This window comes from Maribacter algarum (ex Zhang et al. 2020) (assembly GCF_005885635.1).
Taxonomy (GTDB): Bacteria; Bacteroidota; Bacteroidia; order Flavobacteriales; family Flavobacteriaceae; genus Maribacter_C; species Maribacter_C algarum.
Map to the genome: position 1 here is coordinate 576,713 of NZ_VATY01000002.1, position 57,671 is coordinate 634,383.

General features: G+C 39.1%; 48 protein-coding genes (2 of these 48 running past the window's edge). 37 read left to right on the forward strand and 11 right to left on the reverse strand.

Going from position 1 to position 57,671, the window contains the following annotated elements; translation table 11 throughout:
• The 3 genes in view from FEE95_RS11410 to FEE95_RS11420 are tightly spaced (at most 50 nt apart) and all read left to right on the forward strand, a layout consistent with a single transcriptional unit that may run on beyond the window.
• Positions 1-308, forward strand: partial view of an Lrp/AsnC family transcriptional regulator gene (locus tag FEE95_RS11410; protein WP_138658071.1) — the 3' portion only. The gene continues 151 nt to the left of window position 1, outside the view; the window shows 308 of its 459 coding nt (coding positions 152-459); its start codon lies beyond the left edge, outside the window; its stop codon occupies positions 306-308.
• Between the two features lie 50 nt (positions 309-358).
• Positions 359-1,765 carry a dihydrolipoyl dehydrogenase gene (gene lpdA, locus FEE95_RS11415; RefSeq protein WP_138658072.1) on the forward strand — a complete coding sequence of 469 codons (1,407 nt, stop codon included), beginning with the start codon at positions 359-361 and terminating at the stop codon, positions 1,763-1,765.
• 15 nt (positions 1,766-1,780) lie between these two features.
• On the forward strand, positions 1,781-2,545 hold the full coding sequence (locus FEE95_RS11420; protein ID WP_138658073.1) for a hypothetical protein: 765 nt from the start codon (positions 1,781-1,783) through the stop codon (positions 2,543-2,545).
• A gap of 38 nt (positions 2,546-2,583) precedes the next feature.
• Here the strand turns inward: FEE95_RS11420 and FEE95_RS11425 are convergent, their stop codons facing one another.
• Positions 2,584-2,814: a CDGSH iron-sulfur domain-containing protein gene (locus FEE95_RS11425; RefSeq protein ID WP_138658074.1), complete on the reverse strand. Its 231-nt coding sequence runs from the start codon at positions 2,812-2,814 to the stop codon at positions 2,584-2,586.
• A gap of 66 nt (positions 2,815-2,880) precedes the next feature.
• Positions 2,881-4,056 carry an acyltransferase family protein gene (locus FEE95_RS11430; RefSeq protein WP_138658075.1) on the reverse strand — a complete coding sequence of 392 codons (1,176 nt, stop codon included), beginning with the start codon at positions 4,054-4,056 and terminating at the stop codon, positions 2,881-2,883.
• 149 nt (positions 4,057-4,205) lie between these two features.
• Between FEE95_RS11430 and FEE95_RS11435 the strand changes: the two genes are divergently transcribed.
• From FEE95_RS11435 to dcm, 18 genes are all read left to right on the forward strand, one after another.
• A complete protein-coding gene (locus FEE95_RS11435; RefSeq protein WP_138658076.1) occupies positions 4,206-4,739 on the forward strand; it encodes an NADPH-dependent FMN reductase in 534 nt (177 codons plus the stop codon).
• Between the two features lie 5 nt (positions 4,740-4,744).
• Positions 4,745-6,046, forward strand: coding sequence for an anthranilate synthase component I family protein (locus tag FEE95_RS11440; RefSeq protein WP_138658077.1), 1,302 nt, complete (start codon positions 4,745-4,747; stop codon positions 6,044-6,046).
• Between the two features lie 29 nt (positions 6,047-6,075).
• Positions 6,076-6,897: an alpha/beta hydrolase gene (locus FEE95_RS11445; RefSeq protein ID WP_238474562.1), complete on the forward strand. Its 822-nt coding sequence runs from the start codon at positions 6,076-6,078 to the stop codon at positions 6,895-6,897.
• Between the two features lie 12 nt (positions 6,898-6,909).
• On the forward strand, positions 6,910-8,217 hold the full coding sequence (gene tilS, locus FEE95_RS11450) for a tRNA lysidine(34) synthetase TilS (RefSeq protein WP_138658079.1): 1,308 nt from the start codon (positions 6,910-6,912) through the stop codon (positions 8,215-8,217).
• Complete coding sequence (locus FEE95_RS11455) at positions 8,214-10,211, forward strand: protein-disulfide reductase DsbD family protein (protein ID WP_138658080.1); 1,998 nt, start codon at positions 8,214-8,216, stop codon at positions 10,209-10,211. The genes tilS and FEE95_RS11455 overlap by 4 nt, the downstream gene beginning before the upstream one ends.
• Before the next feature lie 81 nt (positions 10,212-10,292).
• Complete coding sequence (locus tag FEE95_RS11460) at positions 10,293-12,686, forward strand: penicillin acylase family protein (protein ID WP_138658081.1); 2,394 nt, start codon at positions 10,293-10,295, stop codon at positions 12,684-12,686.
• 217 nt (positions 12,687-12,903) lie between these two features.
• Entirely contained in the window at positions 12,904-15,678 is a 2,775-nt protein-coding gene (locus tag FEE95_RS11465; protein ID WP_138658082.1) for a TonB-dependent receptor, read from the forward strand.
• A gap of 53 nt (positions 15,679-15,731) precedes the next feature.
• Entirely contained in the window at positions 15,732-16,955 is a 1,224-nt protein-coding gene (locus FEE95_RS11470) for a DUF4249 domain-containing protein (protein WP_171037035.1), read from the forward strand.
• Positions 16,956-16,962: 7 nt separating this feature from the next.
• Positions 16,963-18,240, forward strand: a complete 1,278-nt coding sequence (locus FEE95_RS11475; protein ID WP_138658084.1) for a DUF4249 domain-containing protein — start codon at positions 16,963-16,965, stop codon at positions 18,238-18,240.
• Positions 18,237-19,508, forward strand: coding sequence for a DUF4249 domain-containing protein (locus FEE95_RS11480; RefSeq protein WP_138658085.1), 1,272 nt, complete (start codon positions 18,237-18,239; stop codon positions 19,506-19,508). The genes FEE95_RS11475 and FEE95_RS11480 overlap by 4 nt, the downstream gene beginning before the upstream one ends.
• 7 nt (positions 19,509-19,515) lie before the next feature.
• On the forward strand, positions 19,516-20,766 hold the full coding sequence (locus tag FEE95_RS11485) for a DUF4249 domain-containing protein (RefSeq protein ID WP_138658086.1): 1,251 nt from the start codon (positions 19,516-19,518) through the stop codon (positions 20,764-20,766).
• Positions 20,763-22,043 carry a DUF4249 domain-containing protein gene (locus FEE95_RS11490; RefSeq protein WP_138658087.1) on the forward strand — a complete coding sequence of 427 codons (1,281 nt, stop codon included), beginning with the start codon at positions 20,763-20,765 and terminating at the stop codon, positions 22,041-22,043. The genes FEE95_RS11485 and FEE95_RS11490 overlap by 4 nt, the downstream gene beginning before the upstream one ends.
• The gene (locus FEE95_RS11495; protein WP_138658088.1) at positions 22,040-23,350 is read left to right on the forward strand and encodes a DUF4249 domain-containing protein; all 1,311 of its coding nucleotides are present in this window, start codon (positions 22,040-22,042) and stop codon (positions 23,348-23,350) included. The genes FEE95_RS11490 and FEE95_RS11495 overlap by 4 nt, the downstream gene beginning before the upstream one ends.
• Positions 23,351-23,354: 4 nt before the next feature.
• Positions 23,355-24,644, forward strand: a complete 1,290-nt coding sequence (locus FEE95_RS11500; protein ID WP_138658089.1) for a DUF4249 domain-containing protein — start codon at positions 23,355-23,357, stop codon at positions 24,642-24,644.
• 29 nt (positions 24,645-24,673) lie between these two features.
• Positions 24,674-26,428: a hypothetical protein gene (locus tag FEE95_RS11505; protein ID WP_138658090.1), complete on the forward strand. Its 1,755-nt coding sequence runs from the start codon at positions 24,674-24,676 to the stop codon at positions 26,426-26,428.
• Positions 26,429-26,490: 62 nt separating this feature from the next.
• Positions 26,491-28,026, forward strand: coding sequence for a YifB family Mg chelatase-like AAA ATPase (locus tag FEE95_RS11510; protein ID WP_138658091.1), 1,536 nt, complete (start codon positions 26,491-26,493; stop codon positions 28,024-28,026).
• Positions 28,027-28,089: 63 nt separating this feature from the next.
• A complete protein-coding gene (locus tag FEE95_RS11515) occupies positions 28,090-29,595 on the forward strand; it encodes a TIR domain-containing protein (protein WP_138658092.1) in 1,506 nt (501 codons plus the stop codon).
• 100 nt (positions 29,596-29,695) lie between these two features.
• Positions 29,696-30,985 (forward strand): DNA (cytosine-5-)-methyltransferase, encoded by a 1,290-nt coding sequence (gene dcm / locus FEE95_RS11520; protein ID WP_138658093.1) that lies wholly within the window; start codon positions 29,696-29,698, stop codon positions 30,983-30,985.
• A gap of 16 nt (positions 30,986-31,001) precedes the next feature.
• On the opposite strand, the gene FEE95_RS11525 is transcribed toward dcm, so the two are convergent.
• Positions 31,002-31,664, reverse strand: a complete 663-nt coding sequence (locus FEE95_RS11525; protein ID WP_138658094.1) for a class I SAM-dependent methyltransferase — start codon at positions 31,662-31,664, stop codon at positions 31,002-31,004.
• Positions 31,665-31,883: 219 nt separating this feature from the next.
• On the opposite strand from FEE95_RS11525, the gene FEE95_RS11530 reads away from it, so the two are divergent.
• A complete protein-coding gene (locus FEE95_RS11530) occupies positions 31,884-32,063 on the forward strand; it encodes a hypothetical protein (RefSeq protein ID WP_138658095.1) in 180 nt (59 codons plus the stop codon).
• A gap of 91 nt (positions 32,064-32,154) precedes the next feature.
• Here FEE95_RS11530 and FEE95_RS11535 read toward each other — a convergent pair whose 3' ends face one another.
• The 6 genes from FEE95_RS11535 to FEE95_RS11555 all read right to left on the reverse strand — a co-directional run bounded on the left by FEE95_RS11535 (position 32,155) and on the right by FEE95_RS11555 (position 36,041).
• Positions 32,155-32,979: a hypothetical protein gene (locus FEE95_RS11535; RefSeq protein WP_138658096.1), complete on the reverse strand. Its 825-nt coding sequence runs from the start codon at positions 32,977-32,979 to the stop codon at positions 32,155-32,157.
• A gap of 108 nt (positions 32,980-33,087) precedes the next feature.
• Entirely contained in the window at positions 33,088-34,200 is a 1,113-nt protein-coding gene (locus FEE95_RS11540) for a pyridoxal phosphate-dependent aminotransferase (RefSeq protein ID WP_138658097.1), read from the reverse strand.
• A 90-nt stretch (positions 34,201-34,290) separates the two neighbouring features.
• Positions 34,291-34,467 carry a hypothetical protein gene (locus FEE95_RS22135; RefSeq protein WP_171037036.1) on the reverse strand — a complete coding sequence of 59 codons (177 nt, stop codon included), beginning with the start codon at positions 34,465-34,467 and terminating at the stop codon, positions 34,291-34,293.
• Between the two features lie 17 nt (positions 34,468-34,484).
• On the reverse strand, positions 34,485-34,892 hold the full coding sequence (locus tag FEE95_RS11545; protein WP_138658098.1) for a hypothetical protein: 408 nt from the start codon (positions 34,890-34,892) through the stop codon (positions 34,485-34,487).
• A 123-nt stretch (positions 34,893-35,015) separates the two neighbouring features.
• The gene (locus tag FEE95_RS11550; RefSeq protein WP_138658099.1) at positions 35,016-35,579 is read right to left on the reverse strand and encodes a hypothetical protein; all 564 of its coding nucleotides are present in this window, start codon (positions 35,577-35,579) and stop codon (positions 35,016-35,018) included.
• Between the two features lie 18 nt (positions 35,580-35,597).
• Positions 35,598-36,041 carry a hypothetical protein gene (locus FEE95_RS11555; RefSeq protein WP_138658100.1) on the reverse strand — a complete coding sequence of 148 codons (444 nt, stop codon included), beginning with the start codon at positions 36,039-36,041 and terminating at the stop codon, positions 35,598-35,600.
• Between the two features lie 275 nt (positions 36,042-36,316).
• Here FEE95_RS11555 and FEE95_RS11560 point away from each other — a divergent pair, with 275 nt between their 5' ends.
• The 14 genes from FEE95_RS11560 (at position 36,317) to FEE95_RS11625 (ending at position 54,384) form a co-directional block, all read left to right on the forward strand.
• Positions 36,317-37,426: a DUF2891 domain-containing protein gene (locus tag FEE95_RS11560; RefSeq protein WP_138658101.1), complete on the forward strand. Its 1,110-nt coding sequence runs from the start codon at positions 36,317-36,319 to the stop codon at positions 37,424-37,426.
• Position 37,427: 1 nt separating this feature from the next.
• Complete coding sequence (locus FEE95_RS11565; RefSeq protein WP_138658102.1) at positions 37,428-38,621, forward strand: Nramp family divalent metal transporter; 1,194 nt, start codon at positions 37,428-37,430, stop codon at positions 38,619-38,621.
• Positions 38,622-39,368, forward strand: a complete 747-nt coding sequence (pxpA, locus tag FEE95_RS11570; RefSeq protein WP_138658103.1) for a 5-oxoprolinase subunit PxpA — start codon at positions 38,622-38,624, stop codon at positions 39,366-39,368.
• Positions 39,361-40,098 (forward strand): 5-oxoprolinase subunit PxpB, encoded by a 738-nt coding sequence (gene pxpB, locus FEE95_RS11575; RefSeq protein ID WP_138658104.1) that lies wholly within the window; start codon positions 39,361-39,363, stop codon positions 40,096-40,098. The genes pxpA and pxpB overlap by 8 nt, the downstream gene beginning before the upstream one ends.
• Positions 40,091-40,942, forward strand: a complete 852-nt coding sequence (locus FEE95_RS11580; protein ID WP_138658105.1) for a 5-oxoprolinase subunit C family protein — start codon at positions 40,091-40,093, stop codon at positions 40,940-40,942. Before pxpB ends, FEE95_RS11580 begins: the two co-directional genes overlap by 8 nt.
• 338 nt (positions 40,943-41,280) lie before the next feature.
• Entirely contained in the window at positions 41,281-44,808 is a 3,528-nt protein-coding gene (locus FEE95_RS11585; protein ID WP_138658106.1) for an SdrD B-like domain-containing protein, read from the forward strand.
• 417 nt (positions 44,809-45,225) lie between these two features.
• Positions 45,226-46,902: a dihydroxy-acid dehydratase gene (gene ilvD, locus FEE95_RS11590; protein WP_138658107.1), complete on the forward strand. Its 1,677-nt coding sequence runs from the start codon at positions 45,226-45,228 to the stop codon at positions 46,900-46,902.
• Between the two features lie 83 nt (positions 46,903-46,985).
• Positions 46,986-48,719 carry a biosynthetic-type acetolactate synthase large subunit gene (gene ilvB, locus FEE95_RS11595; RefSeq protein ID WP_138658108.1) on the forward strand — a complete coding sequence of 578 codons (1,734 nt, stop codon included), beginning with the start codon at positions 46,986-46,988 and terminating at the stop codon, positions 48,717-48,719.
• 18 nt (positions 48,720-48,737) lie between these two features.
• The gene (locus FEE95_RS11600; RefSeq protein ID WP_138658109.1) at positions 48,738-49,175 is read left to right on the forward strand and encodes a PaaI family thioesterase; all 438 of its coding nucleotides are present in this window, start codon (positions 48,738-48,740) and stop codon (positions 49,173-49,175) included.
• A 4-nt stretch (positions 49,176-49,179) separates the two neighbouring features.
• Positions 49,180-49,758 (forward strand): O-methyltransferase, encoded by a 579-nt coding sequence (locus tag FEE95_RS11605; protein ID WP_138658110.1) that lies wholly within the window; start codon positions 49,180-49,182, stop codon positions 49,756-49,758.
• 1 nt (position 49,759) lies between these two features.
• Positions 49,760-50,527, forward strand: coding sequence for a class I SAM-dependent methyltransferase (locus FEE95_RS11610; RefSeq protein ID WP_138658111.1), 768 nt, complete (start codon positions 49,760-49,762; stop codon positions 50,525-50,527).
• A 6-nt stretch (positions 50,528-50,533) separates the two neighbouring features.
• Positions 50,534-51,058: an acetolactate synthase small subunit gene (gene ilvN, locus FEE95_RS11615; RefSeq protein WP_138658112.1), complete on the forward strand. Its 525-nt coding sequence runs from the start codon at positions 50,534-50,536 to the stop codon at positions 51,056-51,058.
• Positions 51,059-51,165: 107 nt separating this feature from the next.
• The gene (gene ilvC, locus FEE95_RS11620) at positions 51,166-52,635 is read left to right on the forward strand and encodes a ketol-acid reductoisomerase (protein ID WP_138658113.1); all 1,470 of its coding nucleotides are present in this window, start codon (positions 51,166-51,168) and stop codon (positions 52,633-52,635) included.
• Positions 52,636-52,791: 156 nt separating this feature from the next.
• Complete coding sequence (locus FEE95_RS11625; RefSeq protein ID WP_138658114.1) at positions 52,792-54,384, forward strand: NADP-dependent glyceraldehyde-3-phosphate dehydrogenase; 1,593 nt, start codon at positions 52,792-52,794, stop codon at positions 54,382-54,384.
• A 45-nt stretch (positions 54,385-54,429) separates the two neighbouring features.
• Here FEE95_RS11625 and FEE95_RS11630 read toward each other — a convergent pair whose 3' ends face one another.
• Entirely contained in the window at positions 54,430-55,494 is a 1,065-nt protein-coding gene (locus FEE95_RS11630; RefSeq protein ID WP_138658115.1) for a glycoside hydrolase family protein, read from the reverse strand.
• Positions 55,491-57,170, reverse strand: a complete 1,680-nt coding sequence (locus FEE95_RS11635; RefSeq protein ID WP_138658116.1) for an arylsulfatase — start codon at positions 57,168-57,170, stop codon at positions 55,491-55,493. The genes FEE95_RS11630 and FEE95_RS11635 overlap by 4 nt, the downstream gene beginning before the upstream one ends.
• 181 nt (positions 57,171-57,351) lie before the next feature.
• Between FEE95_RS11635 and FEE95_RS11640 the strand changes: the two genes are divergently transcribed.
• Positions 57,352-57,671: the 5' portion of a hypothetical protein gene (locus tag FEE95_RS11640; protein ID WP_138658117.1), read on the forward strand. Its footprint extends 373 nt past the window's final position; 320 of the gene's 693 nt are visible here — the first part of the coding sequence; its start codon is at positions 57,352-57,354; its stop codon lies beyond the right edge, outside the window.

Here is a 57,671-nt window from a genome sequence, read left to right on the forward strand (position 1 = left end):
GTTATGTGGCCTTGATAGATAAGAAAAAAGTAGATAAGGCCTTTACTGTTTTGTGTCACATTAAATTGATACAACATATCAAGACGAATGTCCTGAAATTTGAGCAAGAGGTATTGCAATTAGATGAAGTGGTAGAGTGTTATCATATTAGCGGCGATTACGATTATATATTGAAAATTCACGTTCGCGATATGCAAGCCTATCGTGATTTTATGGTCACAAAACTTACAGCAATTAGCAATATTGGAAGCACCCAAAGTTCGTTTGCTATAAATGAAGTGAAGCATACCACTGCTGTGCCTATTTAAAACCAGAAAATAGTGCTAATTTTGTAATTCAATTTTAAGATAACAGATTTATGAGTTCATACGATGTAGCCGTTATCGGCTCAGGTCCCGGAGGATATGTAGCGGCAATCCGTTGTGCCCAATTGGGAATGAAAACTGCAATAATAGAAAAATATAGCACCTTAGGCGGAACCTGCCTTAATGTAGGCTGTATCCCTTCCAAAGCCTTATTAGATTCTTCGCATCATTATGAAGATGCGGTAAAGCATTTTGAGGAGCATGGTATTGAGATTCCCGGAGAGGTAAAAGTGAACTTGGAAAAGATGATTGCTCGTAAACAAGGTGTTGTAGATATGACCACCAAAGGGATTCAATTCTTGATGGACAAAAATAAGATAGATGTTTTCGAGGGATTGGGAAGCTTTAAAGATGCAACCCACATTTCTATCAAAAAAGGGAAAGGGAAAGCGGAAACCATTGAAGCAAAGAATGTGATTATCGCGACAGGCTCGAAGCCCTCTACCTTACCTTTTATCAAACTGGATAAGGAAAGAATTATTACATCTACGGAAGCTTTAGAGCTCAAGGAAATTCCTAAACATATGATTATCATTGGAGGCGGTGTTATTGGATTAGAACTCGGTCAAGTATATAAAAGATTAGGTGCTGAGGTAACGGTTGTAGAATATATGGACCGTATTATACCTACTATGGATTCCGGGCTTTCCAAAGAGTTGATGCGCGCAATGAAAAAGCAGAAAGTAAAATTTGCACTTTCTCATGGTGTGAAATCAGTAGAGCGAAAAGGAAAGAAAGTTATTGTCAAGGCTGACAATAAAAAAGGGGAAGAAGTAATTTTTGAAGGCGATTATTGCCTAGTTGCTGTGGGAAGAAGTGCTTATACAGAGGGCTTGAACCTAGAAGCCGCAGGAGTTCAAATAGAAGAAAGAGGTAGAGTGGCTGTAAATGCTCATTTACAGACTAATGTACCAAATATTTACGCTATAGGTGATGTTGTCAAGGGTGCGATGCTAGCACACAAAGCAGAAGAAGAAGGCACTTTGGTTGCAGAAATTATGGCAGGTCAAAAACCACATATCGATTACAATTTGATTCCTGGTGTTGTCTATACTTGGCCAGAAGTTGCCGCAGTAGGGAAAACCGAAGAGGAATTAAAGGAAGCTGGTGTTGATTACAAAGTGGGTCAATTCCCGATGCGAGCCTTAGGGCGTGCAAGAGCCAGTATGGATATCGATGGATTTGTAAAAATTCTTGCCGATAAGAAAACCGACGAGGTTTTAGGTGTTCACATGATAGGTGCCCGTTGTGCCGATTTGATTACCGAAGCGGTCACTGCGATGGAGTTTAGGGCTTCTGCGGAAGATATCGCTCGTATGAGCCACGCACACCCAACCTATGCAGAAGCTGTGAAGGAAGCTGCGCTTGCAGCTACCGATGACAGGGCTCTGCATATTTAGGGAAAAATTTTAGAAATGAAGCCTTTTAAGATAAGTATTGGATGGTTTTTTCTAGTGCTGGTTTTTTCATGCTCAACGGATGCAGAAAATTTAGTTCCTATCGAGATGGAGCCTGAAATTATTGAACCCGTAAAAAGTCTCACTGCAAAACAACTTGAATTCATTGATGAGTACCATTATGTTACGTTTAACCTGGCTCCCGATTCCTATGGGGCAACGGTAAACGAAAAATGGGGTACGGATGTGAAGCTTTTTCTTGATGGGGATGTTCCCAGGGAATACAGTACTCAGGTAGAGACCGCACTAAATAAATTTAATGACCTTTTGAGTGACGGAATATCATTTCAATTGGTTGCTACTTTACAGGAATCAAATATACATTTGATTTTTGGTGAAAAAGAATCGATTCGAGAAGTGTGGCCTGATATGTTTGAAGCTATAGGTAACGTAAATTTCACGGGGTATGCGCTATACAGTAGAAATGGAAATTTCAACATTACGAGAGGGCGAATTTGGGTAAAAAATGTTAGTATCCCCTTGTTTAATCATGAGTTAGGTCACACGATTGGGCTTGGACACGCAAGTGGCGATTTTTGTGAACGCGACTTTTCTAGAAATCAAAGTTTTATGTGTTCTTTTCTAAAGCCCGATTTCTCAGTTTTTGACAAGGCTATTATTAAAACGTTATATAGTCCAGAAGTTGAAGTGGGTTTAACGTTTTCTCAGCTGAAACCGATACTAGAAGAATTGTTATTGACCGATGTGATTCTTGTTGAATGATATATAAAAGGGCTATCAACAATGATAGCCCTTTTTAATTAGTTTTTATGCGACCCATCGCAATATGGAGGATTGCTTGTTTTTTTACAAGTACACAAATACACTTCTTTTGCTTCTTCAACTTCAAAGGTCAATGGAGGAGTAGCTTTCGCAGCTCTGTGCGAACCATCACAAAAAGGTTGATTTTCGCTATGGCTACATGTACACCAGTTGTATTTTTTGTCTTTTTCTAAATCGCAGGCTATAGGGGAGTATTTTGTATCGCTCATGTATATTGATTTTAGTCTATGAACGCTAAAAATAGTAGAAACTTGCGGCAATGCACAAAAGGCGGACTAATTTTTAACCAGTCCAAATAACTTCATTAACAGGACTCTGGCCTTACTAAAAAGAAATTTTAAAAGTACTTCTCCATTTATTAATAGATACTTGAGCCCTTTCGAAAGGTTCGATTTGATACGAGCCTTGTTTTTTTCATAAATAAGAGCAGTAAATGAACAAACAATCATAAAAACAATAGCACTTGGAATAACCATGCTCGGAGAAAGTGAATGATGAAAGTATTGGTACAAACCTAAGCCTGTAAAGCTTCCATATAAAATGATAAAGTGGGTGATATAAATGGATAAGGTGCTTTGGCCGATTTTAAGCAATGTGCTATTTGTCAACCACTGTCTTATCAACATGAATACCGCAAAGGCGATGAATACATCCCCTAAACGAATGAATAGGTAGTTGTTGAAAAAGATATCAGCAAACATTTGAAGCCCGGTTGCTCTTGAGATGGCTAGGAAGAAGTCCGAAGAATAAAATATAAGTGCTAGTCCAACAACTGCTGAAATCGAAATTGCGATGGGATAAAGGTTTTTAAAATTTTTGTAATGGGTGAACAAAACAGAAATGAATGCCCCAAAAGAAGCATAGCCAAACCAAGGAAATATGGTAAAAACTGAACCATTGGTTTTAGTAAAATAGTTCGCTAGGGCATCGGGTAAGAAACTATAAGTCCATTTTTGATACTGTGGTTCGAACAGGAATAAGAGCATCGTAATCGCAACTAGTGCCGTCGGAAATAAGAATTTCTTCTTAGAATAAGTTAGCAAGTAAATTCCAATAATTCCTAGAATCGATAATCCGATACAATGCAGCACATCAACCAGATAGAAAGAACTATAAATTTCTCCGTTTAAGATGCCCATGAGGTTCATCCGGAGTAGATACCCAATAACTAGCAATTCTAAACCACGGCGAATTCCTTTTTTTACCCTTGGGTTTTCGAATCCTTTTTCAGGAACTCGTATAAGTAAATAGGTAAATATAAATCCGGAAACAGTAAAGAAAACGGGGGCCGTCATGCCTCTGAAATACTTCCAAGTGCTATAGACGAAATCAGAGTTATCGCGAAAAGCGTTGTCGAGGAGCCCGTCTATATAATGACCCTGCAACATCATGAGAATGGCCCATGCGCGCATCGCATCAATAAAATAGAGTCTTGTCGTTTTCTTTTCCAATGGAAAATATTCTAGTTAGGTCGAAATAACAACCCTATATACTTGTGCAACAGGATGTTTGGACGTTTCACTGTGCGAAATTAGCCAAAATACTCGCATCTCAATAGTATTTGAGGTATTTTCGTTTTACGAATCTATCAAACGTAATTATGGGCACTATATTGGCATTTGCCGGAAGCAATTCATCCACATCAGTAAACTATAAATTAGTGAAGTATACCGCTTCTTTGATTGAAGAGCATAAGGTTAGTCTTATGAACATGGCGAATTATCCATTTCCGATGTATAGTGAGGACCATGAAAAAGAAAACGGATTTTCGAATTCGCTTGTTGAAGTAATGAATGACATTAAAAGTTCTGACGGAATTATTATTTCGGTAAATGAGCACAATGGTAACGTTTCTGCCTATTTCAAGAATTTTTTAGACTGGTTATCCCGTTTAGATAAACGATTTCTCGAAGGTAAGAAAGTGCTACTAATGTCAACTTCTCCAGGAAAAAGAGGAGGCATCGGAGCTTTTGAGATTGCGAATAACATCTTGCCAAGATTTGGAGCTGCGGTAGTAATTGGATTCTCCTTACCTTCTTTTTATGATAATTTTGAAGATGGAAAAGGAATTATAGATACAGAATTGTCAAAAGTGCACGAGCAAGCTATAGCCGATTTTTTAGCTGAAATATAATCGTCTTGCGAAAACGGGATTCCTTTCAACTTACCGATAGTACTATTTTTAAGGAAGCACTTCTATGCTGGTCGCAGCAGTTTGAAGAAGTAGTGTGGTTAGATAGCAATGCCTATTCGGGGAAGTATAGTTCTTTCGACGGAGTTTTAGCAGCAGATGCTTTGACCGTAAAAGTCACCGATGTGCAAAACGCCTTTGAAGACCTGAAAGAGTACCAAAGTGAAACCAAGGACTGGATTTTCGGCTACCTCTCCTATGACCTCAAAAACGATGTAGAAAAGCTTTCGTCAAGAAGTCATGACGGATTAGAATTTGCTGATTTGTATTTCTTTCAACCCAAGAAAATAATACGTATCGAAGGTGATGTGGCCTATTTCGACTATCTTAATATGGTGGATGATGAAATTCAATCGGATTATAAGTCCATCATAGATTGTTTTCAAAACGAGGTGATTGAAGAACCAGCAAAGACCAATATTCGAATTAGAATGCGGATTTTCAAGGATGAATATTTTAGGAAAGTTCGACAAATGCTTTCACATATTCACAGAGGGGATATTTATGAAGCTAACTTTTGTCAGGAGTTCTACGCTGAAAATACACAGATTGATGTTCTAAAAACCTATCGCAAACTAAACCGTATTTCACAAGCTCCGTTTGCCACTTTCTTAAAACTTGGGGACAAGTACCTTTTATCTGCATCCCCTGAGCGCTATTTACGGAAGGAGGTCACTAAAATCATTTCGCAACCCATTAAAGGAACTGCAAAACGTTCGTTCGATATATCGGAAGACGAAAAACTGAAATCTGAGTTGAGTTCTGATGAGAAAGAACGTGCGGAAAATATCATGATTGTTGACCTCGTTCGAAACGATTTATCAAAAAGTGCTCTAAAAGGGAGTGTGACTGTGGAAGAACTCTGTAAAATTTACTCGTTTGCGCAAGTGCATCAAATGATTTCGACGATTACCGCAGAAGTCGCTACGGATAAAAATCCTGTAGAAATTATACGGGAAACATTTCCTATGGGAAGTATGACCGGCGCCCCGAAAATTTCTGCAATGCAAATTATTGAGCAATTGGAATCTTTTAAACGCGGACTATACAGCGGTGCAGTTGGTTATTTTACTCCCGAGGGGGATTTCGATTTCAATGTTGTTATCCGAAGTATTCTGTATAATGCTTCAAAACAATATGTATCGTATTCTGTGGGAGGGGCTATTACTGCAAAAGCAATTCCTGAGAAGGAATATGAAGAGTGTTTACTTAAGGCTAAGGCGATGCGAGAGGTGCTAGAACATGTTTAGCGAATTAAAACTATCTTGAACCCATGCATATGGTAGAATTTACATTTGAAGCCTTTAAAACAAAGATTTGGGGAAATTATAGGAAGGCAGAATCCCTGAAGGGAGCTGTTGTATTGGTTCATGGTTTTGGCGAGCATTCAGAACGGTATGCGAATTCTGTGATTCTCATGCTTTTGAATGCTGGAATTTCGGTAGTTACCTATGACAATGTAGGGCATGGAAAGTCAGGGGGTAAACGTGGACATTGTCCCAGCTATGAAGCTTTATTGGATATTTTAGAACAAGTGGTTGCAAAAGCACGAGAATTGCATCCCGATTTGCCTTTGTTTTTATACGGACATAGCATGGGTGGGAATTTAGTACTGAATTATGCATTGAAAAGAGATACTAATCTAGCTGGAGTTGTGGCTACCAGTCCGTATTTACGATTGGCATTCCAACCACCAAAGTGGAAGATGGTTTTGGGAAGGGTAATGCTTAGAATGAATCCTTCGATGACGCTACCTTCAGGACTTGACCCAATCGGTATCTCAAGAATTCCCCAAGAAGTGGAAAAATATAAGAATGACACTCTTATACACGACAAGGTGAGCCCCATGTTTTCCTTTCCCATAATGGATGCAGGGGAGTGGGCGATTCAAAATGCAGATCAGTTGAAAGTTGATGCATTCTTGTTGCATGGCACAGCAGACTCAATAATAGACCCTGAGGGCACAAAAGAGTTTCATCAAAACGCTGTCAAAACTACTTTAGAGTTGTTCGAAGGTGGCTATCACGAACTACACAATGACAACTGCAAAGCGGAAATGTTGCAGGCGATTTCAGACTGGCTGAAACAGCAATTAGTTTGATACCTTTGCAAAGTGCTGAACGAATTCAAAAAACACTTAGAAACTAATTTTTCGAATCTCCTGTCGCAGCCCTTCCTTTTGGCCTGTAGTGGAGGTTTGGATAGCGTGGTTTTGACGCAACTGTGTCACAGCTTAAAATTGGATTTTAGCATTGCACATTGCAATTTTCAACTGCGTGGTACGGATAGCGATGCCGATGAACAATTTGTTGTGGAGCTTGCAAAAAAGGTAAATGTTAAAAATTTTGTAAAGCATTTTAATACAAATAATTACGTTGCTCAAAATAAAGTAAATATTCAAAGTGCTGCACGTGACTTAAGGTACGCTTGGTTTACCGAGTTAATGCAAGAAAATCAAATCAGAACATTGGTTACGGCACATCATGCTGATGATAACTTGGAGACCTTTTTGATCAACCTTTCCCGTGGAACTGGGATTGATGGTTTGACGGGAATTCCAGTAAAAACAGACACCATTTCAAGACCATTACTAGCCTTTTCCAGAACACAAATTTTGAACTATGCAAAAGCTGAAAATCTGGAGTGGAGAGAAGATGTCAGTAATACCAATGTAAAGTATTTACGGAATAAGATACGACACGAAATTATTCCTATTCTAAAGGAGCTACATCCAACTTTCTTGAAGAATTTTAAGTTGACACAATCTCATTTAAAAGGAGCAAGTACGGTTATAAACAATCATGTAGAATTGCTAAAATCCAGAATCTTCGAAGTTCACAATGACGAATTTCGCATTTCAATCGAAGAATTGAATGTTTTGCATCCGCAAAGCGCTTATTTACATGCTCTCCTCAAGGACTATGGTTTTACCGCTTGGGATGACGTTGCGCGCCTTTTAGACGGGCTAAGTGGCAAGGAGGTTCGGTCGACAACCCATCGTTTGGTAAAGGATAGGGATTACCTTTTACTTGAAACAATAAAAGCTGAAGTTAGCCAAAGCTATACAATAGAAGAGGGGCAAAGTGAAATTTCAAAGCCAATTTATCTTGTCATTGAGGAGGTTGATGCCCTTAAAGAAACAGGAGAACACATACTTTATGTAGATAAAGATTCGTTAAAATATCCACTAGTCGTTAGGAAATGGGAAAAAGGCGACTACTTTTATCCCTTTGGGATGTCAGGAAAGAAAAAGCTTTCCAAATATTTTAAAGATGAGAAGGTTGATGTAATTTCCAAAGAAAAACAGTGGTTGCTTTGTTCAGGCGATGCCATTGTTTGGGTTATCGGAAGACGCGCAGACCAGCGATTCTCAGTAAATGAAAAGACAAAACAAATCGTAAAATTTACAATTCCCCAATGAAACAGTTTGTATTAGGTGTTCTTTTAGTATTTAGCGCATTATTTGTTTTTGGACAAACTGATGATGAACCTGTTCTTTGGTCGCAAGAAATAAATAAAATTTCTGACACAGAGTACGACTTGATTTTTAAAGCTAAAGTTTTTGACGGCTGGCATCTATATTCACAGCATACGGCCGAGGGAGGTGCGTTTCCTACAGAATTCAAATTTGTAGGTTTAGAAACTGATTATAAAAGTATCGGTGAAACAAACGAGAGCAAAACATATACTGATTATAGTGAAATTTTTGAGGTAGAAGAAACATTTTTTAAAGGTAAAGCCCAATTCACACAGCGAATAAAATTATTGAATTCTGATGTTAGACAAATTGATGTTAGTGTATCCTATCAAATATGTAGTGACGAAGTTTGTATTCCGGGTTTTGCAGATTTCAATTTTGTTTTAGATGGGGGAGATGCCGTAATCGAGAATCAAACCGTTGATGCTCGTAGTCTTGCCATGACCAATGCACTGAAACTGGATTTAAAGAATAAAGAACTTCTAAATAGTGCTGAAGATAGGATTGAAAAGGATTCAACTATTTGGGGCATTTTTGGTTTAGGCTTTCTGGGAGGGCTAATAGCCTTATTAACTCCTTGCATGTTTCCGATGATTCCGTTGACGGTCTCCTTTTTTACGAAGCAATCACAAAACAAATCTAAGGGTATAGCCAATGCCTTTCTTTACGGGTTCTTTATCATCTTGATTTATGTTTTATTAAGTGTTCCCTTTCATCTTTTTGATTCCATAGATTCTCAAATCCTAAACACTATATCCACCAATATGTGGCTTAACATAGGATTCTTTATCATCTTTTTATTTTTTGCATTTTCCTTTTTTGGGTACTATGAGCTTACCCTGCCAAATTCATGGGCGAATAAGATGGATGAGAACTCAACCAAAATTGGTGGTGTTATCGGTATCTTTTTTATGGCTGTGACACTTGCCATTGTTTCGTTTTCTTGTACGGGACCAATTTTAGGCTTTTTGCTTGGTGGAACTACCCTGGCGGAGGGTGATGTTGCGACCAATCTAACCGCTGGTATGATGGGATTTGGGGTAGCAATAGCCTTGCCTTTTGCCTTATTTGCCCTGTTTCCTGCTTGGTTAAACTCTTTGCCCAAGTCTGGTGGATGGATGACAACGGTTAAAGTTGTTCTTGGTTTTTTAGAATTAGCTTTGGCTTTAAAATTCCTTTCAAATGCTGATTTAGTTGGCCATTGGGGAATTCTCAAGAGAGAGATTTTCATTGGTATTTGGATAGTTCTTTTTGTTTTATTGGCCCTTTATTTATTTGGTTTATTTAGATTTCCGCATGATGGTCCGAAACAGAAGCTATCTAATGGTCGAAAAGGGGTGGGGTTTTTAAGTGCTGTTTTTTCTCTGTACCTAATTTTAGGTCTTGCAAAAGTTGTCGATTTAAAACCCTTAAGTGGCATTTTACCTCCAGAGTTTTACAGTGTTTTTGAAACAGAGAGTGATTGCCCATTAGGCCTTAACTGCTTTAAAGATTTTGATGAAGGTCTAGCTTATGCTAAATCTGTGAACAAACCAATTCTTTTAGACTTCACTGGGTGGGCATGTGCAAATTGTAGAAAAATGGAGGAGCAAGTATGGAGCGAAACAGATATATACCCAATTCTTAGGGATGAGTATGTTTTGATTTCATTATACGTTGATGACAACATCAAAAAGCTTCCTGAAGACCAACAGTTCGACTTTCAATATGCATCCGGTAGGGTAAAAACCATAGAAACAGTAGGGCAGAAGTGGGGTACTTTTCAAACCTTGAACTTCAATGCGGCTTCACAACCCTATTATGTTTTACTTTCTCCAGACCTAGAAGTGCTGAATAGTGCAGTTCAATATACAGACCGAGATGCATACAAAGCTTGGTTGAATTCAGGATTAGAAAAACACAAGGTTCTCGCCCAAGAAAAGGCCCCAATTTTTTAATAAAGCCTTGTAAAAAGCAGGGCATTCGTTCCTTTTTTATTTGATAGGATTACGCTATCTTTTCGGCTTAAATCGAGCAGCTTGAAAAAATTAAAGAAGTTTGGCCTTGTTCTTTTGGTCATCATCAGTGTCATAGTCGTAGCTGGAGTTATTTTTATGACACACATGAAACCTGATTATTCAGGAGAAAAACAACTCTCAAATCTTTCGGAAACTGTAGATGTGTATTACGATTCCTATGGAATTCCACATATTTATGGTCAAACTGAAGAAGACGCTTTTCGTGCTCTTGGCTATGTGCATGCCCAAGACCGACTTTGGCAAATGGAGCTCTTGCGCAGAATCGGCCGAGGAGGATTATCCGAAGTATTCGGAAAAGATGTACTAGGTACAGACAAATTCTTTTTATCCCTTGGTATTGATGAGGCATCCAATCAAACGGTGGTTGAGCTCGATTTAAATACCGAATCGGTGAAACTTTCGCAGGCTTACTTGGATGGAATTAACCAATTTATAGAAGATGGACCAACGCCAATTGAATTTTATCTCACAGGTATTGATAAATCACCTTTCACCTTGGTTGACATTCATAATACACTTGGTTATATGTCTTTCAGTTTCGCACAGGCCCATAAAACGGATCCTTTTCTAACGAACCTAAAGAATGCATTAGGCGCTGAATACTTAACGGATTTAGAGATAGATATTGACCCCTCTTCAACTTTAATTCAAAATCACAACCCCAAAGCTATTGATACGGTGCGAAATACCGTTATAACTTCAGTTACCAAAACGTTAGAGTCACTTCATATACCGCTTTTTGAGGGAAGTAATAGTTGGGTTATTGGTCCGGAAAAAACTAAAAGTGGGAAAGTTATTTTTGCGAACGATCCACATATTGGTTTTGCTCAGCCATCGGTGTGGTACGAGGCACATGTTAACACTCCGAACTATGAAAAATATGGATATCATTTAGCTGGAGTACCATTCCCGCTTTTAGCTCATGACCGCAAATTAGCCTACGGTATGACCATGTTTGAAAATGATGATGTTGATTTTTATTTCGAGGAAACAAACCTCAATGATAGCACACAATATAAAAATGGGGATGGATGGGCTGCCTATGAGTTTGTAAACAAAAGCATCAAAGTAAAGGATGCTGAGGCTGTTGATTTTACCTTTAAAAAGACGAAACGCGGTCCCGTTTTAAATGGAATTGCAAATCAAGTTTCTGGTGATCGGCCTATTTCGATGTGGTGGACCTACACTGATGTGAAGAATGAAGTAATTAGTTCACTTCATGAAATGTCAAGTGCTACCGATATGGCCGCTGTAGAAAAGGCCCTGCCTAAAATACATGCTCCTGGTTTAAACATTATGTATGGAGATGCTAAGGGCAATGTCGCATGGTGGGCGACCGCAAAATTATATGAAATTCCGGATAGTATCCATACGAAATTTGTTCAGGAAAGCCCGGAAGCTTTTCCAGCTGAACGGAGGTACCTTCCTTTTGCTGAAAACCCCCAGGCGAAAAATCCACCTTGGAATTATGTGTATTCTGCCAATAATCAACCCGATTCCATAAATGGTAAATTGTATCCAGGCTACTATCTTCCTGAGAATCGCGCGAAGCGCATAGTTCAACTTTTAGAACCTAAAAATGACTGGGACAGAACCACAGTTGGTGAGATGATAACCGATGTAACTTCCGCTGTGGACCCAGGTGTTCTAAGAGATTTAGCGAAAGTTTTGGATGTAAAGAATCTCACCAAAGAAGATTTCCAAATCTTAGACCGCTTAAATTCATGGAAGGGAGACCATCCCTTAGAAAGTGTTGAAGCTACCATTTTTCATCGATGGGAATATGAAGTTATACAAGCTATCTTCATGGATGAACTAAAGGTTGAGCAATTTGAAGAATTCTTATCAACGCATATGAGCAAGCGCGTGATTGCACCCCTCGTCAATAAACCGAATTCTGTTTGGTGGGATGACGTTAAAACCAAGGACAAGAAGGAAACTCAGGCAGAAATTGTGCAGGCAGCTTTTCAAGATGCTTTGGTATCCCTCAGAAAAGATTTTGGACCTAACGTGAATGATTGGACTTGGGATAAAGTGCATTCTATTGAGCATGGGCATCCAATCGGTCAAGTGGCTGCGCTGCGTTCTTTTTTCAATGTTGGCCCTTTTCCTATTCACGGATCGAGAGAGGTGATTAATAATTTAGGTTTCCGATATAATTCTGAGGGCTACTATAAAGTAGGCTCAGGTCCGTCAACAAGGCGTGTTATTGATTTTTCTGACATTGAGAATAGCATGAGCATTCTGCCAACAGGGCAATCAGGTAATCCATTTAGTAAACATTATAAAGATCAGGCTCAAATGTTCTTAAATGGTGAGTTCCGCAAGATGATGCTAAACAAAGATGAGATTATTGATAAGGCAGACTCTAAACTTAGCTTTACGCCGCAGTAATCATAAGTTGCTAGTTAGCAATATCTTAATCCACAGACCTATTTATTTTCAATTTCTAAATTAAGATTTGAAGCATTGCCGATTTCCCAGAACTCCTATTTTTCTTACACCTTAACAGATTTATTTCATATATTGAAGTAAAAAATTGATGCTCTAGCCTTTTTGTGTTCTTAACGCATGCAATAAACTTACGAAGTCAATTAAACCAACCACTAAGATGAGAAATATACTCTTTGTTTTTTTATTGTTGTTCGCCAACTTTTTACTTGCCCAAGAATCCTCTCCGAAAATTTCGCTGTCCTACACCGAATCTACAATCAAAGATGTTCTTAAAAATATTGAAGATAGTACTGATTATAAGTTCTATTATGTTGACGAATGGTTAGGTGATCAAAAAGTTTCAGGTTCTTACCAAGATGCAGATTTGACTGAAGTTCTGGAAGATCTGTTTCAAAGTACAATCCTTAATTTTTATGTTCTTGACAACGAAAAGGTTATTCTTACCCAGAACAATATCATTTATGATGAACTTCCAACCGGTTTTTTTATCAAGTCAAACCAAGAACAAATTCAAGTTACAGAAGAGCGAGATGTTGGAGGGTCTCAAAACCCTGTTTTCGTTGCAGATGAACGGCTTCCTCAACAACGAAATATCCAAACAGTGCGCATTGGAAAGGAGACTTTAGACGGTCAGAAAAGGCGATATACACTTTCTGGTTATGTCAGAAATGCTAAAACAGGAAATCCGATTCCCGATTTATCATTGATAATCAGAAATCGAAAAATTGGAACGGTAACTGATGAAAATGGATTTTACGAAATTTCTGTCCCTTTGGGTGAAAACCTTTTTGAAACCAAAGCTTTAGGAATAGAATCACAACAGAAACGAGTTCTGATTTATAATGACGGACAGTTGGATTTCAACCTAAACGAGAGTATCGAACAATTGGATGAAGTAGTGGTTGAAGCTGATAAAACCAAAAATGTAGAAGAAGAAATAACCGGTTCAACAACCATCGAATCTGAAGAGACCAAAGATATTCCGATGGTACTTGGAGAACGGAATATATTATCAGTAGCGACACAACTTCCAGGTATTACGAATGCCGGGGAAGGTGCTTCAGGTATTAATGTTCGTGGTGGTAAGACGGATCAAAACCTTTTCTTGCTGGATGAAGGTGTTGTATATAATCCGACGCACTTTTTTGGCATATTCCAAGCCTTGAATCCCTTTGCGACCAAAGGCGTCGATATTTATAAGGGTAACGTTCCTGCCGAATATGGCGGTCGACTTTCTTCGGTTTTTGATATTACTACCATAGATGGCAACACGGAGAAATTTTCCGGGGAAGCCTCTATTGGCCCGGTAACTGGGAATTTAATGTTGGAAATTCCCATTGTAAAGGACAAGTCGTCTTTAGTAGTAGGCGGCAGGGGAGCTTATTCTGATTGGATTCTGAGATCGCTGGATGAAGAGTCGCTTAGTAATAGTTCGGCATCATTTTACGATGTTGTGGCGAATTATACGCATAAAATCAATGAGAACAATCAAATAAAAGCTACCGGATACTACAGCGATGACTCCTTTAGTATTACTTCAGATTCGCTTTTCGGCTACAACAATCGCATGCTTTCCGTGAACTGGAATCATAAATTCAATGAAAAGAATAGTGGTGCATTGGCAGTTTCCAATAGCAAATATGCTTTTGATATCGGTTTTGACGGGCAGGCGAACAATGACTTTCTATTAGGCTATAGTGTAGAAGAGACCGAAGCGAAACTAAAGTTCAAATATGTTATGAATGACACCCATACATTCGATTACGGGGTGGCGGCAAAGTTGTACAATGTAAACCCCGGTTTTATACGTCCGACGGGTAGCGAATCAATAATAAGTCCGTTTGAAGTCCCTGAAGATAGGGCGCTGGAGGGCGCTATTTATCTTAGTGATAATATCACTTTGGGTGACAAAGTGGGACTAAGTGCAGGTATCAGATATTCCTATTACACGGCCTTAGGCCCCTCAACACAACGTATTTATGCGGATGGTCAACCCAGAAATCAAGCCACCTTAATAGGTAGTTCCGAGTTTGATGACAATGAAACCGTAGAAACCTATGGAGGGCCAGAGTTTCGAGTTTCAGGAAGATATTCATTTACACCTGATTTTTCAATTAAGGCAGGTTTCAATAGTATGTACCAATATATTCATACGCTTTCGAATACTACTACGGTATCGCCCATTGATACCTGGAAACTCTCCGATTCCAACATAAGACCACAACGTTCCAACCAATTCAGTTTAGGCCTATTTAAGAATTTTAAGGATGATTTATACGAGTTAAGTATAGAGGGATATTATAAAACAGCTGAAGACGTACTGGACTTTAAAACCGGAGCTCAATTATTGTTGAACGAGAATATAGAACAAGAAGTATTGCAAGGCGAAGGGCAAGCCTATGGAGTAGAATTCTTACTGCGTAAAAACTCTGGCAAACTTAATGGTTGGCTAGGATACACCTATTCCCGTTCGTTAATAAAATTTGCAAGTGACTTTGCTGAAGAAAGGATTAACGGTGGCGAATTCTTCCCTTCCAACTATGATAAACCGCATGATGTAAGTTTAGTAGCGAATTATAAGTTCACTACACGCTATAGCGCTTCTTTGAATTTTTCATATCAAACAGGGCGACCAGTTACCTATCCCATTGGGCAGTACAATTTCAATAATTCAGAATATGTATTCTACAGTAACCGAAATGAATTTCGGATTCCGGATTATTATCGGCTTGATATCGGTATAAACATTGAAGGAAACCATCGAATCAAGAAGTTTGCCCATAGTTTCTGGAATATATCTGTTTATAATGTTTTAGGAAGGGCAAATCCGTATTCGGTTTTCTTTGTTTCAGAGGGTGGAGAGGTTAAGGCATTTAAGAGTTCGATTTTCGCTATTCCAATACCTTCAATTACCTATAACTTTAAATTCTAATGCGCAACGGGCCTTACATATTAGTTTTTCTATGCCCGATATTTATCGGAACCATGAGTTGTGTTGAACCTTTTGAGGCTGAAACTCAAGTTTTCGAAAATGCCTTGGTAATAGATGCGAGATTGACTGATGAGTTCAAAAGACATCGGATTGAATTGTCGAGGGCGAGACCCTTTGAGCAGGAGACAAGTATGGCGGAATTGAAAGCTACCGTTATGGTCATTGAGGATGCCAAGAACTTTTACGACTTTCATGAAGTTGAACAAGGCCAATATCTATCTGTTAAGGAGTTCAGCGCTAAGCAAAATAGTAGTTATGAATTGAGAATTACCACCTCAGACGGTAAATCGTATAATTCCGAAGCAGTTACAACCCCAGAAAAAATAGCAATTGAAGACTTATATGTTGAAATCGAAACCAATAATTCGGGGGAAGAAGGGGTAAGTGTTTTTTTAGATAGCCGCAGTGTTACAAATAGTGCTTCATATTTTAGATACGAGTATGAAGAAACGTATAAAGTTATTGCACCATATTGGAATCCATTCGATTTTGATGTTATTGACGATAAAGGTGTTGGAGAAGATGGCGATCCCTTTGAGGTAGGTTTAAAACCTAAGGAAAGGGAAGAGCGAGTCTGTTACAATACCACCTTTTCTACAGCTATTAATCAAACAGCCACTGATGGACTTGAAGAAAATAAACTAAAGAGGCATTCTATCAGGTTTATAAGCAAGAATAATTATATAATTTCACATCGGTACAGTATCCTGGTTCAACAACATGTACAAAACCTGGATGCCTTTTCGTATTACCAAAGCTTAAATGCTTTTTCATCCTCAGAAAGTGTGTTTTTTGAAAATCAACCTGGTTTCTTGCTTGGGAACATTTCCTCAGAAACGAATCCTGATGAAAAGATTCTAGGATTCTTCGAGGTCACTGCAGTAACCTCGAAACGTATTTATTTTAATTATCAAGACCTTTTCCCGTTGGAACCCTTACCACCTTATTATATTAATTGTGAGCCAATTCAAGAACCATTATTGTGGCTTCCGACGGCTGACACCCATTCATTTGATGGGACTGGTAGATCACCTTTGATAGAGGCGATACAGGCCGGATTGATTAAGTATTATGCGACGAATCCTGATTATGTAGAAACATTTAGTATCGACGAACTTAATGAGAATACGCGTGGACCTTATTTTGCAAAGGCCACGGCATGTGGTGACTGTAATGTATTGGGCAGTAATATAAAACCTGATTTTTGGATAGAATGATTAATCTATGAAGCTTATATTTTGTATCATATCTTTTTTTTCCTTTTTGCAAGGTTGTATCGAACCTTTTGAGGCTGAGACCCAAGATTTCGAAAACGTCCTAGTGGTTGATGCGCGTTTAACCAATGAAGAAAAGCGGCATGAAATAGTATTATCAAGGTCCTATCGATTAGAGGAGGGAGTGACTGTACCCGAAAGTAACGCCAGCGTTCAGATTATGGACGAGACGGGCAATACATACAGGTATATAGAAGAGACGCCGGGGTTATACAAATCTGTTTCAGCATTCGCCGCCCAGCCAAACGTTGGTTATGAACTCCTAATCACCTCTAAGGATGGCAAATCATACAAATCTGAAACAGCAGTCCGGCCCACAAAAATTGAAATCAAAGAGGTTAAGGCTGAAATAGAATTTGATGATTTAGGTAAAGAGGGCTTGCAGATTACATTGGTAAATGAAAATCCAAATGCTGAGGCTAAGTTCTTTCGTTATGAATTTGAAGAAACTTACAAAATTATAGCGCCATACTATAATCCGTTCGAGTTTGAAGTTGCGGACAGTCTTTATTTTGCCCAAGGAGATTTTGATAGTTACGAGATTAATATTATTGCGCGAACCGAGGAAGCGCGAACATGTTATACAACTAATGCTAGTACCGACATTAACTTAAGTGATAGCGAAAGAAATATGGATGGTCAGTCTGGTAAAACTATTGTTCGATTCTTAAGAAGTGATGATTTCGCAATTTCTCATAGATACAGCATACTTGTCAAGCAATTTGCAATTACGTCTGACACTCATGGTTATTACAGTAGTCTGGAAAGTTTTTCTAGTTCACAAAATGTATTTTCCAACGTACAAACCGGCTTTCTAAGTGGAAATATCGCCGCTCTAGACAGCGATGAATTAGTTTTAGGCTATTTCGAGGTAGCTTCCTTAAGTACAGAACGTTATTTTCTAAATTTTACTGATTTTTTCCCTGAAAAGACTTTACCACCGTTTCCAATTAATTGTGAAACAACCCAAGCCCCGCCATTGGTTTCTTTTAATCCCCATCTTGACGGTGGATTTGTAGTAGATGAAGTGGGACCCGAGTCACCCTTGTTAACTGGAATTTTGTCGGGTACAATAGCATACCATGCGATTAATGAAGAATATGAAGAACAGCCAGAGAACTTGGTACAACCTATAGCTGGTGAAGCACCATATTTGGTTAAATCCACTGAATGCATTGATTGTAGGGCTTTAGGCAGTAATATTAAACCTGAATTTTGGATAGAATGAGCAGATTCCTGTGCATAGTATTGGTTTTCCTTTTTCTACAGGGTTGTGTCGAAACTTTTGAAATCGAAACAAGAGGTTTTGAAGGTGTTTTGGTAGTGGATGCCAAATTAACGGACGAATTGAAACGTCAAAAAGTAAACCTATCTAGGGCAAGACCTTTTGAAGTAGATAGTATTATTGCTGAAAGAAATGCTACAATTAGAATTACCAGTGGTTCTGGTAGCAGTTATGAATTTCAAGAGGTATCTCCAGGTTTGTATGAATCTTTAGAGGTTTTTGGGGCAAATCAGGCAGAACGTTATCAAATGGAGATTGTCACAGCTGATGGCAGTACTTTTTTGTCTGAAGAGGTTACAACTCCAAATCCTAGTGAAATAAAAGAACTTCATGCTGAAAGAATGATAAAAGGTGATGGAGACGAGGGCATAGGCATAATGCTGAATACCCAAAGCTCAGCTAATGATAATGCATATCTACGCTATGAATATGAAGAAGATTTTAAGATTATCGCTCCTGATTGGATGCCGTTTGATTTTGATATTATTAGTGATGATCCTTGTAGTGATTTAGGCTTGCTTGTTGAAACCAAGCCAAACCTCAATAATAACCGCGTGTGTTATGGTCATACCGAATCTAATGCTATTTTGTTGGCAAATAGTGAGCTACTTAGTGCAAATACCTTAACTGACTATCAAGTTCGTTTTATAGGGAGGGAAAATTATGCGATTTCACATCGATATAGCATTTTGGTAAAACAGATAAGTTTAGATCAAGGAGCATATGCCTACTATCAAAACTTGAATAGCTTTTCGAATAACGAAGATGTTTATACTTCAGTTCAACCTGGGTTTTTAGAGGGAAATATTAGTTCTACTAACACTGAAGCTTCTGTCATAGGATATTTTGAAGTTAGTTCAGTTCGTTCGGAGCGCTTATTTTTTGATTATACTGACTTTTTCCCGAATGAAGAATTACCACCTTACCCTTCGGGGTGCGTTGTTTCAAGTCCACCATTATATCCACCTGGGGGTGCTGGTCTTGTTCCATGCTATCTCATTACACAGGAAGATGACGGTATTGGTTCACCTTTAATAGACGGTATCCGTGAAGGTTTATTTACGTATTGGGACGACTTTCCAATAACAGAGGAACGTATTAAGGAACATAACGGTGTTTATGGCTTAGGGACTTTTTTGGTAAAACCGGCGGTATGCGGTGATTGCACCGTATTAGGTAGTAATATAAAACCTGATTTTTGGATAGAATGATTAATATATGAAGAGAATAATTTACGTCATATCGTTATTTGCTTTTCTGCAAGGCTGTATAGAGCCTTTTCAAGCCGAAACTCAAGTCTTTGAGGATTTGTTGGTTGTTGATGCGAGATTGACTAATGAAGATAAACAGCATCAAATTCTATTGTCACGGGCTAGACCTTTTGAACAGGATAGCATCAACCCAGAAAGAAATGCCCGGGTCTCCATTATTGAGGGTTCGGGTACAACGTATGACTTTGAGGAATACGAACCAGGTCATTATGTTTCGACTATGGCTTTCAGTGGAAAGGTGAATCAGAGCTATCAATTAAAAATAACAACCTCAGATGGTGAATCGTATGCGTCTACCCCTGAAGTCATGCCAGAAAATGTACCCATTGGTGATCTTAAGGTAAAGCGAATGTTGAATGAGGAAGGAGAAGATGGGGTTTCAATCCAGATTGATAATGAAAGTTTAGGAAATCAGCCGAGATATTTCCGATATGATTATCAAGAGGACTATGAAATTAGGGCACCCAAATGGAATCCCTTTAAAATGGTGGTAATCGATTCGATTGCATGTGAAGACGGTGATGCGTATGAAGTAATTATAGAAGCCAAAAATTCTCTCAAAGGACGTATATGTTACGGAAATAGAATTTCAACTAGAATTATTTTAGCAGCTACAAACAATTTAGAGCGTAATGACATCGCTGATTTCGAAGTACAGTTCGTGGCCCGTGAAAACTTTATTTTGAGCTATCGCTACAGTATTCTTGTAAATCAATACACCCAATCCGTTAATGCGCATTCGTATTATCGGGGTTTAGAGGACTTTAGTGTTTCGGAGAGTGTTTTTTCCGAAACCCAACCCGGTTTTTTAGCGGGTAATATTTTCTCAGAATCAGATGGGGAACAAAATGTAATAGGCTATTTTGAAACTGCCCCGGTAAGTTCCAAACGTATATTTTTTAATTATAAAGACCTTTTTCCAGCCGAACCTTTGCCTGAATATCCTATTAACTGTGAGAATCTAGGCAGCCCTGATCTGGTGGCACCTGGCTATCATTGCTCTGATGGAGCATTCGGTTTTTGTGACGGTAGCTGCATATCACCATTGATAGAATTAATACGGGCTGACGAAATTATTTTCGCAGCTGAGAATGAAGCAGAATTTTCCTTTAACAATCCTTTTTTGGTGCTTCTCAAACCCTGTGGGGATTGCACGGTATATGGGAGTGATATAAAACCTGATTTTTGGATAGAATGAACAGATTTCTGAATATAGTATTGATTATCCTTTTTCTACAGGGTTGCGTCGAAACCTTTGAAGTTGAAACGAGAGGTTTTGAAGGCCTACTAGTTGTAGATGCCAAACTAACTGACGAATTGAAACGTCAAAAAGTAAACCTGTCAAGGGCAAGACCTTTTGAAGTAGATAGTGTTATTGCTGAAAGAAATGCTACAATTAGAATGACCAGTGGTTCTGGTAGCAGTCATGCCTTTCAAGAAGTATCTCCTGGCTTGTATGAATCTTTAGAGGTCTTTGGGGCAAGTCGAGGAGAAAGTTATCAAATGGAGATTGTAACAGCTGATGGCAGTACTTTTTTGTCTGAAGAGGTTACAACTCCAAATCCGAGCGCAATAGAAGACCTACATGCGGGAAGAACGGTAAAAGATGATGGCGATGAAGGTATTAGCATTATGCTTAATTCACGAGGCTCGGTAAATGGCAACTCGTTCCTGCGCTATGAATATGAGGAAGACTATAAAATCATAGCTCCTGATTGGAGTCCATGGGAGTTTGACATAGTAGATGACGATCTTTGTGATATTGTTGTTGGTCAGGCCTTCGGTTTTGGAGTTGAACTAAAGCCAAATGAAAATAATAATCGTGTATGTTATGGACATAGAGAATCTACAGACATTATACTAGCTGATAGTGAAAACCTTATAGGTAATTCAGTGTCCGATTATCGCTTGCGTTTTATTTCTAAGAATGATTTTGCAATAACCCATAGGTATAGCATTTTAGTAAAGCAAGTCAGTTTAAATCAAAACGCGTATTCCTACTATGAAAATCTCGATAGTTTCTCAAGTAATGATGATGTTTTTACATCGATACAACCTGGATTTTTAGAAGGTAACATCCGTGCTGCTGATGGTATTTCGAAAGTTGTAGGATTTTTTGAGGTTAGCTCCGTTCGTTCTCAGAGATTGTTCTTTAATTATACGGATTTTTTCCCAAATGAAAATGGGCCGCCTTATCCCATAAATTGCACTATTAGCAGCCCAGCTTTAATTCCTCCTGGAGCTCATTGCAGTACCGCTGGCGGGATTTCAGATGGCACTTTAGGCTCACCGCTTATAGATGGTATTCGAGCGGGACTTTACGTTTATTATATGGAAAATTTGATTACTCCAGAGCGTATTGCAGAAAATGAAGGTAGATTAGGTGGTTTAGGGCCTTTTTGGGTTAAACCAAAAGCATGTGGAGATTGTACCGAATTAGGTAGTAATATAAAACCTGAATTTTGGATAGAATGAAAAGGTATTTTATGTACTTAGGGGGTTTGTTGTCACTTTCTGCATGTGTGGAATCTTTCGACTTTGAAACGCGTGAAAGCTCAGGTATTTTAGTAGTGGAAGCTACAATTACGGACAAAGTAGATACTCAACTTGTGGTACTTTCGAGGTCCGCAAATTTGGAAAAAGTCAATATACCAGAACGGGACTCTCTCGACGTGCGGGGTTCATTTGAAGCCTCTGTATTTGAACGAACAAATCCTGAAGGTGGAGCTAGTGTGAAGATTGTTAGTCAATCAGGTATTGAATTTTCTTTTAATGAAAGGGGAGATGGCGTTTATGAGTCATTGAATGAATTTGGATTAGAAGCGTCCATGCAATACCAGTTGCAAATTACCACGCGAAATGGTGAAACCTATGAATCGGAGTTTAGAGGCCTATCCGGTAAATCCCGGATAGACAATATCTATGCGGAACGTGGCTTCAATGCACAAGGTGAGGAGGGTATGCTCATTTTTGCAGATGGCACAAACACTACTTCTGAATCGGACTATTTTCGGTATAGCTATGAAGAAACTTATAAAATTATTGCCCCTACTTGGACTTCAATGGAGTTTGAAGTTTTGCAAGAAGAATTGGAAACTATAAATGATACCGTTGTTTTATACCCTAAAGTAAGGTTAGTTGAACGGAGTGAAGAGGAACAAATATGTTATACAACTAAAAGGTCACAAGAGATTAACCTTGCTAGTACACTAACATCGGATGCTTCTGATATAAAACGACATGTGGTTCGATTCATAAATAGGAACGACCCCATGTTATCGCATAGATATAGCATCCTTTTGAAACAGTTTGTAGTGGATAATAATGCGCATAGTTATTATACAAGCCTTCTTGATTTTTCGCAGCAAGAGAATGTATTTACTGAAATTCAACCCGGCTTTTTGGAAGGCAATTTGAAAAGAACCGATATAGATGAAGGAAAGGTTATCGGCTATTTTGAAGTTGCAAGTATCGCAGAAAAACGTTTTTTCTTCAATTATGAAGACTTTTTTCCAAATGAGGAATTGCCGCCTTATTTTGGGGATATTAATTGTGGTCGCTTCATATCGCCGGCCCTGGGAGACCCAGAGCTAGATGGCCCACAACCATTGGGTTGCCCAGGACCAACACTTGTTTTTGATATTTTGTCTGGGCGACTTGAATACGCTACTGTAAATGCGGATCCAGGTGACTGTGAGGGACCCTATTTTATGACCTTTCAGGCATGTGGCGATTGCACCGTTTTCGGCAGTAACATTAAACCTGATTTTTGGGAAGATTAGCTAAATGAAGAAATTTAGATACATATCGGCCATAATCTTGATCTTTACATCTTGTGTAGAACAATTTGACATTTCCGATGAACTTCCGGATAATATTGCAGAAAGTATTTTGGTTGTTGAGGCTACGATTACCGATGCTATAGAAGTCCAAAAAGTGTTCTTAAAGAGAGCTTCCAACCTTGGACAAGTAAATCTTCAAGAATATGACTATAATCCTAATCTACGTGAATTCCCAGTGGAAGATTTAACCAATTATGAAGAAAACGCGGCTGTGACAATAGTTGACGATATGGGCATTCGATTTGATTTTTCAGAATCCGAGCCCGGTACCTACCTATCTAATAGTCCATTTGCGGTTGAAATAGGGAGTGAATATCAGCTTCAAGTTACAACTAGCATTAATGAGGACATAAGGTCTGATTTCAGAAATGTACCCGGAAAATCACAAATCACAAATCTATATGCAGAACGTATCGTAAATGATTCCGGTATTGAGGGAATGGCTATTTACGCCGATGGTGATGATAGTAGTGGAATTGCCGACCATTTTAGATATGTCTACGAGGAGACGTATAAAATTATTGCTCCCAAATGGACAGATAAAGAAATAAATGTAATTTTTGAAGGCAATTTAATAAACGAGACCCCCATATTAGAAGTCGTAGATCGTCCCCAAGAGGAGCAAACCTGCTATGGTACCGCAAATTCAACTGATATAATACTGGAGAGTACCATCAATTTGGAATTTCCAGAAGTAAAAAGAAAGCTAGTACGTTTTATCGACAGAGACAACGCAATTCTCACACATCGGTATAGTATACTGGTGAAGCAACTTGTACAATCACAGTCGTCATATCAATACTACGAACGTCTCCGCAGTTTCACTAAAAGCGAGAGTGTTTTCAGTGAGATACAGCCTGGTTTCCTGGAAGGTAACTTAAAATCTTCCGCTGGTACTCCGGTTATTGGTTATTTTGAGGTGTCAAGTGTATCGGAAAAACGTATATTTTTTGATTACGAAGACTTTTTTCAGGGAGAGGAGCTACCACCTTATTTTTTTGGTTTTAACTGTGAGAGAATTTTGAGTCCACCTTTGCTACGAATAGATGGTTGTCCAACGCCCATCTCCGAACAAGTTGGTTTTGAGCTCGTTGAATATTTGGATTTAAATGATGGTTCGCTCAACGACTTTTTATTAATATCTTGCCCAGGGCCGTATTTGGTAACCCCACGAATATGCGGTGACTGTACGCTTTTAGGCAGTAATGTTAAACCTGATTTTTGGATTGATTGAAAAGAATAAAAAGAATAAAAGATATGTTTATGAAAACGAATATCAAATTTTTAGTACTGATCGCCCTAGTTTTTGGTCAGATCAGTTTTGGCCAAGACAAACAGAATAGTTCATATGACCAATTCAAAGTATTACCTAGTGAAAAGGTGTATCTGAGCATTAATACTTCCTTGCTTTTTACCGGGGAATACCTTTTCTATAAAATGTACTGTTTGAATGATAAGACCAAGCAACCTAGTGAAATAAGTACAATTGGATATGTTGAGCTGATAGGTGAAGACAAAGAAGTTGTTTTTCGGCATAAAATCCGTTTAGCGAAAAGTCAAGGGCGGGGTGATTTTTTCGTACCCACTTCCGTTGCTTCCGGAAATTATAAACTTATTGCATATACACGCTGGATGAGAAATGGTACCGTTGATGTATTCTTTCAAGAAGATATTAGCATTATAAATCCGTACCAAGTAAATCAGGATGCCATTTTACCGGATTTAACAGAAAAAGAAGCGATTGGAGCAGCAGCGAGTCCCATCGAAATACTGGAGGACAAACGTTTTGTACTATCCACGGATAAAGAGAGTTATGCCAAAAAATCTAAAGTAACAATTGGACTTCAGAATTTTAGAGGAGCTTCGGGTTATGGTAACTATACGGTGTCTGTTCGAAAGAAGGAAGCCTTAAAAAACACAAACAAACATACCCCGGAATCCTATATAGAATGGCATAAAAAGCAAATGGCAACTACGGAAGTTTTTTATCCCGAAATAAAGTTTGCACCGGAATTGGATGGGGAATTGATAAAAGGCCAACTCATTCCAAAAGATGGGATAGCATCCGTAGCGAACAAAAAGATTAGCGCTTCAATACCTGGTGAAGATTTTCAACTCAAAGTTTTTTACACCGATAGTTTAGGAGTTTTTCATGTGAACCTAGATAAAGATTACACGGTACCCACTGTGCTATTTCAAATGTTGGAGGGTAAAGAAGATGCATATACCATTCAGGTAACTCCTGAAGAGCCTATTGATTATGCTTCCTTAAAGTTTCAAAAATTTTACATCAATCCAGAAATGCAGGACGCAATTGTAGGGCGTAGCGTTCACAATCAAATTGAAAATGGGTATTTCGTGGTGAAACCTGACACCTTGCGTCTTGACCTCTTAAATGACCCTTATGGAGGGGCATTTGTCGAAACAGTCAACCTAGAAGAGTTTACCCGATTCAAAACCCTTGACGAAACAATTGTCGAACTGATACCGAATGTTTGGACCAAAAGGAACAAGGAAGGTAAGAAGGTGTTCAAAGTACGTTCATTTGATGAGACCTATGAAGAGTCTGAATATGATGCTTTGGTCTATATTGATGGTGTTTTTATAAAAGACCCTGATACTGTTTTGGATTTTGATACAAGAACGGTTAAAAGTGTTAATACAGTTCGTGAGAAGTACCGCATTGGCGGGAAGTATTACTTCGGAATGGTCAATATCGTAACCAATGAGGGCAGCTATTTCGATGCGTTGAACGATGCCAATATTACCAAATGGGAATTGGATAGTCCGCGTCCCATTAAGAACTATTTTAATCAAAAGCACCTCGTGGATTCTAATGAGAGAATTCCTGATTTAAGAGGACAACTTTTTTGGAAACCTACCATTTCTTTTGAGGGCAAAGAATTGGACTTGTCTTTTTATACGTCGGAAGTCCCTGGGGAGTATGAAGTGGTTTTAGAAGGTTTTTCCATTTATGGCAGACCGGTCGCCATTCGGGAATCATTTTTAGTAGAATAATTTGTAGTCCTTTACTTTAAAAATAGAAATCTTTACTTACATTTAAAGCATAGAACACAAATATGCTTTCAAAAGTTTATGGCAGCGCTGTCTTTGGCGTTGAAGCCCAAACAATAACCTGTGAGGTGAATGTGGATACAGGTGTTGGCTACCACTTGGTTGGACTGCCCGATAATGCGATCAAAGAGAGCAACTATCGCATCGCTGCGGCTTTGTTGAATAATGGATATCGCATTCCTGGTAAGAAAATAACACTCAATTTAGCTCCCGCTGATTTGCGTAAAGAAGGTTCTGCCTATGATTTGACCTTGGCTTTGGGTATTCTAACCGCATCGGGACAAATAAACTCCGAAAATCTTGAGAAGTATATTATCATGGGCGAACTTTCCTTAGATGGAAGTCTGCAACCCATCAAAGGGGCTTTGCCCATTGCTATAAAGGCACAGGAAGAAGGTTTTGAAGGATTTATTCTACCCAAGGCAAATGCAAAAGAAGCCGCAATAGTAGGAGATTTAAAGGTCTACGGTGTAGAAAATATTAGTGAAGTCATTGAGTTCTTTGATAAGGGAACACCCTTGGAACAAACCATCATTGATACTCGAGCGGAATTCTATAAAAACCTGGATTTTCCAGAATTTGACTTTTCAGATGTAAAGGGACAGGAAAGTATCAAACGGTGTATGGAAATCGCTGCGGCTGGCGGACATAATGTGATTTTGATAGGCCCACCTGGGGCGGGAAAAACGATGCTGGCCAAGCGATTGCCATCTATTTTACCACCGATGACCTTGCATGAGGCTTTGGAAACTACCAAAATACATAGTGTCGTAGGGCGAATCAAAAATATGGGACTGATGAGCCAACGTCCTTTTCGGAGTCCCCACCATACCATTTCGGACGTGGCTCTTGTCGGTGGTGGTTCATATCCACAACCCGGAGAGATTTCACTCTCTCATAATGGCGTTCTCTTTTTAGATGAACTTCCTGAATTTAAAAGAGGCGTTTTAGAAGTATTGCGCCAACCCTTGGAAGACCGCGAAGTAACGATTTCACGAGCGCGATTTACCGTAACCTACCCCAGTAGTTTTATGTTGGTGGCCAGTATGAATCCGAGTCCTGGGGGCTATTTTAATGACCCCGATGCCCCCGTAACTTCTTCCCCTGCGGAAATGCAACGGTACTTGGGTAAAATCTCAGGACCCTTGTTGGACCGTATCGATATTCATATTGAAGTGACTCCCGTTCCTTTTGAAAAATTGAGTGAAGACCGAAAAGGAGAGGGGAGTGTTGAAATACGAAAACGGGTAACAAAAGCCCGCGAACTGCAAACCAAACGTTTTCTAGAGCTGGAAAATGTACATTACAACGCCCAAATGAATACCAAACAGATTCGTCAATTCTGTCAATTAGATAAACCTTCAAAAGAACTTTTAAAAAATGCCATGGAAAGGTTGAATCTTTCTGCAAGAGCTTATGACCGTATTTTAAAAGTAGCACGAACTATTGCTGATTTGGAAAATAGTTTAGAAGTGAATGGCAATCATATTGGTGAGGCGATTCAGTATCGCAGTTTGGATCGCGAGGGGTGGTTGGGGTAATTCAAACCATCTTCCCCCAAAAACATGCCCATATTTTCCTGATATTTATTAATTTGTGAACAAATGGGCGAGAACCTAAACATTAATACGATATATACATCGGAGGATACTGCTGTGATGCAGCATCTGGTAAAGCGTTTGAAATCCTCTGAAAAAGACGCTGCCATCTCTATTTGGAATGATAATCCAATTCTACCAGAACAGGCTTGGAAACCCCGGGATGAATCGCGATTTAGGCAGACTGATATATTTATTCTTCTGGTAAGTGATGCTTTTATGCATTCGCAGTTTATCCAGCAGCTTGAATTTAAAATGGTCATCGACCAATACAAGGCTGGGAAGTCAACAGTTATTCCTATCATTCTAGATCAATGTCCCTGGGATATTGATTTTCGGTCCGATGACTACAACTTCAATATGAATGAGTTGGGTGTTTTACCTGAGGGAGCAAAGCCCATAAAAGAATGGGAGTCGTCAGAACAGGTGTATAATGACATTGCAAAGGAAATAAAAGCAGTGATTGCTTCCTTGTCGCCAGATTCTATTCAGGAGGAACCCGAAGAAGATAAGGGTGAGCTATCGGCGAATCTAAAAGAAGAAGAGCAGATTGCCATAGCTTTTGATGAAGAAAAAGAGGTCAAAGAGGATAAAACACTCCAAGAAGAAATCGAAGCAAAGCGGCAAACTGAAGAGAATAGGCTGATGGAGGAGGCCGAAGCAAAACAACGCGCACTAGAGGAACAAAAACTTCAAAAAGAAGCGGAAACCAAAGCAAGGGCTGAAGAACAAAGACGGTCGGAAGCGGAGCTAAAAAGAAAAGCTGAAGAACAAAAGCTGCGAGAAGCCGAGGAATCCCGAAAGTTAGAGGAGACAAGGCGAAAGAAGGAGGAAGCTGAACTAAAAAACCAAGAAGAGCAAGAGCGATGGAAGCTTGAACAACAAAAAAAACAAGAGGTAGCGCAGAACAATACTCCTGTCGAGGAAACCTTAGAGCAGTCGCAATCTAAATCGAGAAAGAAGTTTTTGATAGCCGGTATCATTGCTGCTCTAGCAATCATTGGCATATGGACTTTCAATAGCGGAACCGACGAAGCGATAGAACCTGCTGTAGATACCAATTCAGTGGATGTAGAAGATTCAATTCCCGTTGAAAAAACTGAAACTGAACCTGTGGTCGAGGAAGAATCTCTCCCGGAATTGGTAATTGGGGACCAATATGATGGCGGCATAGTGTTCGCCATAGATTCGGATGGTAAGTCCGGAAAGGTAGTGCATATAGATGACGCGGGCCCTATGCCCTGGGCGGATGCGATGATTATCCATGATAAATTGGGCAAAGGGTGGCGATTACCAACACTAGATGAATTGAAAGTTTTATACAACTCCTTGGGACAAGGAGCATCGAACAGTGCAGAATTTGCGGACAAGTTATATTGGAGTGCAACACCTTATGATGAATTCCAGGCGCGGCTTTTACAATTCCGTACCGGGAATACCTCTTATCACTACAACAAAGAAGCCGAGCACCGTCAATTTCTAGTTCGTGCAGTTCGGGACTTTACTCGCTAATGTTGAAAAATACTGTATTGAATTTCTTACGATTAATTAATTTTCCCGACCAAATTCGATAATTTGGATTTCTCATTTGTATATCTAAATATCATAATGCATGCCCATTAGAGTTATTGAGCTTTTTGCGGGAGTTGGCGGGTTTCGAATCGGCCTTGAAGGCTACCCCAAAAGAGAAGATGCCAACTATGAAGTAGTATGGAGCAATCAATGGGAGCCAAGTACGAAGACACAACATGCGAATAGGGTTTATGAAAACCGTTGGCCAAATTCCAATCATTACGGAGCTAATATCGAAGAGGTCATTGAAAATGATTTTTATGTAATTCCCGATCATGATTTGTTGGTTGGGGGGTTTCCCTGTCAAGACTATTCCGTCGCAACCACTTTAAAAAACTCAAAAGGCTTAATTGGTAAAAAAGGCGTGTTATGGTGGAGTATCGAAGCTATCTTAAGACGAAAAGAACAAAAGCCGAAATACTTAATGCTAGAGAATGTAGATCGGTTATTAAAATCTCCGTCAAAACAACGCGGAAGGGATTTTGCAGTAATGCTAGCTTCACTGAACAATTTGGGGTATGCAGTGGAGTGGCGTGTTATCAATGCTGCGGAATATGGTATGCCGCAACGAAGGCGAAGGGTATTCTTTTTGGCGTATCATAAGAGCTCAGACTTATTTAAGAGAATTGAAAGCACTGTTAACAAGGAAGATTGGCTGGATACTGATGGTATTATTGCTAGTGCTTTTCCCATAAGGGAAATATTGAGCGGTTTATTACACAGTGGAACAATAGGAAATGATTTAATACAAGTTTCCGAAAAATTTAATCTTGTAGGAAAAGACAGTCCGTTCGCGAATAGCGGCTTGATGATTAATGGGGAGTTTATCACCGCGAAGACGATCCCATCTTTTGGTGGGCCAATGCAAACCCTGGGGGATATGCTAATTGATTCAAAGGATGTTCCCGAAGAATTCTTTATTACCAAAGCGGATATTACCAAAGCCAAAGGATGGAAATACTTAAAGGGTGCAAAAAAGGAAGTACGACAAACCAAAGAAGGGTTTAAATATAATTACAGTGAAGGCAGTATGATTTTTCCTGATGCCTTAGACAATGCATCAAGAACCATTATAACAGGAGAGGGTGGTGCATCTCCTTCGCGTTTCAAACATGTAGTAGAGCAGGATGGAAGATTGCGAAGACTTATGCCTGTAGAATTGGAGCGTTTAAATATGTTTCCAGACAATCACACCCAATTGGAGGGGATTTCGGATACGAAAAGAGCATTTTTTATGGGAAATGCCTTGGTAGTTGGGATTGTTGAAAAACTAGGCCAGGAATTGGCCAGAAGGATACATGTTATTGAAAGTCAAAAAGAATTTGTCTGAACGCGCTAATGGCTTTCTAGTCAGCGAGTGGTGTCAGCTCTAAAGCAGTGTACAATTTCACCAATGATGCCCCATGTCTTGGATACGTCAATTTTTGCTTGGTACTAAAGTGTTTGAGAAGGGTTGGAAGAATGATTTCCCGCCGATCAGCAAAATCTTCCTTAGCACTTTTTCCGGTTAAGACTTTTAGCCCAAAATCTAGGAGGGGTGATTTACCGGGAGTCACAACCATAAAGCTTCCGTTGGGTTTTAGAATTCTCTTTACCTCTCTGCAAACCGCATCTAAATCCGAAACAAATTCCAAAGCACTTACCGCAACTACAAAATCAAAAGAGTTATTCTCCCATTTCATCTTTTCCGCTCCACCGGAAACAAGTTCTGCGTCAACATTAACCTCTAGTAGTCTTTCAGCAACTTCTGCGGTTTTTTCATGTATGTCGACACCGTAAACTTTGTCGGCATGATTTGCCAATTCAGGAAGAAAAACACCACTTCCGTAGCCAATCTCAAGTAGACGTTCACCGTGCTTCTCGACAAGCATTTTTTTAACCAAGCGAAATCGGGAACAAGAAATCGTACCGAGTACCGGGCGATAGTTCCAGTCAGCGTGATCAACTTCACCGGTTTTAATCAAAGATGTTAGGGGTAGCAGTTTTAAATCTTTTGCGTCTGTTTTCATCTCTTATCGAATTTAACAAAGACGGGGCAAAAGGAAAAGTATATAAAAATTTCCAATTATCCTAAAGGTGCTAAAAAAAAATGGGTTAAGAAGGCACAGTATTTCTCAACCCATTCAATTTTTTAATAACCAAAAAGTACTTTTGCTACTTACACATCGGTAAAGAAGAGCACATAGATACTCCATAGAAAACAAAAGCCGCAATATGCGTAAACTAAAATGTCGTTAATTGTAGTTTTCTCATCCATAATATTGGGTTTTAATATAAAACGGGATGAGGGCAATGAAGAAGTATTTGATTCGTGCAACGAACAGAATACTCGATTTGATGTAAAATACCCGATTAGTGGTACGGGTTCATCTTTGAAAGGAAAAGAAGAAAATTACGTATATCCTTGAAAAATAGCAGTTTAACAGAGTTGTACTTACCTGGTAAACTATAAATTGGCCTATTCCTATATATTTCCGCTAACCAACGTGCGACGAGCGACTACTTAGTAACGTTTATCAAAACGGCCTCGCAGCTTTTCAAATCGGAGTTAAGAATAATATTTTCAGAAACTGCCCCATCTGTTATTTCTATGGAAACCGTGTTCGGAGGGTATTGTCCCAGATTGTGTGCGTATAAGAATAGATCATTGGGTTTGTTGGGGTCAAGCTTTAGCTCGAAAACTTTCTTGGTATACTCCAAAAGATATTTGGAGACAATTGCCTCACCATTTAGATAAATGGAAACGATATCCCCATCTTTTCTACCATGGTCCCAAAGATTAATTTGAATGTTTGCACCGGTTACGTTTAATTCTTTGACATAGTTGATACTTCTACCATCAAAATTCTCTCGGATAACCGGCTTTTCGGGAATCTTCTCGACAACAGTTGACTTTACTCTCGGTACTTTCTTAATAGTGAACATTGAGGTGGCAAACTTTGCTATACTGTATTTATCTTCAGGAAATAATTCAATACCGAATACACGGTAATTATCACCCTCCATACCTGGATCAAGTTGTATCTCATCAATGAAATTGGTATTGCTGAAAATACCCAGCTCTTGTACAACCATATCGTCTTTTGATAAATAGAACTGTATGGTTTTGTTTTCAGGAATGTTTTCAGTAGACCATTCTAACTTGGCCTTACCAGGTGACATCCAAACGGTATTGCTATTCGGATTACTTATCGTAATGGCAGTTTTTGAATAGGATTGCTCTGTTTGATTTGCACAAAGCGTGTTAGTATGGCCATTTTTGGAATGGAGAAAATAAGATTGAAAAAAGCATATCGCTACAGCGAAAAAGACTATGTGTTTCATTATGAATAGATTACCGGACTTATAAGGGCTCTGGTGTGGGACTAACTTTTTAACGCAAAAAAAAACCTCATATTGTAATGAGGTTTTTTGTGTTTTTCAAAAAGTTACTCATGCCATAACTTTTTTTAGGGCTTTTCCGAATTGTTCCACTTCTTCAATCCTACCTGTACTGATACGAGCCCAGTCATAAAAAGGAGGAAATGGTCTACCTATTGCGACATTTTCCTTTTTCATGTCTTTTATAAGTTCATCAATATGTCTTCCTGATTTGAAGAAGACGAAGTTGGTATGTGACTTTATGTACTCTAAACCAAGATTATCTAGCGAATTATAAATTATTTGTTTGCCTTCTGAAGATTTTTGAATACTAAATTTATAAAACTCATCATCTTTCAAGGCTTCTTTTGCCGCAGCGATTGCCAGAATATTCGTTCTCGCCATAACACTACTCTTCAAACGTCTGGCAATATCGGGTCGCGTCACCAAGTATCCAATGCGAAGTCCTGCCATTCCGTAAACCTTTGAAAAAGTTTTAGAAACAATAACATTGCTTCCTTCCTTAACCAATTCGACCATGGACGGGTAATCTGGTTCGGTTATAAAATCATAATAGGCTTCGTCACTAAAAACAACTGCCCTTTCACTTACCGAACTGCAAAAATCTTTGAGTTTGTTTTTTTCTATAATGGTTCCCGTTGGGTTATTCGGATTGCAGATGTAAACCAAGCTCGTTTTACTGGTAATACGTTTTTCCATAGCGTCCAAATCGTGATTCATGTTTTCATCTACGGGCACCCTATGCACAAAAGAACCGTGTACCTCGGCATACCTTAATATTTGTTGAAAGGTTGGGTCAGCGGCAACAATTTCCCCGCCTGACATTCCGTAAATAAGCCCTGCAGTGCAAAGTCCCTCTCCTGAACCTCCGGTAACTACGATATGGTCTTTGGAAACACCTTCTTTTTCGGCAATCATTTGTACCAATTCACCTAATACTGCAAATGGATATCGACAAGCACTATCAAAAGTATTGGTAATGGCCTGACGCACGCGTTTTGAAGGCCCATAGGGGTTTTCGTTGGAACTTAACTTGGCAATTTTGTTCTTTAAATCGGGTATGCTCGGTGTTTCAAGGGCTAATGCTTCTAAGCCTCCCAGCATCGCAAATCCCCCAGAAAGGCCAACTGTTCTTAGCCATTTACGTCGGTCAATTGTTTTCATAAGTATCTCATTTTGAATAGAAAGATACTAATAAATAGTATGCCATTATGACAACTAATTAAGAAGTTACTGATTCGTTAGATTCAGAAATTATAGTACATCAGTACTGTCTAAATCATCTCCTCCATTTCCATAGTCGCCACCACCTCCATATTTGGTATAGGTCGTGATGAGGTACGATACCAGTATGATACCCCCAATGATAGCAGCACCTGTCCAAAACTGTTCTTTGGTCACCTCAGTTGCTTTAAATAAAAAGAATTGCATTCAATTGGATTTGAAAATTATTGTTCTAACAATTGCTCTGCTTTTTTTATGCTGGAATTAATTTCCTTGCGAAGTGCTTTTACTTTTTTATATTCCTCATCAAGCCAAATCTTTTTTTCTTCGTTAAGTGCTTTTCCTTTCATCATCTCATCAGCTGTAAAGCGTTCGCCAAAGCCTTGCATCCAAGTCATCATAGATTTGTTGCTGGCTTTTAAAGCCTTGATGGCTTGTTGGTGTTTTTGTCCTGTTTTTGTAGAATCAACCTTGGGCTGGAGTTGGTTTATCAGCTTCACCAAATTTGACATTTTGGGCATTATTTCATCATGAATATCCACGACCTCTTGCATTCTTGAAGGTTCTTGGGCATAGTTGGAAAGTGAATTGCCAAATAGAAATGCGAGTAATATGAATCGTAGGCTCTTCATTACAAATTTATCTTCTTTGAGTTCTAAACAAAGATATTGCTATGGAGTATACATAAAAAATCTATCGCGCCGGTTTGGTCGAGTATTTGGCCAGCTATACCGAAAGTTATTTAAGTTTGGGGTTTAGAGCTGGTATTCCTCGTGATTGTGTTCGTCTTCCTTGGGCGTTTCTGGTACAAAAACATCTTTCAAAATGTAAGCGGCAATCATTGTTATACCCAATGATAGGAGATGAAGAGAATAATCCCAGTTCAGTATTTTAAGAAGGCTTCCAGAGATTACACTTAATGTACCCAAAACTAAAGCACAATTCCATAATATGTGGTAGAGGGTGTTTTGAGCTCGGCGATCTTCATCTAAGAAGTATGCCGTTCCTTCCATAATAAACCATAAAACAAATGCAATGGACGTCATTGTCAGAAAGAAAAGGGTATAAGGAAATTTCAGTACTGTGAAAACTCCATACAAAGACCAAAACGAAACAAGTACTAACTTGATATAGTCCAAAAAGTGCTTTTCACTTTTCACGAAGAACCGAATCGTGTATAAAATACCTAAAGTTGCAAAACCAGATAATAGAATTTTTGAAGTGTAGGGCCATTCAAACAATTTACCCATTATACCAGATAATAAAATGGCCAATGAAATACGAAGTGGTATTTTCAAAATCTTTTTATTGGTTGACATAGGGATACATTTTTAAGGTTAAATAGCCTTAATGTTCGCACGAAGCCCTTCCATAATACCAATGATATTATGCACGGTCTCTTTCAAATAGTGCTTGATTAAAACATGGGGAATACGGATTGTAGTAAATCCGTTTTTAAACGAATGCATGGCCTCTTCTAAATCATTAATGGCTTGTTCATGCGTCATCATATGATATTCACAATCCACAATAATATTTAGTTTGACTCTTGAAATGGCAATGTCTATAGACTTTTTGCCATCCCACCATTCTAACATTGCGCTAACGCCTACCTCCTTTAATCCATAGTATAACTGTATGGCTTCAATGGGGGTGCCGTTTTGATTATTCAACTTTTCCATTCGAGTTCTGTGTTGGTGACACAGTTCAATTCCTAAAGAATCCATCGAATTTTTATGGTCGACATAACCGAGTTCTACATTACATTCTAAACAGGTCATTTAAGTAGGTTAATTTTGATTTGGGATTAGTATAACCACGCCAATTTTGAATTAGTATATAATTCCGATGTATGGTATGGCACTTTTAGACGAACTGCAATTTTTTAGATGAACTGCACAAAATTTGTTAAAAATTTAAAGAAAAAACCAGAAAGGACAATATGTTCCTAAACGGAAATTTTACTACGACTTGCTAAAATTGTAGTTAAAACCAAAACTCAATTTCAGTTCATTATATTTACCAAACAAATCGTTTAAAGAAGCTTCATTTTAGTATGCGTTATTCAACTTTTATTTTATTTTTTATTCTTACCATACTATTAGGTTGTAAAGATGTAGTGAAAGTAGAACCCATTTTGCTTGAAACTCATAATGCTCCTAAATTAACTTTTACCGAAGCAAATCGATTGGCGAAGCTTCCTTTGGAATGTATTTCGATAGAATACCCAAATAAGCTAAACCAGTCATTGAATGATGCATCCTTTATTGGAGAACCAAAAGAATTGCACCCTGCTTTTTATGGTTGTTATGATTGGCATTCCGCAGTACATGGCCACTGGTCCTTAGTTTCTTTGCTCAAGCAATTTCCGAGTTTGAACCAGGCTGCTGCTATACGCCAGAAATTAGTGACATCGCTTTCGGAGAAAAATATTTTGGCTGAGGTAGCTTATTTTAAAATCCCGGGTAATGCTTCTTACGAACGGACCTATGGCTGGGCATGGATTCTAAAACTGGCGGAAGAACTGCACACTTGGAATGATCCTTTAGCCAGAGACTTAGAAAAGAATCTACAGCCGCTAACTGATTTAATGGCACAGTCTTATCTGGATTTCCTTCCTAAACTGAACTATCCCATTCGAGTGGGTGAACATTCCAATACGGCATTCGGTCTCTCATTTGCACTTGATTATGCAGAAACATTGAAGGATGAAGATTTAAAGGCAGAGATAGAAAAAACGGTAAAACGCTTTTACTCGAATGATAATACCATGGTAGGTTGTCCATTGGAGTGGGAGCCAAGCGGTTTTGATTTCTTGTCACCCTGCTTGGAGGAAGCATATTTGGTTTCTAGGATTTATGCACAAATTGAATTCAAAGTATGGTTTGATACCTTTCTTCCCCAGTTGACGAATCCAGAATTCAAATTGGTGCCAGGAAAAATTTTGGATAGAACCGATGGTAAGTTGGTACATCTAGACGGACTCAACTTCAGCAGAGCTTGGTGTTTATATGGAATTGCCGAGGCATTACCTGAATACACCCATATTAAGGAAATAGCAAAAGAGCATATCGAATATTCTTTACCAAATATCGTGGATGATAATTATGGCGGGACCCACTGGTTAGGGTCTTTTGCCATCTATGCCTTAAATAAAGCTGAGTAATATGTTTAAAAAAATAGGTCCGGGAGTTTTAGTAGCGGCTGCTTTTATTGGTCCTGGTACTGTTACGGCCTGTACTTTGGCTGGAGTGGATTTTGGTTATGCGCTTTTATGGGCGATGTTACTTTCCGTATTGGCCACGATTGTGTTACAAGAGATGTCCGCACGCTTAGGGATAATCACTCAAAAGGGACTTGCCGAGGTCATTAAGCAAGAACTCAAAACACCTTGGATTCGATATACCGTGGTTGCTATTGTACTTGGGGCTATCGTAGTAGGTAACGCAGCCTACGAAGCTGGCAACATTGGCGGAGCAACTTTGGGTCTTGAAGCTATTTTTGGCACCACTTATATTTCTTTCTACCCTTGGATAATTGGAATATGCGCTTTTATCCTTTTATATATAGGTAGCTACAAAGTGCTAGAAAAAGTATTGGTTTCGTTAGTAATTGTAATGAGTCTTTCTTTTTTGGTAACTGCCATTATCACCAAGCCAAATGTCATGGCAATGCTAAAAGGTTTATTTGTACCATCAGTTCCCAATGAAAGCATACTGACTATTATAGCATTGGTAGGTACTACAGTAGTGCCTTATAATTTATTTTTGCATGCGTCCTTGGTAAGTGAAAAATGGAAATCTCCCGATGATTTGAAAGCAGTAAAAAGAGACACTTATATATCCATTGCACTTGGTGGATTGGTTTCTATGTCCATTATTATTGCCGCAACTTCCATCCAAAGTGGAGAAGTAAAAAATGTCATGGATTTGGCGAAAGGTCTCCAACCACTCTATGGTGATGCCGCAAAGTACTTTATGGGGATCGGTCTATTTGCTGCTGGAGTTACTTCTGCAATTACTGCGCCTTTAGCAGCCGCATATGTCGCCAACAGCTGCTTTGGATGGAAAGTCGGTTTGAAACATCTAAAATTCAAATTAGTTTGGATGATTATCTTGGGAGTAGGAGTATTATTTATGTCCTTTGGTATCAAACCTATTGAAGTGATAAAATTTGCTCAGATTGCCAATGGTATTCTACTACCCGCAATTGCAATTTTCTTATTGTGGGTAGTGAATCGCCCTTCGGTCATGGGAAAATACAAGAATACACTCCTACAGAATATCTTCGGACTGCTAATCATTGCTTTAGCCATTGTATTGGGAGCCAAAAGTATTTTTAAAGTAATCGGAATGTTATAGATGAAAAAGTACAGTATCGATATCAACTGTGATGTGGGCGAAGGCATAGGCAACGAGGCTGAGCTACTTCCCTTGATTTCGTCTTGTAATATTGCTTGTGGGGGCCATGCTGGGGATATTGAAACAATGACCAATGTGGTTCGCTTGGCAAAGGAAAACAAGGTGAGGGTGGGAGCACATCCTTCTTACCCTGATAAACAAAATTTTGGAAGGGTTTCCATGGATATTCCTTCCGAACTTTTAGTTAAGAGCATTCAAACGCAGATAGAAAGCTTTACCTCCGTCTTGGAAAAAGAAAATGTACCGATTCACCATATAAAGCCTCATGGTGCTTTGTATAATGATATTGTAAGAGATGAAGACTTGGCCAAGGTCTTTTTAGAGGCTATTGCAATGTATAAGGGTTATGTTTTCTTATATGTTCCTTATAATTCGAAAATTGAAGCAGAATCTTTAAAGAAAAACTTTAATATAAAATATGAAGCCTTTGGTGACCGAAACTATAACAAAGACCTCTCTTTAGTGTCTCGAAAACTTCCAAATGCTGTTATTGAAAAACCTGAACTGGTGCTTTCGCATTTGCTCTCAATGGTCAAAGAAGGGCGATTAAAAACGCAGGATGGTGGTCATGTAGAACTTCAGGCTGACACCTTTTGTATTCATGGTGATACTCCTTCTGCTTTGCAAATATTGATGTACCTTACAAGTGCATTACCTGAACATAATATTCTTATCAAGCGTGAGTAAGTTTTCTATTTCCATACGGCCTTTTGGCGTTCATGCAATTTTGGTAGAATGGCCAAATAAGGTAGATGAGGTAATTCTTAATGATATTCTAAGATTTTCCAATTTTTTAGAAACAAGTTGTTTGGATATCAATAAATGGGAAATAGTACCTGCATATAACTCCATCACCTTAATACTTCGCCAGGAACCTATTCAATTTGATAGACTGATAAAAAGATTAAAACAATGGTACGGCGAATGCGGAGATAGCAAACCAAAGCAAAAATACCTCTGGAAACTCCCTGTATGTTATGACTTGGACTTTGGAATAGATTTAGAGGAGGTTGCTGAGAAGTTATCCTTGAATATCAAAGAGGTAGTGAAACAGCATACCGAAAACGTCTACACGGTATTTGGAATAGGGTTCCTGCCAGGTTTTATGTATTTGGGTGGTTTGCCGAAATCCCTGGAAATCGCTCGAAGGGCAACACCTCGGCTAAAAGTGCAAAAGGGCGCTGTAGGGCTCGCTGGAAAGCAGACAGGAATCTATCCACAAGAATCCCCAGGAGGATGGAATATCATTGGAAATTGTTCGGTGCCCATGTTCAATCCGAAAAGCGATAACCCGTGTTTTGTCAGCGTTGGGGATAAGGTCCAGTTTTTTGCCATAGAAAGGGCAGAGTACGATTTACATAAAATTGAAGGGGAAGTTGGTATCTATAAACTTGAAAAAACCAAATGGGATGCTTAAAGTATTGAAATCAGGTTTTTTCACTACCATACAAGATGCTGGTCGATTTGGTTATTTGAACAAAGGAGTACCAGTTGCCGGCTATATGGACTCCTTTTCTGCATCAAAACTCAACAAACTCCTTGACAATAAAATTGAAGCCGCCGTCATGGAGATTACAATGACGGGCCCAACACTTTTATTTGAAGAACCAACTTACGTCTGCTTAGGAGGTGCTGATATATCGGTTACGCTGAACAATAATCCGATTGAACAGTATAGGGTCTATAAAATCATCAAAGGAGATATCATTTCCTACGGACGTCTAAAGAAGGGTTTTCGTAATTATTTGGCCATTAAAAACGGATTTAAAACTCCAATGGTTATTGGAAGTCGGTCTTTTTATTATCCATTAACTGATAAAAGTCATTTAGGTGATCAATCGGAGTTGGTTTATGAAGCGTGTGAGAATTATAATGCCAAAATTTCAGAGTTAAAAGTAGATTCGTTTTTAGATGAAAAGATATTGCATGTAGCAATAGGTCCTGAGTTCGAACTTTTAAACGATAGGCAGTTAGAACAATTGTTTGCTAAGAACTTTACAGTGGCAAAAGACTATAATCGCATGGCATATCAATTAGAACAAACTATTGAAGGGCATTCGCATTCGATGCTAACTTCGGCAACTTTGCCAGGTACAATTCAAATTACCCCATCGGGTAAATTGATTGTGTTAATGAAAGATGGTCAAACTACTGGTGGGTATCCACGCATTTTACAGCTTTCTGATAAGGCGATTTCTATTTTGGCCCAAAAGAAATATGGCGATACTATTTCTTTTAAACTAGTGAGGTTAAATACTTGATTATAAACACCTTCGATTAATTTTAAATTGCATTTTAACTAAGGCTTCATTCGACGAACGGTAAAGTGAAACACCGTTCATAGTTCTTTTTTTAGTCCTTATCGATTATCTTCTATTTGGTCGGAATGGATTCTAGATACTTCCTAAGTTTATCATCCCTAATCCCAAATTCTAAACCTATGAATGTCCCAAATCCTCAAACTAAAAGCTGTAATCTTCACTAGCGATTTAGTGTAGCCAATTCAATTTTCCATTTGAAGTAATAGTCCTGATTTACTAAAACCTTATGGAACAATCTTAAAGAAATAAACACAACTGAATCTATAAACCCTACTATTATGATTAAAAAACTACACGACCAATTCAATTTAAGAACAAGCCCGGTTCCCAGAAGATTCCGTCTTTTGGCACCCATGCTTATTATTTTACTGTATTTTGGCGGAGGACCGTCTTTATTTGCTCAAACAACCAACACGCTTCCATTTACAGATGCTACAGAAGCATTGATTTATGATTTTAATGCCTGTGCCTCGTTTTCACATGATGAATCTTTCAAAGACTATACTGAGTTTACACCGGTGACTGGTAATTCTTGTGCTACCATTTCCGGGGGACAAATCTACCGAGTCACAGGTAATCATTCATGTACCAGTGATGAGCATGGCACTGCGGGTGATGCCGCTTGTTTCCAGTCAAGTACAGATGGTCATTACACCGCAGATCACGATTTGGCTATACGATTTGATATTGAACTAAATGGTGGAAATGATAAGGCCAGCCGTTTGGATGGAATTTCATTTAAACAACTAGCGCCTCATCAATACCTTTGGAACAACACTGGAATTACAGGTTCTACAGGACCAAACAACTATCCAACAAAATTTGGAATTCGCGTATCGAAAGACGGTGCAGAAATTATGGTGATATCGGATTTAGCCACCACGCAATCTTGGTATACCTCAGAATTCAACTTCAACCATAATGAACATTTTATAGTAGCTGCTGGGGTAACTAGCATATTTACTTTTGAATTGTATAGTTATGCCCCAGTAGGTAACGGTGCCTCCGTTTCCGCATGGGATTTAGATGATTTAAAGATATTTTCTTCTTGTGAGGAGGAGTGTAATTTGACCGTGGATGCTGGTGAAGACCAAACAAGTTGTACGGCCGAGGAATATGTTTTGACTGCAAATGCCTCAAATGAGTCTACTTGCAGTGAAATTATTTCTTCCTATAAAATCACTGATTCAAATACAGAAGCGGGTTGTTTTACAGCAGACCCAGGAGTAATTTTCCAAAAAGGCGCTGGCTGTCAAGGTATCGATTATGTATGGAGCGCTGGTGATGATTTAATTTTAAATGAATATGCTGATAATACGGCCACTATTACGGGTACTGTGATTGACCAAAATGGTCGAATTGCCACTGTAAATATGGAATTGTCCGATAGGGAGAATTCGGGTACTACTTGGAATGCCTCTTGTTATTTAGACGGTATATCTGGTCCAGAAACCTACTATCGTTCTTTTATTGGTGCGATAACCGTAGATGGTATTGCTCAATCTGTGGGGACGCGCTTCAATGCGCACTATATTCTTGCTGATGGAGCTGGTTTTGATTCTAGCCAATACGGACTAGGTGCTTGGACGGGTGGTGCTTTCGGTGAATGTACCGAATGGTTCGCCAACCTCGTTCCAATGGAAATTGAGAATCCGAACCAAGCGATAGAATACCTTTGGTCAACTGGGGAAACTACCCAATCGATTACGGTTACAGAAGCTGGTGAGTATACCGTTACCGTTTCTGATTGTAAAGGCTGTACTGCAACTGATACCGTTGTTGTTGAAGTTATCAACCCTAAAGCATATGAGCTTACAGGAGGAGACTCTTTCTGTATTGATGGGGAAGCTGATTTTCTTACAGATAATACGATTAGTGTTTCCGGAGATAGTATTGGTGCGAACAACACCTTTGTAGTGACTGATTCAGATGGAAAGATTCTTGGTCTTCCAGCTACTTTAGACCAAGTAAAAGCAATCGATTTCGATGGGGCTGGCCCGGGCACTTGCCTTGTATGGCACTTAGCTTTCGAAGACGGATTACAAGGCGCTTCCATGGGTGCGAATGCCAATGATTTGGAGGGATGTTTTAATCTTTCAAACCCAATTAGCGTAATACGTAATGAAGGACCTACTGCAAATGCTGGTGATGATGTAACTGTTTGTTCTGGTGAAGAAGTTATGTTAACTGCCACTGGCGAAGGTTCATACTTATGGTCTACTGGTGAGACTACCGCAGCAATTAAAGTAGCTCCAACTACAGAAACTACATACACAGTGACGGTAACATCCGACGAAGGTTGCGAAGCTAGCGATGAGGTTATGGTCAGCGTTGAAGAGAAGGTTAGCATTGGTGATTTCGTTTGGTTGGATGAAAATCGAAACGGATTGCAAGATGATAGTGCTTCTGGAGTTAACGATGTAAAAGTTACCTTATACCAGTGCAATGGTGATGCCATTTCTTCCACTATGACAGCCGATAATGCTGCCGGAGAGCCTGGAGCTTATACTTTTGAAGTTTGTCCAAACTCGGGTGAATATTATGTAGTCTTTGGTGATATTCCTGACGGGATGGAGTTTACCGATAGCGATACCGGTACTGATGACACCAAAGATTCTGATGCCAACGAAAATGGTCGTACAGAATGTTTTGAGGTTACAGATGTGGACGATCTTAGTATTGATGGCGGATTAATTAAAATTTGTGACATCAATATCGATGCTGGCGATGATGCAACTATCTGTACCAACGAAACGATTGAGATAACTGCGGATATTTTGGATAATACTGCAGATTGCCCTGGAGTATGTGTCTATCCCATCAAGGACCAAGAGCGTTGTTATGGTCCAGAGGGAAATTATGAAGTATACCTTGTTTCTACAGGACATGTTGACAATTTCAAATTCAAAGCTTCCGAGCAGAAATTTGAAAGGTATGCGGATAATACAGCGCGTTATACGGCCACGGCGAGTAATGGAAAAGATGTGATTAAAATTGATGCTCTTTACACGGGTTATACCACGAATACTCCTGTGGGAAGTCCTAAAAACAATGCATGTCAACAATATGACACTTCAGATTGGGAGTATTGGACAACCTGGTCTGGTACAATCACATCGGAGAATCATGGTGTGTTTAACCTTTCTGTAAAGGAGGCAGCATTCCAAATGGGAGATGGTGCTGATGTTACAAGAACTGGTTTCGGAGCCTCAGGTTGGTTCTATGTTGATGGTGGTGATGGATTCTACTCTGAAGGTGACGTAAATGTAACGATAGACCCTTGTGTCGAGAACGGCGTAACTTTCAAATGGACTACTGAAGACGGTAATATAGTGGGTAATGCTGACCAAAAGACGATAAAGGTTAATCAGCCAGGTACTTATGTCGTTGAAGCCGTAAACTGCGTTGATTGTTTTACAAGGGATAAAATTACGGTAACGAAAGGTACTTGTGACAATGGAGCGAAAACCGAAGCCTCTCCTAAAATGTCCACAGTGTATCCTGTTCCAGTTCAATCGGGCGGAACATTAACTATCGCCTTCGATATTCCGGAAGCGTCTAAAGACAATTCAAGATTACAATCTGCAAGCCTGAAGGCTACGGTGGACTTCCCCGATAGACAGGAGGACGTGACAATGCTATTGTACGATATGATGGGTAGAGTGATAAATGTTCCAAGAACATATAAAATTGTGAACGGTAAAGCTGTTATCTATTTGGTACTTGATCATATACCTTCAGGTAAATATATCCTGAGGGCGCAAGGACCGAATTGGTCTGATGCTAAAAATGTTCTGGTAAAGTAAAACCAGACTAACTCAAAGTTAAGAAAGCTACAGCCAATTTGGTTGTAGCTTTTTTTATGTTTAGTTTTGAGGTGCATGAAAACAAATAAGAAGTTAGTCAACGTCATTCTGATTGTCCCACAAACGGGATGATATAGATTTTCATTGACTAAGAAAGCCTGTATCAAATATATTTGATACAGGCTTTCTTCATTAAAGAAACACTTGTTTTTTCAGAGAGCAATAAATAAGACGGAATGACACCAATGAATATGGTAAAAATATCAACTTATATAATTGATAATCAAATAATTAAATTAAATATCTTAAAAGTGAATTTGTATCTATTCACTATGTTAAAAATACAAGGGTTATGAAACTTTTATATTTGTTTGTGAGGACTATTAAGTCGAGTTTGACAACGCTAGAACTATAAAAATGGAATTGAACAAATACAGCAAAAATGTAACACAAGATCCTACGCAACCCGCCGCTCAAGCGATGTTGTATGCTATAGGCTTCAAAGATGAAGATTTTGAAAAACCACTGGTGGGTATTGCGAGTACAGGTTACGAGGGGAATCCTTGTAATATGCATCTGAATGATTTGGCCAAATTGGTTAAAGAGGGTGTGAATTCTAAAGAAACAATCGGACTTATATTCAATACGATAGGTGTTAGTGATGGGATTTCTATGGGAACACCAGGAATGCGATTTTCCTTACCCTCTCGAGATGTAATTGCCGATTCAATGGAGACCGTAGTGCAAGCCATGTCATACGATGGTCTTGTTACTGTAGTTGGCTGTGATAAAAATATGCCAGGCGCCTTGATGGCAATGATTCGTTTGAATCGCCCTTCCATTTTGGTATATGGTGGAACAATCGCCTCCGGATGTCATAATGATAAAAAATTGGATATCGTTTCGGCTTTTGAAGCTTGGGGTGAGAAGGTGGCCGGTACGATGGAGGAACCTGAATTTAAAAGCATTATCAAAAAATCAATTCCAGGAGCTGGTGCTTGCGGAGGAATGTATACGGCAAATACAATGGCTTCAGCTATTGAGGCTTTAGGAATGTCGCTGCCATATAATTCGTCAAACCCTGCGATTAGTGATAATAAAGAAGCGGAATGCTTGGCTGCTGGAAAGCAGATGCGTGTTTTGATTGAAAAAGATATTAAGCCATTGGATATCGTTACCCGAAAATCCTTGGAAAATGCGATTCGCTTAGTTACTATTATGGGTGGTTCTACAAACGCGGTACTTCACTTCTTGGCCATTGCAAGAGCTGCGGATATTAAATTTACCTTAGAAGACTTCCAGCATATAAGTGATACAACGCCTTTCATCGCTGATTTAAAACCTAGTGGTAAATATTTAATGGAAGATGTTCATAGAGTGGGAGGTATACCTGCTGTATTAAAGTATTTATTAAACAACGGATTGTTACACGGTGATTGTTTGACAGTTACGGGGAAGACCCTTGCAGAGAATCTGGAAAACGTTCCGGACTTGGAAAAAGGACAAGATGTAATCATGCCTTTGGATAAACCTATCAAAGCAACCGGGCATTTACGAATGCTATATGGAAATCTGGCTAAAAATGGCTCAGTAGCGAAGATTACCGGTAAAGAAGGGTTACGCTTTGAAGGAACCGCAAAAGTTTTTGACAGCGAATACGATGCAAATGATGGTATCCGGACGGGATTGGTTAAGAAAGGTGATGTCGTCGTTATTCGTTATGAAGGTCCTAAAGGAGGTCCAGGAATGCCTGAAATGCTAAAACCAACCGCAGCCATTATGGGCGCCGGTTTAGGAAAAGAAGTTGCCCTGATTACTGATGGTAGATTTTCTGGTGGAACGCATGGTTTTGTCGTAGGGCATATTTCCCCAGAAGCACAAGATGGAGGAACAATTGCATTGGTCCAAGATGGAGATACCATTGTTATTGACGCAGAAACAAATTCTATCAATGTTCAGGTGCCTGATGAAGAATTGGCAAAACGAAAGTCAGAATGGATACAACCAGAATTGAAGTTTAAAAAAGGAGTGCTTTATAAATATGCACGCTCGGTATCATCAGCCTCGCAAGGTTGTGTTACAGATGAATTTTAAGGAGTAAGTTAGAAAGTATGGATTGTCCCTTGAGGGGACTTTAGGGGTGTTCTTAGGAGTGTTCCTTAAAAGCAAGATATCCTATGGAAACAGTAAAAGAGAAAATGACAGAAACCAAGACAAAGACTACCGTAAAGATTACGGGAGCAGAGGCAATCATCCATTGTCTGTTAGCGGAGGATGTAGATTTGGTCTACGGATATCCTGGTGGAGCGATTATGCCTGTCTATGATGAGTTTTATAAGTTTCAGGATAAACTGACCCATATCTTGACACGTCACGAGCAGGGAGCAACCCATGCAGCACAAGGATATGCAAGAGTTTCTGGAAGAGTGGGAGTAGCCATTGCTACTTCAGGTCCGGGAGCAACGAATTTAGTAACTGGATTAGCGGATGCACAGATCGATTCCACTCCCATGGTTTGTATTACTGGGCAAGTGCCAAGACACCTTTTAGGATCTGATGCTTTTCAGGAAACCGATATTATCGGAATATCTACCCCGGTAACAAAATGGAATTATCAGATAACGAAAGCTTCTGAGATTCCTGAAATCATGGCGAAAGCATTTTATATTGCAAAGTCAGGTCGACCCGGACCGGTTTTGATTGATATTACCAAAAACGCGCAGTTTGAGGAATTTGACTTTTCTTATGAGAAATGCAAGGGAGTTAGGAGTTATATACCAACGCCTAAACCTAATTTAGGTTCTATTGAGGCTGCTGCCGAATTGATAAATAATGCTAATAAACCTTTTATCGTTTGGGGTCAAGGTGTGATTTTAGGTGAAGCTGAAGAAGAGCTAAAAGCTGTAATCGAAAAAACGGGTATTCCAGCTGCATGGACGATTATGGGAGAATCTGCAATTCCAACAAGTCACCCTTTGAATGTGGGAATGGTAGGTATGCATGGTAATTATGGCCCGAACGTACTGACCAATGAATGTGATGTGTTGATTGCTATCGGAATGCGATTTGACGACCGTGTTACGGGTAAACTAGATGAGTACGCCACTCAGGCAAAAGTGATTCACTTTGAGATAGACCCTGCTGAAATTAACAAGAACGTTAGCGCGGATATTGCCGTTCTAGGAAATTCCAAGGAAACCTTAGAACTTCTATTGCCTTTGCTAAACGAAAACAAACATGAGAATTGGCACCAGGAGTTTAAGAAAAAACACCAAATTGAATTCGATGAGGTTATTAAGAACGATATTCATCCCACCAAAGATGGATTGACGATGGGCGAGGTGATTGAAGAAATCAATTTGGCCTCTAAAAATAAAGCAGTCATTGTTACCGACGTAGGACAGCATCAAATGATTGCATGTCGTTATGCCAAATTTGAACAATCAAAAAGTAATATCACTTCAGGAGGATTAGGTACAATGGGATTTGCACTTCCCGCAGCAATTGGCGCAAAACAAGGGGCTATGGATCGCGAAGTTGTGGCCATTATTGGAGATGGAGGTTATCAAATGACCATTCAAGAATTGGGTGTGATTTTCCAACATCAGATACCCGTGAAGATAGTCGTATTGAATAATGACCACCTAGGAATGGTACGTCAATGGCAAGAGTTATTCTTTGATAAGAGATACGCCTCTACGGTAATGGTGAATCCTGATTTTGTAAAAATTGCTGAAGGATATCATATTGAAGCCAAATGCGTGACCGAAAGAAAAGATTTAAAATCCACAATCCAAGAAATGATTGCCTCTGACAAACCTTATTTCTTAGAAGTTAAGGTCGAGAAAGAGGATAATGTATTTCCGATGATTCCATCTGGTGCGGCGGTTTCTGATATTCGATTGAAGTAATAGATGTATTTAGTCTAAATGAACGATGTCCATTTTAAAAAATTAGAGCGAATGTATTTGCAAGCCAATGTCAATACGATGTTATTTGACACAACCACTTGTAAAATAGGGGAGGGTGTTGCTGAAATTGGACTGGATATCTCTGAAAAATATTTTCATGCTTTAGGAGCAATGCATGGCGCAGTATACTTTAAATTACTTGATGACGCCTCTTTTTTTGCTTTAAGTTCTTTAGTTGAAGATTTTTTTCTTGTGACCACATCATTCAATTTAAACTTTATTCGTCCAGTCAATTCAGGACTAGTAAAAGCGGTTGGAAAAGTAAAATATAAATCAAAACAGGTTTTTGTAGCAGAATCTATTTTGTATAACGAAGAAGGTAAAGAAGTTGCTTTTGGCACGGGTAATTTTGCAAAAAGTAAAATATTATTGTCCGAAGATATTGGGTATAACTAAGAAAATGAACGATTCGAATATTCAAGACCTACCAACTATCCATCCAGAGATAGTCCGTAAATCGAAAGAAATAGGATTTACAATGCCTTCGGATGTTTATATAGGAACCTTGCTGAAAACATTGATTTCGAGCAAAACCGCGGGCAAGTTCTTAGAACTCGGAACCGGCATCGGATTGTCTTTGTCTTGGATGGTTGATGGAATGGATGGCGATTCAAAGCTGATTACAGTCGATAATGATTCCGAATTGATAGCCATAGCAAGAGAATATTTTCAAAATGATGAACGAGTTGAAATCATATGCGAAGACGGAACTAGATGGATTAAGGATTATGACGGGGATAAATTCGATTTAATATTTGCTGACGCATGGCCCGGAAAATATAGTGAAATAGATGAAATATTGAATCTGGTTAAGGTAGGTGGATTTTATGTAATCGATGATATGACGGTCCAGCCGAATTGGCCAGAGGGACATGATAAAAATGTCGATACATTGGTTTCTTATTTGGAAAACAGAACAGATTTCAATCTAACCAAAATGAACTGGTCCACAGGATTAATCATAGCAGTTAAAAAGTAGAATGCGACAACTAGCAAACAAATGGGATGCAGAATTATACAACGATAAACACGCGTTTGTATACAAGTACGGTGCGTCTTTGATTGATTTACTAGATGCGAAACCTTATGAACGAATCCTTGATTTAGGCTGTGGTTCAGGGGAATTAACTCATTTAATCCGAGAGAAATCGACGGAGGTAATTGGATTTGATAAATCTCCTGAAATGATTGAAAAAGCGCGTATGCAATTTCCATTAATTGATTTTCAAGTTGCCGATGCAAGCGATTTTCAATTTGATGAACCTTTTGATGCTATTTTTTCGAATGCAGCTTTACATTGGGTGACGGAGTATGAAGGAGCTATACATTCTATGCATAGAAACCTTAAGAAGGGCGGAAGAATAGTCGTGGAATTTGGTGGTAAAGGCAATGTCAAAGCTATCACGGGTCAATTGCAAAAATCCCTTTTAGCAAGAGGATATGAAAATCAAGCTGGACTGAAACTTTGGTATTTTCCCTCTGTGGGAGAGTATGGCTTGGAATTGGAAAAAGTTGGATTTACAGTTACCGAGGCGCAATGGTATGACCGACCAACGGAATTGGCTGATGAAGAAACCGGAATTAAAGATTGGCTTTCGATGTTCTGCAAACCTTTCTTTGAAGGTGTAGACGGTTCAGACATAGCCGATATCATGATTGAAATAGAAGAAAAGTTAAAACCAACGCTATTTAGAAATGGCAAATGGTACGCAGATTACAAAAGAATTAGAATAGTAGCATACAGATAAGAACTCATGGAAAAACAATGGTTTACCATATCGGTATACTCCGAAAATAACGTAGGATTACTGAATAGAATATCAGGGATATTCTTAAAGCGACACATTAATATAGAAAGCTTAAATGTTTCTAAATCAGAAATTGATGAAGTTTCTAAATTTACTATTGTCGTCCATACCACCGAGAAGTGGGTACATAATATTGTGGGGCAAATCGAGAAGCAAATCGAGGTGATTAAAGCATTCTATCATACTGATGATGAGACAATTTATCAGGAATCGGCATTATTTAAAATTGCTTCTGGTTTGTTGTTCGATGAGCGACAAATTCAGAATATTATTAAGGATAGTAATTCACAAATCGTGACGGTATCCCGAGATTTTTTCGTTTTGGCGAAGTCCGGGCGACGCAGCGAAATTGATGAAATGCATGATCAGCTAAAACCTTTTGGTATTATGCAATTTGTGCGTTCCGGGCGTATTTCAGTTTCAAAGGAAGAAATGCAGATTACGGCTATGCTCACTGAGTTTCAGGAGTAAATAGAGTTTTTAACCTTCATGGGACAAACACTAAATCAAAAAAAGAAATTAAGAACCAATAATTAAACAGATTTCCCGGTGGGAAATATCATTAAAACACTATTTAAATGGCAAATTACTTTAATACACTATCACTAAGAGATCAATTGACCCAGTTGGGAAAATGTAGATTTATGGAATCCAGCGAGTTCTCAGATGGTGTATCCGCTTTAAAAGAAAAGAAAATCGTAATCGTTGGTTGTGGCGCACAGGGCTTGAACCAGGGTTTGAACATGAGAGATTCCGGATTGGATATCTCGTATACACTCCGCGATGCGGCAATTAAAGAGCAAAGGCAATCTTATAAAAACGCAACCGAGAACGGATTCACCGTTGGAACTTATGAAGAATTGATTCCTTCTGCTGATGTAGTAATCAACTTGACTCCTGATAAACAGCACACTGCTGTTGTAGGTACTGTGATGCCTTTAATGAAACAAGGAGCCACACTTTCTTATTCTCACGGATTCAATATCGTTGAAGAGGGAATGCAGATACGAGATGATCTTACGGTTATTATGGTTGCGCCAAAATGTCCAGGTTCCGAAGTGCGTGAAGAGTACAAAAGAGGTTTTGGTGTACCGACATTGATAGCGGTACATCCAAATAATGACCCACAAGGTAAGGGTCTAGAACAAGCTAAGGCATATGCAGTGGGTACTGGTGGACACAGAGCAGGTGTATTGGAGTCTTCTTTTGTTGCAGAGGTAAAGTCCGATTTAATGGGTGAGCAAACGATTCTTTGCGGTCTATTACAGACAGGAAGCATCCTGTGCTTTGATAAAATGATTGAAAAGGGAATTGACCCTGGCTACGCCTCAAAACTTATCCAATATGGATGGGAAACCGTTACAGAAGGTATGAAGTACGGTGGAATCACCAATATGATGGACCGCCTATCAAATCCTGCAAAAATCAAAGCTTTTGAATTATCTGAAGAATTGAAAGACATCATGCGTCCCTTATTTCATAAACATATGGATGATATCATGACGGGACACTTTTCGAAAACCATGATGGAGGACTGGGCAAACGATGATAAGAACTTATTAGGCTGGAGAGCTGCAACTGGCGAAACTGCTTTTGAAAAAACACCTGCCGCTGATGTAGAGATTTTAGAGCAAGAATATTATGATCATGGTGTCTTAATGGTTGCTATGGTTAGAGCAGGAGTAGAGCTGGCATATGAAAGCATGACCGAATCTGGAATAATTGGAGAATCAGCATACTATGAGTCATTACATGAAACCCCATTAATCGCAAACACCATCGCGAGAAAGAAATTATTCGAAATGAATCGTGTGATTTCCGATACCGCGGAATATGGTTGCTATTTATTTGATCATGCGTGTAAGCCACTACTAGCTGATTTCATGACCAAGATTGATACAGATGTAATTGGAAAAGCTTATGGGGGTGGCAACGGAGTGGACAATGCCAAACTCATAACAGTAAATAAAGCTTTGCGAGAGCACCCCGTTGAAGTTGTGGGGACTCGATTACGAGAATCCATGACTGCAATGAAACCAATCGTATAACGACTAAATCCCTGAGCAATCAGGGATTTTTTGATTGTACCTCATCTGTCACATCGAGCGGAGTTGAGATGCTTACCAGTAAAAAGATTATTTTCTCCTTATACTTCGGGACGCTCGAACTGACGGAATAGTTAACAAAATAATGAGAACAATACCATGAACAAAGAGAACACGGCAATACCCTCCGAATTTCAAATAAACAATCCCATTCATCAAAAACACTATTTGGTTGATGGGGAATTAAAAAAATGGAATGGAGAATCAGCAGACGTATATTCAACAATTTCGTCAACGAAAACATATGCCCCTACATTTTTAGGAAGTGCCCCTGATATGGGCGAACCTGAAGCTTTAAATGCTTTAGAGGCCGCTGTAAAAGCATATGGAAAAGGTCAAGGTACATGGCCTACAATGCGTGTGCGGGATCGTATTGAATGTATGGAGCAGTTTGTGGAAAAGATGAAAACCAAGAGGGAAGAAGTGGTAAAACTCTTGATGTGGGAGATTGGCAAGACTTATCCAGATTCACTAAAAGAGTTCGACCGCACAGTGGATTATATCTATGATACGATTGAGGAATATAAAACCCTAGATCGTGATTCCGCAAAATTTGAAAAGCACGCTGAAGTTATGGCACATATCCGAAGAGGACCTTTGGGCGTTGTACTCTGCTTGGGACCATACAATTACCCTTTAAATGAAACTTTTTGTCTGTTGATTCCCGCCATACTAATGGGCAACACAGCTGTATTCAAGCCCGCAAAGATTGGTGTTTTGTTGATAACACCTTTGTTGGAAGCTTTTCAAGAGAGTTTCCCAAAAGGGGTAGTCAATGTGGTTTTCGGCAGGGGAAGAGCCATTGCCGGACCAATAATGAAAACGGGAAAAGTAGATGTTTTGGCACTCATTGGTCATAGTTCGTCCGCAAATGCTTTGCAAGAGCAGCATCCGAAGAGTAATCGATTACGACTGGTACTAGGACTCGAAGCGAAAAACCCTGGAATTGTTTTACCAGACGCCGATTTAGATTTAACCATCAATGAATGTTTGGCAGGAACCTTATCCTTTAACGGACAACGTTGTACCGCTTTAAAGGTTCTTTACGTACACGATGACATAAAAGACGAATTCAATGGACGTTTTAGTGAGGCGGTAGATAAACTTCCCTTTGGTAATCCATGGGATGAAGGAGTAAAACTGACCCCGCTTCCAGAACCTCAAAAGCCGGAATATATTCAAGAACTCTTAGATGATGCTGTTTCAAAAGGCGCCAGAATATTGAACAAGAAAGGTGGGAAACATTTTGATAATTATATCTGGCCTGCTGTTGTTTATCCAGTTACGAAGGATATGCGGGTGTATGAGGAAGAACAGTTCGGTCCGATTATTCCAATCTTATCATTTGATGATATCGAGCAGCCCTTAGATGATATGGCAGAAAGCAATTACGGACAACAAGTAAGCCTTTTTGGAAAAGATGTTTATGCATTGGCACCTCTAATTGATACTTTGGCGAACTTGGTTTGTCGTGTCAATCTGAATAGTTCTTGTCAACGAGGTCCGGATGTTTATCCGTTTACAGGAAGAAAAGATTCTGCTGTAGCGACCTTAAGTGTTCATGATGCCCTGCGTTCATTCTCCATTCGAACTTTTGTTGCTTCAAAAGATAATGAACTGAATAATGAGATTTTAGAGAAATTACTGGAGACTAGACTATCTAATTTCGTCAGTACGGACTATATTTTGTAGCTAACAGATTAATTGCACTCGTTGAAAAAAGAGGAAAGCTTTGAGTTAGTCTAAATCACTTTTCAAGTTTTTTGATGTTGCAAGCGCAAGAACCCGACCTTGATCTCCAACAGCATTATAAAAGTGATAGACCGTGCCTTTCCATTTTATGACCCAAGGTTTATGGGCATATTTTGAATCATAACTCTCAGAAGGAGCAATTAAGTCAGTCCCTTTCCAATCGGTCCAGTTTATGAGGTCGTACGAACAAGCAAAGCGTTCGAAGGCCCCCGGTTTCCAAAAGGCACCAAAATAAAACATGACATAGATGTCATCTATTTTGGTGATTTGTGCATCTCCGCAAATCCCTTTGTTTTTTGTAAGGACTGGATTTTCACCATAGCGTTTCCAAGAAAGCATATCATCTGAAACGGCCATGCCTATACTTTCAAAGTCACCTTCACCCTTAGCGTTGTAATACATTACATAGTCATGGCCGGTATGAGCAAGTGTATCTTTGATTACCAGACTTTTATAAATGGTCTTATTCTCAAACCAACGTGCGCCATCGTCTTCGGGAGAAAGAACGGGCTTGGTATTTGTATTCCATGGTTGCACTTTCGTCAAATTTGTGGTGTTTGCTAAACCAATTTTTAAAACTCCTGCTTCGTAACCTATCGTATTTCCACCCAAATAGGTCATCCAATAGCGGTCATCGTGTTTTTCCACTTCATAATCGCCACCCCAATCGAAATTGACCAAGGAAACATATCCTGCTTTTTGGTTGGCATCCCAAGTGTCTTTTGTAAATGATAAGACTTTGCCTTTTGATTCCCAATGCAATAAATCTGAACTTTCCGCCAACCAAGTTTCATATCCTTGACCATCAAAAACTATATAGGTCATAAGCCAGCTATCACTATTTCGAAAAATAGTAGGGGAATCTATCAATTTTGTGGTATCTGGATGTTGAAAAACTACGCCATATTTAAAAGGTGTCTTTATCTCTTCATAAATTACTAGCATCGTTTCTTCCGAAACAACTTGCTTGAGAGGCTTCTTTTTTTTATCACATGAAGATGCTGAATATAGAAGCAAAACTGATACTGTAAAGAGTAGGAAGGATTTCATTGCACCAATTCTTTAGTATCCCAATTTCGGACGCCCGCCTTTATAGCCCAAGCCATCCACATACTTTCTAATTCTTGAACTTTATCTGGCAAATCACCAGCTAAATCATTAGTCTCACTTCGGTCTACGTCCATATCATACAATTCCCAGGCGTACTCGGCTTTTTCATTCCATTTTGATACGAGTTTATAGTTTCCGTATCTAACAGCTTTGTTGCCTTCATGTTCCCAAAATATCGCTCGTTTTTCCAAGGACTTATTTTCGAAAGTGGGTTTTAAGGATATCCCTTCCATAGGAATAATACTATTATCATTATATATTTTTGGATATTCCGCATCAGCCACATCAATGCAAGTCGCCATCAGATCGATTAGATGTCCGGGGTCGTTTCTAAACTCGTTTTTCGAAGAAACGCCTTCAGGCCAATGAACAATCAACGGCGTCGCAATACCACCTTCGTGCACCCAATGCTTGTACATTCTAAATGGTGTATTACTAGCATTTGCCCAGGGTTTTCCATAGCCAAGATAGGTGTTTGGACCACCTGGTTCTAAGCCAATACCCGATAGCACTGGTCTTCCATCCCTAGTATATTTTGGCACCATTTCAGTTTGAAATTCGTCTTTTTTCATGGGTTGTATAGTATCTGGGTCAACATCTATATGATTGGGTTCTATGTTTTTCCGAAAACCAAATTCTTCCGCACAACCCCCATTATCTTGTAAAAAGAAAATCAGTGTATTGTCCTTAATTCCCTTGTCGTCAAGACTACTTAGTATTCTTCCAATGCCCTGGTCCATATTATCCACCATTGCAGCATAAACCTCCATTAGAGAGCTATACCATTCTTTTCGTTCTGTCTCTTCCCAGCTTAAAATATCGTCTTTCTTGGCCAATTTCCATTCAGGTTTGATAAGACCTAATTCAAGCATTTTAGCATATTTTTGATCCCTCATTTCATCCCAACCGGTATCGAATTTGCCCTTGTACTTTTCTATATCTTCTGTTTTGGCATGCATTGGCCAGTGTGCAGCCGTATATGGTACATAAAGGAAAAATGGACTATCTGTTTCGTGATTTTCTATATAAGAAACTGCATTATCGGAAATCGCATCTGTATAATAGAAATCTTCGGATGGTGCGATAAATTGGTTGTCACGAGTTAAAGAGTTTGGGTCATAAAAACTTCCAGCTCCATGAATTGTTCCAAAGAATTTATCAAAACCTCTTTGCATCGGCCAATTCTGTTTGGTCGGATTCGTCTCATCGGATTTATACGGAGTCACATGCCATTTTCCTGACATGTAGGTATAGTAACCCGCGTCTTTAAGTACTTCAGCAATGGTTACAACATTCTTACTTAAATCACCATCGTATATATCCGTTCCATGAGTATCCACCATATGACCAATTCCGGCCTGATGCTGATAGACACCAGTAAGCAATGCAGCTCTAGAAGGGCAGCAACGAGCAGTATTGTAAAACTGTGTGTAACGTAATCCGTTTGCAGCAAGCCCATCTAAGAAAGGTGTATTGATAATTCCACCATAACATCCGATATCTGAATAGCCCATGTCGTCTGACATAATCAACACGATATTAGGTCGATTGTTTTTCTTAGCTTGATTGTTGCAGCTAAATAGTATAAGGAAGATGATGAAGTAGTAGTTTTTCATAACCAGAAAGCAAGGCGGATTATTTATTTAGTAAGTTATACAAAAGCCCTTAATAAAAAAGCCTTCGAATCGGGAACTTTTGAGTCCAAATACAGTATGCGTACCCTTCTATTGACTTAAAACTTGGCGGTTCTCAATAGTCATTCGTTCTTTGCTTCATAATCAATAAACATATTTTTCTATGAAGTTTACAAATCTAATTCTCTTGATTGCAGTCTTGCTAGTGACCATCACCGCTGCGCAAGAAAAAACCAAATCCTTCGAATTTAAAAAAGGGGAGGTGCTTGACATTATTCTATTAAATCAGGTTGAAAACTCAAGTGAACTATTTAAGAGGTACAAAGAGACGGCCTTTCCTGTAGCTTTTGAATATAGCTATCAACCACAACCAGGTTTTGGTATTTCAAAATTGACTTTAGGCACGAACAAGGCCCAAGCCTTTTTGTTTGGGAAATGGTCAAGTCTCAAAAAGCGCGTTGGTTTTTTAGAGAACATCTCAAA

Coding starts and splice junctions, on each gene's coding strand:
- FEE95_RS11560 (WP_138658101.1), top strand. CDS start 36,317: ATGCGTTATTCAACTTTTATTTTATTTTTTATTCTTACCATACTATTA.
- FEE95_RS11525 (WP_138658094.1), bottom strand. CDS start 31,664: ATGAAAACAGACGCAAAAGATTTAAAACTGCTACCCCTAACATCTTTG.
- FEE95_RS11625 (WP_138658114.1), top strand. CDS start 52,792: ATGAACAAAGAGAACACGGCAATACCCTCCGAATTTCAAATAAACAAT.
- FEE95_RS11600 (WP_138658109.1), top strand. CDS start 48,738: ATGAACGATGTCCATTTTAAAAAATTAGAGCGAATGTATTTGCAAGCC.
- ilvD (WP_138658107.1), top strand. CDS start 45,226: ATGGAATTGAACAAATACAGCAAAAATGTAACACAAGATCCTACGCAA.
- FEE95_RS11635 (WP_138658116.1), bottom strand. CDS start 57,170: ATGAAAAACTACTACTTCATCATCTTCCTTATACTATTTAGCTGCAAC.
- FEE95_RS11515 (WP_138658092.1), top strand. CDS start 28,090: ATGGGCGAGAACCTAAACATTAATACGATATATACATCGGAGGATACT.
- FEE95_RS11605 (WP_138658110.1), top strand. CDS start 49,180: ATGAACGATTCGAATATTCAAGACCTACCAACTATCCATCCAGAGATA.
- FEE95_RS11565 (WP_138658102.1), top strand. CDS start 37,428: ATGTTTAAAAAAATAGGTCCGGGAGTTTTAGTAGCGGCTGCTTTTATT.
- FEE95_RS11580 (WP_138658105.1), top strand. CDS start 40,091: ATGCTTAAAGTATTGAAATCAGGTTTTTTCACTACCATACAAGATGCT.
- ilvN (WP_138658112.1), top strand. CDS start 50,534: ATGGAAAAACAATGGTTTACCATATCGGTATACTCCGAAAATAACGTA.
- FEE95_RS11420 (WP_138658073.1), top strand. CDS start 1,781: ATGAAGCCTTTTAAGATAAGTATTGGATGGTTTTTTCTAGTGCTGGTT.
- ilvC (WP_138658113.1), top strand. CDS start 51,166: ATGGCAAATTACTTTAATACACTATCACTAAGAGATCAATTGACCCAG.
- FEE95_RS11475 (WP_138658084.1), top strand. CDS start 16,963: ATGAAGCTTATATTTTGTATCATATCTTTTTTTTCCTTTTTGCAAGGT.
- FEE95_RS11530 (WP_138658095.1), top strand. CDS start 31,884: ATGTCGTTAATTGTAGTTTTCTCATCCATAATATTGGGTTTTAATATA.
- FEE95_RS11610 (WP_138658111.1), top strand. CDS start 49,760: ATGCGACAACTAGCAAACAAATGGGATGCAGAATTATACAACGATAAA.
- FEE95_RS11630 (WP_138658115.1), bottom strand. CDS start 55,494: ATGAAATCCTTCCTACTCTTTACAGTATCAGTTTTGCTTCTATATTCA.
- FEE95_RS11555 (WP_138658100.1), bottom strand. CDS start 36,041: ATGACCTGTTTAGAATGTAATGTAGAACTCGGTTATGTCGACCATAAA.
- FEE95_RS11535 (WP_138658096.1), bottom strand. CDS start 32,979: ATGAAACACATAGTCTTTTTCGCTGTAGCGATATGCTTTTTTCAATCT.
- FEE95_RS11550 (WP_138658099.1), bottom strand. CDS start 35,579: ATGTCAACCAATAAAAAGATTTTGAAAATACCACTTCGTATTTCATTG.
- FEE95_RS11540 (WP_138658097.1), bottom strand. CDS start 34,200: ATGAAAACAATTGACCGACGTAAATGGCTAAGAACAGTTGGCCTTTCT.
- FEE95_RS11500 (WP_138658089.1), top strand. CDS start 23,355: ATGAAGAAATTTAGATACATATCGGCCATAATCTTGATCTTTACATCT.
- FEE95_RS11485 (WP_138658086.1), top strand. CDS start 19,516: ATGAAGAGAATAATTTACGTCATATCGTTATTTGCTTTTCTGCAAGGC.
- lpdA (WP_138658072.1), top strand. CDS start 359: ATGAGTTCATACGATGTAGCCGTTATCGGCTCAGGTCCCGGAGGATAT.
- FEE95_RS11435 (WP_138658076.1), top strand. CDS start 4,206: ATGGGCACTATATTGGCATTTGCCGGAAGCAATTCATCCACATCAGTA.
- FEE95_RS11505 (WP_138658090.1), top strand. CDS start 24,674: ATGAAAACGAATATCAAATTTTTAGTACTGATCGCCCTAGTTTTTGGT.
- FEE95_RS11545 (WP_138658098.1), bottom strand. CDS start 34,892: ATGAAGAGCCTACGATTCATATTACTCGCATTTCTATTTGGCAATTCA.
- ilvB (WP_138658108.1), top strand. CDS start 46,986: ATGGAAACAGTAAAAGAGAAAATGACAGAAACCAAGACAAAGACTACC.
- FEE95_RS11510 (WP_138658091.1), top strand. CDS start 26,491: ATGCTTTCAAAAGTTTATGGCAGCGCTGTCTTTGGCGTTGAAGCCCAA.
- dcm (WP_138658093.1), top strand. CDS start 29,696: ATGCCCATTAGAGTTATTGAGCTTTTTGCGGGAGTTGGCGGGTTTCGA.
- FEE95_RS11495 (WP_138658088.1), top strand. CDS start 22,040: ATGAAAAGGTATTTTATGTACTTAGGGGGTTTGTTGTCACTTTCTGCA.
- FEE95_RS11480 (WP_138658085.1), top strand. CDS start 18,237: ATGAGCAGATTCCTGTGCATAGTATTGGTTTTCCTTTTTCTACAGGGT.
- FEE95_RS11445 (WP_238474562.1), top strand. CDS start 6,076: ATGGTAGAATTTACATTTGAAGCCTTTAAAACAAAGATTTGGGGAAAT.
- FEE95_RS22135 (WP_171037036.1), bottom strand. CDS start 34,467: ATGCAATTCTTTTTATTTAAAGCAACTGAGGTGACCAAAGAACAGTTT.
- FEE95_RS11490 (WP_138658087.1), top strand. CDS start 20,763: ATGAACAGATTTCTGAATATAGTATTGATTATCCTTTTTCTACAGGGT.
- FEE95_RS11585 (WP_138658106.1), top strand. CDS start 41,281: ATGATTAAAAAACTACACGACCAATTCAATTTAAGAACAAGCCCGGTT.
- FEE95_RS11465 (WP_138658082.1), top strand. CDS start 12,904: ATGAGAAATATACTCTTTGTTTTTTTATTGTTGTTCGCCAACTTTTTA.
- pxpA (WP_138658103.1), top strand. CDS start 38,622: ATGAAAAAGTACAGTATCGATATCAACTGTGATGTGGGCGAAGGCATA.
- FEE95_RS11455 (WP_138658080.1), top strand. CDS start 8,214: ATGAAACAGTTTGTATTAGGTGTTCTTTTAGTATTTAGCGCATTATTT.
- FEE95_RS11425 (WP_138658074.1), bottom strand. CDS start 2,814: ATGAGCGATACAAAATACTCCCCTATAGCCTGCGATTTAGAAAAAGAC.
- FEE95_RS11470 (WP_171037035.1), top strand. CDS start 15,732: ATGAGTTGTGTTGAACCTTTTGAGGCTGAAACTCAAGTTTTCGAAAAT.